This window comes from Rhodococcus sp. ARP2 (genome assembly GCF_001029585.1).
Taxonomy (GTDB): domain Bacteria; phylum Actinomycetota; class Actinomycetes; order Mycobacteriales; family Mycobacteriaceae; genus Rhodococcus_F; species Rhodococcus_F erythropolis.
This window is the reverse complement of the sequence record NZ_LEKE01000113.1, coordinates 1-57671: the sequence shown is the minus strand read 5'-3', so window position 1 is coordinate 57671 and position 57671 is coordinate 1. Positions and strand designations below refer to the sequence as shown.

41 protein-coding genes and 1 pseudogene (1 of these 42 running past the window's edge) are annotated in these 57671 nt (G+C 62.6%); 30 read left to right on the top strand and 12 right to left on the bottom strand.

Annotated elements, in window-relative coordinates; translation table 11 throughout:
* The 13 genes from ABX74_RS27675 to ABX74_RS27610 all read left to right on the top strand — a co-directional run.
* Window positions 1-512, top strand: the end of a protein-coding gene (locus ABX74_RS27675) for a UDP-glucose dehydrogenase family protein (RefSeq protein ID WP_020906571.1). It extends 841 nt beyond the left edge of the window; 512 of the gene's 1353 nt are visible here — the last part of the coding sequence; its start codon lies beyond the left edge, outside the window; it ends in the stop codon at window positions 510-512.
* Between the two features lie 712 nt (window positions 513-1224).
* Window positions 1225-2670 carry a polysaccharide biosynthesis tyrosine autokinase gene (locus ABX74_RS27665; protein ID WP_020906572.1) on the top strand — a complete coding sequence of 482 codons (1446 nt, stop codon included), beginning with the start codon at window positions 1225-1227 and terminating at the stop codon, window positions 2668-2670.
* Window positions 2671-3761: 1091 nt separating this feature from the next.
* The gene (locus ABX74_RS27660; protein WP_047890204.1) at window positions 3762-5285 is read left to right on the top strand and encodes a sugar transferase; all 1524 of its coding nucleotides are present in this window, start codon (window positions 3762-3764) and stop codon (window positions 5283-5285) included.
* Window positions 5272-6582: an O-antigen ligase family protein gene (locus ABX74_RS27655; RefSeq protein WP_047890185.1), complete on the top strand. Its 1311-nt coding sequence runs from the start codon at window positions 5272-5274 to the stop codon at window positions 6580-6582. Before ABX74_RS27660 ends, ABX74_RS27655 begins: the two co-directional genes overlap by 14 nt.
* 1 nt (window position 6583) lies before the next feature.
* The gene (locus tag ABX74_RS27650; RefSeq protein WP_047890203.1) at window positions 6584-7795 is read left to right on the top strand and encodes a glycosyltransferase family 4 protein; all 1212 of its coding nucleotides are present in this window, start codon (window positions 6584-6586) and stop codon (window positions 7793-7795) included.
* Window positions 7792-9003, top strand: a complete 1212-nt coding sequence (locus ABX74_RS27645) for a membrane protein (protein ID WP_047890184.1) — start codon at window positions 7792-7794, stop codon at window positions 9001-9003. Before ABX74_RS27650 ends, ABX74_RS27645 begins: the two co-directional genes overlap by 4 nt.
* Window positions 9000-9896, top strand: coding sequence for a glycosyltransferase family 2 protein (locus ABX74_RS27640; RefSeq protein WP_019747424.1), 897 nt, complete (start codon window positions 9000-9002; stop codon window positions 9894-9896). Before ABX74_RS27645 ends, ABX74_RS27640 begins: the two co-directional genes overlap by 4 nt.
* Complete coding sequence (locus ABX74_RS27635; RefSeq protein ID WP_047890183.1) at window positions 9893-11059, top strand: glycosyltransferase family 4 protein; 1167 nt, start codon at window positions 9893-9895, stop codon at window positions 11057-11059. Before ABX74_RS27640 ends, ABX74_RS27635 begins: the two co-directional genes overlap by 4 nt.
* A gap of 5 nt (window positions 11060-11064) precedes the next feature.
* Window positions 11065-11862, top strand: coding sequence for a WecB/TagA/CpsF family glycosyltransferase (locus tag ABX74_RS27630; protein ID WP_019747422.1), 798 nt, complete (start codon window positions 11065-11067; stop codon window positions 11860-11862).
* Window positions 11863-11959: 97 nt separating this feature from the next.
* Window positions 11960-12991, top strand: coding sequence for a GDP-mannose 4,6-dehydratase (gmd, locus tag ABX74_RS27625; RefSeq protein ID WP_019747421.1), 1032 nt, complete (start codon window positions 11960-11962; stop codon window positions 12989-12991).
* Window positions 12988-13956 (top strand): GDP-L-fucose synthase family protein, encoded by a 969-nt coding sequence (locus ABX74_RS27620; protein ID WP_047890202.1) that lies wholly within the window; start codon window positions 12988-12990, stop codon window positions 13954-13956. The genes gmd and ABX74_RS27620 overlap by 4 nt, the downstream gene beginning before the upstream one ends.
* Window positions 13957-14009: 53 nt before the next feature.
* Window positions 14010-15335, top strand: a complete 1326-nt coding sequence (locus ABX74_RS27615; protein WP_020906581.1) for a UDP-glucose dehydrogenase family protein — start codon at window positions 14010-14012, stop codon at window positions 15333-15335.
* A gap of 130 nt (window positions 15336-15465) precedes the next feature.
* A complete protein-coding gene (locus ABX74_RS27610) occupies window positions 15466-16890 on the top strand; it encodes a polysaccharide biosynthesis tyrosine autokinase (RefSeq protein ID WP_021333832.1) in 1425 nt (474 codons plus the stop codon).
* Here the strand turns inward: ABX74_RS27610 and ABX74_RS27605 are convergent.
* The gene (locus tag ABX74_RS27605; RefSeq protein WP_020906582.1) at window positions 16862-17386 is read right to left on the bottom strand and encodes a protein-tyrosine-phosphatase; all 525 of its coding nucleotides are present in this window, start codon (window positions 17384-17386) and stop codon (window positions 16862-16864) included. The genes ABX74_RS27610 and ABX74_RS27605 overlap by 29 nt on opposite strands.
* 108 nt (window positions 17387-17494) lie before the next feature.
* On the opposite strand from ABX74_RS27605, the gene ABX74_RS27600 reads away from it, so the two are divergent.
* Window positions 17495-18814, top strand: coding sequence for a UDP-glucose dehydrogenase family protein (locus ABX74_RS27600; protein ID WP_029254713.1), 1320 nt, complete (start codon window positions 17495-17497; stop codon window positions 18812-18814).
* A gap of 149 nt (window positions 18815-18963) precedes the next feature.
* Window positions 18964-20640, top strand: a complete 1677-nt coding sequence (locus ABX74_RS27595; protein ID WP_223258028.1) for an Hsp70 family protein — start codon at window positions 18964-18966, stop codon at window positions 20638-20640.
* A 9-nt stretch (window positions 20641-20649) separates the two neighbouring features.
* Here the strand turns inward: ABX74_RS27595 and ABX74_RS27590 are convergent, their stop codons facing one another.
* Window positions 20650-21912, bottom strand: a complete 1263-nt coding sequence (locus ABX74_RS27590; protein ID WP_047890181.1) for a YibE/F family protein — start codon at window positions 21910-21912, stop codon at window positions 20650-20652.
* 488 nt (window positions 21913-22400) lie between these two features.
* Window positions 22401-23654: a pyridoxal phosphate-dependent aminotransferase gene (locus ABX74_RS27585; RefSeq protein WP_019747413.1), complete on the bottom strand. Its 1254-nt coding sequence runs from the start codon at window positions 23652-23654 to the stop codon at window positions 22401-22403.
* Window positions 23655-23730: 76 nt separating this feature from the next.
* On the opposite strand from ABX74_RS27585, the gene ABX74_RS27580 reads away from it, so the two are divergent.
* The gene (locus ABX74_RS27580; RefSeq protein ID WP_047890180.1) at window positions 23731-25671 is read left to right on the top strand and encodes a prolyl oligopeptidase family serine peptidase; all 1941 of its coding nucleotides are present in this window, start codon (window positions 23731-23733) and stop codon (window positions 25669-25671) included.
* On the opposite strand, the gene ABX74_RS27575 is transcribed toward ABX74_RS27580, so the two are convergent.
* On the bottom strand, window positions 25661-26593 hold the full coding sequence (locus ABX74_RS27575; RefSeq protein ID WP_047890179.1) for a hypothetical protein: 933 nt from the start codon (window positions 26591-26593) through the stop codon (window positions 25661-25663). The genes ABX74_RS27580 and ABX74_RS27575 overlap by 11 nt on opposite strands.
* A 245-nt stretch (window positions 26594-26838) precedes the next feature.
* On the opposite strand from ABX74_RS27575, the gene ABX74_RS27570 reads away from it, so the two are divergent.
* Both ABX74_RS27570 and ABX74_RS27565 read left to right on the top strand, forming a co-directional pair.
* Window positions 26839-28116 (top strand): DUF6745 domain-containing protein, encoded by a 1278-nt coding sequence (locus ABX74_RS27570; protein ID WP_047890178.1) that lies wholly within the window; start codon window positions 26839-26841, stop codon window positions 28114-28116.
* 38 nt (window positions 28117-28154) lie between these two features.
* A complete protein-coding gene (locus ABX74_RS27565; RefSeq protein ID WP_029254716.1) occupies window positions 28155-28610 on the top strand; it encodes a hypothetical protein in 456 nt (151 codons plus the stop codon).
* Between the two features lie 177 nt (window positions 28611-28787).
* Here ABX74_RS27565 and ABX74_RS27560 read toward each other — a convergent pair whose 3' ends face one another.
* On the bottom strand, window positions 28788-31949 hold the full coding sequence (locus tag ABX74_RS27560; protein WP_047890177.1) for a (Fe-S)-binding protein: 3162 nt from the start codon (window positions 31947-31949) through the stop codon (window positions 28788-28790).
* Between the two features lie 359 nt (window positions 31950-32308).
* Between ABX74_RS27560 and ABX74_RS27555 the strand changes: the two genes are divergently transcribed.
* Window positions 32309-32959, top strand: coding sequence for a glycine zipper family protein (locus ABX74_RS27555; RefSeq protein WP_047890176.1), 651 nt, complete (start codon window positions 32309-32311; stop codon window positions 32957-32959).
* Between the two features lie 95 nt (window positions 32960-33054).
* On the opposite strand, the gene ABX74_RS27550 is transcribed toward ABX74_RS27555, so the two are convergent.
* The 5 genes from ABX74_RS27550 to ABX74_RS27530 all read right to left on the bottom strand — a co-directional run bounded on the left by ABX74_RS27550 (window position 33055) and on the right by ABX74_RS27530 (window position 41570).
* On the bottom strand, window positions 33055-34365 hold the full coding sequence (locus tag ABX74_RS27550) for a S1 family peptidase (protein WP_029254718.1): 1311 nt from the start codon (window positions 34363-34365) through the stop codon (window positions 33055-33057).
* A gap of 224 nt (window positions 34366-34589) precedes the next feature.
* A complete protein-coding gene (locus tag ABX74_RS27545) occupies window positions 34590-35930 on the bottom strand; it encodes a S1 family peptidase (protein WP_047890175.1) in 1341 nt (446 codons plus the stop codon).
* 109 nt (window positions 35931-36039) lie between these two features.
* Window positions 36040-37287 (bottom strand): hypothetical protein, encoded by a 1248-nt coding sequence (locus ABX74_RS27540; RefSeq protein ID WP_047890174.1) that lies wholly within the window; start codon window positions 37285-37287, stop codon window positions 36040-36042.
* A gap of 111 nt (window positions 37288-37398) precedes the next feature.
* Window positions 37399-39834 (bottom strand): LuxR C-terminal-related transcriptional regulator, encoded by a 2436-nt coding sequence (locus tag ABX74_RS27535; RefSeq protein ID WP_053062090.1) that lies wholly within the window; start codon window positions 39832-39834, stop codon window positions 37399-37401.
* A gap of 14 nt (window positions 39835-39848) precedes the next feature.
* Window positions 39849-41570, bottom strand: a complete 1722-nt coding sequence (locus tag ABX74_RS27530) for an Hsp70 family protein (protein WP_047890173.1) — start codon at window positions 41568-41570, stop codon at window positions 39849-39851.
* Window positions 41571-41905: 335 nt separating this feature from the next.
* Between ABX74_RS27530 and ABX74_RS27525 the strand changes: the two genes are divergently transcribed.
* From ABX74_RS27525 to ABX74_RS27505, 5 genes are all read left to right on the top strand, one after another.
* A complete protein-coding gene (locus ABX74_RS27525) occupies window positions 41906-44173 on the top strand; it encodes an IniB N-terminal domain-containing protein (protein ID WP_047890172.1) in 2268 nt (755 codons plus the stop codon).
* Window positions 44174-44296: 123 nt separating this feature from the next.
* Window positions 44297-46165, top strand: a complete 1869-nt coding sequence (locus tag ABX74_RS27520; RefSeq protein ID WP_021334270.1) for a dynamin family protein — start codon at window positions 44297-44299, stop codon at window positions 46163-46165.
* Window positions 46162-47646 carry a dynamin family protein gene (locus ABX74_RS27515; RefSeq protein ID WP_047890171.1) on the top strand — a complete coding sequence of 495 codons (1485 nt, stop codon included), beginning with the start codon at window positions 46162-46164 and terminating at the stop codon, window positions 47644-47646. The genes ABX74_RS27520 and ABX74_RS27515 overlap by 4 nt, the downstream gene beginning before the upstream one ends.
* Window positions 47647-47750: 104 nt before the next feature.
* On the top strand, window positions 47751-49334 hold the full coding sequence (locus ABX74_RS27510; RefSeq protein ID WP_019749380.1) for an MFS transporter: 1584 nt from the start codon (window positions 47751-47753) through the stop codon (window positions 49332-49334).
* Window positions 49335-49357: 23 nt separating this feature from the next.
* On the top strand, window positions 49358-50002 hold the full coding sequence (locus tag ABX74_RS27505; RefSeq protein WP_047890170.1) for an FMN-dependent NADH-azoreductase: 645 nt from the start codon (window positions 49358-49360) through the stop codon (window positions 50000-50002).
* Window positions 50003-50021: 19 nt separating this feature from the next.
* Here ABX74_RS27505 and ABX74_RS27500 read toward each other — a convergent pair whose 3' ends face one another.
* Both ABX74_RS27500 and ABX74_RS27495 read right to left on the bottom strand, forming a co-directional pair.
* A complete protein-coding gene (locus ABX74_RS27500) occupies window positions 50022-51026 on the bottom strand; it encodes a TIGR03617 family F420-dependent LLM class oxidoreductase (protein ID WP_047890169.1) in 1005 nt (334 codons plus the stop codon).
* Window positions 51023-51598, bottom strand: a complete 576-nt coding sequence (locus ABX74_RS27495) for a hypothetical protein (RefSeq protein ID WP_019749383.1) — start codon at window positions 51596-51598, stop codon at window positions 51023-51025. Before ABX74_RS27495 ends, ABX74_RS27500 begins: the two co-directional genes overlap by 4 nt.
* Before the next feature lie 262 nt (window positions 51599-51860).
* On the opposite strand from ABX74_RS27495, the gene dnaK reads away from it, so the two are divergent.
* The 6 genes and pseudogenes from dnaK to ABX74_RS27465 form a co-directional block, all read left to right on the top strand.
* Window positions 51861-53714, top strand: a complete 1854-nt coding sequence (gene dnaK / locus ABX74_RS27490) for a molecular chaperone DnaK (protein ID WP_019749384.1) — start codon at window positions 51861-51863, stop codon at window positions 53712-53714.
* Window positions 53711-54307: a nucleotide exchange factor GrpE gene (grpE, locus tag ABX74_RS27485; protein ID WP_019749385.1), complete on the top strand. Its 597-nt coding sequence runs from the start codon at window positions 53711-53713 to the stop codon at window positions 54305-54307. Before dnaK ends, grpE begins: the two co-directional genes overlap by 4 nt.
* Before the next feature lie 22 nt (window positions 54308-54329).
* Complete coding sequence (gene dnaJ / locus ABX74_RS27480) at window positions 54330-55502, top strand: molecular chaperone DnaJ (RefSeq protein ID WP_019749386.1); 1173 nt, start codon at window positions 54330-54332, stop codon at window positions 55500-55502.
* Window positions 55499-55909 carry a heat shock protein transcriptional repressor HspR gene (locus ABX74_RS27475; RefSeq protein ID WP_003944355.1) on the top strand — a complete coding sequence of 137 codons (411 nt, stop codon included), beginning with the start codon at window positions 55499-55501 and terminating at the stop codon, window positions 55907-55909. The genes dnaJ and ABX74_RS27475 overlap by 4 nt, the downstream gene beginning before the upstream one ends.
* Window positions 55910-56243: 334 nt before the next feature.
* Window positions 56244-57458: an ABC transporter substrate-binding protein gene (locus ABX74_RS27470; RefSeq protein ID WP_047890168.1), complete on the top strand. Its 1215-nt coding sequence runs from the start codon at window positions 56244-56246 to the stop codon at window positions 57456-57458.
* Window positions 57455-57671, top strand: a pseudogene (locus ABX74_RS27465) (branched-chain amino acid ABC transporter permease); the annotation flags it as partial. The gene ABX74_RS27470 and the pseudogene ABX74_RS27465, both read left to right, overlap by 4 nt.

Genomic DNA, 57671 nt, shown 5'->3' with positions numbered 1-57671 from the left:
AGGACATTCGCGCATTCATGGCGCGTGCAGGCGAATTGGGTGCAGATCAAGCTCTCACATTCTTGCGCGAGGTAGACAACATCAACATGCGTCGTCGGACACGGATGGTCGAGTTGGCGCGCGAGGCTTGTGGATCGTTGTTGGGAGCCCGAGTAGCTGTGCTGGGAGCTGCGTTCAAGCCGGACTCCGACGATGTTCGAGACTCACCGGCCTTGAATGTCGCCGGCCAGATTCAACTTCAAGGTGCGGCTGTCAGCGTGTACGACCCGAAGGCGATGGGAAATTCTCGATCGTTATTTCCGACGTTGACCTATTCGGCGAACACGGAGGAAGCCTGCGCGGGTGCAGATGTCGTCCTGATCTTGACGGAATGGGCGGAGTTTCGGAAGTTGCTGCCATCGGATCTCGACGACATTGTTCGAAAGAAGGTTGTCATCGACGGGCGGAATTGTCTCGAACCGGCAATCTGGCGAGATGCCGGGTGGACCTACCGAGGGCTCGGACGACCCTAGGGCTCAGTTCAATCGGCTCGAACCTCAACTCTGTTTGGAAAGTCGGGACCAAGGTCTGTTGGTTGATTGTCCAGTCGTCACCGGAGATTCCGATCGGATATCCAGTAACGCATCGGCATTCGTGTGGTGTCGAACGGCAACTGCCGGCGAGTGCACCGTTTGCAACCCACCGCACCGCGGTGGTCGACGATTCCCTCGCCGATTGTCGATTCGACGCACTGATCGGATGAGATAAGCGTCATGTCTCGGACGTTCCCTTCGGGTGTTGTGGATTCATCGTTGACATTCGTTGTCGGACTTAGGTCCCGAGCGCAGCGCGTGATGAGTGGCCTACGTTGATCATCGGTGCGACGAGATGCGAAGCCGCGGGGTGTATACGGTGGTTGGAGTGGTGAAAAGTGTGATGAGACAGTAAGGTTCAGTTCGGCCCTTCGTGGTGTTCGCTCCCTTGGATTCACGGGATCAGCCGCAGTTCAAGACCTGACAGACCGGGCCGGTGAGGGCGAGGAGTGAGTTGTTCTCACCCTGCATTGTCTTCCGTTCAATGGGATCGTCGTGTCTTTACTCCGCCAGCTTGCTGCCGCGATACGTGGAAGAACGTCAATACGGATGGCTGTCCTGTTCAGACAAGAGCGGGGGTAGTGGCTCGACCGACGGCCGGTGATTACTGCTCGGATGCGCGATACGTATTCGAGCCGAAGGAGATTCGACGATGGATGTACGGGACTACCTGAAGACTTTGCAGGCACGGTGGAAGATAGTCGCTGTCGTTACTGTGGTCGTGATCTTGGGTGCATTAGGTGCCTCGTTGATTGCCACGCCGGTGTACAAGGCGTCTACTCGCCTGTTCGTGTCTACTTCGACCGGAACGACTGTGAACGAGGCATTCCAAGGCAATCAGCTCTCGCAACAGTTGGTCACTTCGTACGCGAGACTCCTCACCGGGGAGACGCTCGCCCAGCGAACAATCGATTCAGTGGGACCAGATCGCCTCGGAGGCCTTTCTGCCGCGGAGCTTTCATCGAAGGTGACGGCCACATCGGCACCGGATACGGTACTTCTCGACCTGAGCGTGCAAGATACGTCGCCAGAGTTGGCCCGCGATATCGCCAATGCGCTCTCGGACGAATTTGTCTTCATGGTCAAGGATCTGAGCACGCCCGTTAACGGCGGCACTGCGCCTGCGCGCGTAGTTGTCGAGCAGCGAGCCCAAACCCCGGTAGAACCGGTATCTCCGAAAACCACGAGGAACGTCGCTCTCGGAGCAGTGATCGGTCTACTGCTGGGGATCGGTCTGGCCGTGTTGCGTGACCGCTTGGACAACACTGTCAAAGAACGCAAGACAGTCGAAGACATCGTTGGTGCTGCGATGGTGGGAACCATTCCGTTCGACAAGGAACGTGAAGTTCATCAAGCGATCAACTTCCACGAGGGCAACTCCGCCAGTGCCGAGGCATACCGTGAACTACGAACCAATCTGCAGTTCTTGGCCGTGGATCGCCCCCCGAGCGTCATCGTCGTCACGAGTTCTCTTCCCTCGGAGGGCAAGACTACGACCGCCGTCAACATTGCACTCGTGCTGGCCGAGGCGGGCAAGAAGGTATGTCTCGTTGAAGGCGACCTTCGCAAGCCGCGTGTTTCGAAGTACCTCGGACTAATCGGAAGTGTCGGCCTGAGTTCGGTCCTGGCCGGGCAAGCAGACCTGGACGATGTGCTTCAAGTGACGAGCAATGCGGACCTGACGGTTCTTGCCTCGGGCCCGATTCCTCCGAACCCGAGCGAATTGCTGGGGACCGACACGGCTCATGCGGTCTTTGCCGATCTGCGCCGAAGGTTCGACTACGTCATCATCGACGCCTCGCCGCTGCTTCCGGTTACGGATGCTGCAGTTCTGTCTGCTCTGGCTGACGGCGCTCTCGTTATTGCTCGTCATGGTTCGACGAAGAGGGAACAGTTGAGCAGGGCGGTGGGCAACCTCCACAGCGTAGGTGCAACGATTCTCGGCACTGTCATCACGATGACTCCGCTGAACGGTCGCGGCGTTTACGAGTACAAGTACTACTACGACTCCGATCCTGTTGTGGCTGATGTAGCTGCGGAAAGTTCAGTCGGTGCCAGGGCACTCAGCGAAGTGCGGGCGCCGTCGACAGTCAACTGAACGGGTCAAGTACTGACCTTTGTTACACCAGCGTCCGCGCTGACGGGCCCCCGAGCAATGCTCGGGGGCCCGTTCTCGTTACAGCGCATCCGCTGGTCTCGGCGGAATTGAGCCGAGCCGAGTTACATCCAACCGATTCGATGTTTCGGAACCTGCCCATGGATGCGGTGAGTGCCCGGCCTGTCAACGTCTGATTCGGTCTGGGTGAGCTGGATCGATTGGGATTCAGCAGTTTACGAACTCAGTCGACGTGCTCTCCTTCCCATGAGTGCCGATGATCATCGGGCCAGTGACATGCGGCAGCAGTCTCCGCGCACTACAGCTTCGGGCCGGCGCTCGGCTCAATTTACGATTAATCCGGTACTGCAATCATTTTCAACTTGCAGATCAACCTATGGTGGGTCTGGCCCAATTCGCTGAATAGTTCGTCTTCAACTATCGCATGACGCTCTCATCGGCGAAGCATCGGACGATTGTCCAGAATTGCCAATCGGCCGGAATGGTGTTGGTTCTATTTGCAGAGCGTTCACCAACTGCGTGCTGGTTTCCGTCCAAACGCGGAGTCCAATTGGCCAAGTCAATGAAAACTATAGGTACGCAATAGTAATGACGATGAATGATCTCACCTTCCTGATTGGAGGGTTAATAACTGACCTCAATGCTGGCGACCGGAAGAAGTTCGGAAAACGCTATTGCCACACTGTCCGGAATGTGGCAAACTCCTCACTGGTACTGACCAGCTAGCCGAAAAATTGCCAAGACGTGAGTCCTGACAATATCGAGGCTGGCGACGTCAGCGGGCGAGGAGAAATCGCCGATCGTCCTGTGTTTGGGTCGTTAATGGACTCTGCTTCAATCATGGGGTGTGAGCTGCGGCAATGCCGCAATAATCGACAGTTGGGCCGAGGCCTGACAACAGTCGCCGGGTTAACTGCAAGGCGCACGTAATGCGACCATTCGCACTGAACGCAGCAATGCGGAGCAGTTGCTTCGCTGTCGAAGTTTCGGGATTCGGCAAGGCGGTCCGATGGACCTCGGCCGGCGAACAGCTTCAGGCCGAATTTTGTGCATGGGGAAAGGTTTCTGAACACATGACGGTTCTCGAGATGGCCGCGCCCACGAAAGAACGGCCACAACAACACCGACGAGTAGCGCCCGAGAGGGCTGGTGGAGTTTCCGCACGCAGGAAATGGCAATCTGCGTATCTTCGTCGTCTGGCGATCACCGACACGATCATTGTTGCGGCAGTTGTGTTTCTGGCTCAATGGTGGCGATTCGGTAGCGACGCGGACGTCGTCGACGGTGAAGCATTCGGCCATTTCAGCTACACCGCACTGTCTTTCGCCCTGATTATCGGCTGGTTCGCCGTATTGAGAGTATTTCGCACCAGATCTCCTCGCGTGATCGGAAGCGGCCCTGAAGAGTACCGATTGATCGCTGTCGGAACGCTCCGCCTGTTCGGACTGATTGCGATTGCCAGCCTTCTCCTTCACCTGGAGATCGCGCGCCTGTACCTGGCCGTGGCGTTTCCGATGGGATTGACTGCCTTGATCGCGAGTCGTTGGATCTGGCGACGGGTGATTGCTCGTGAGCGAGCCCGAGGTGAATTTCGAACTGCCGTACTTGTGGTCGGTGTGCGAGGGGCGGTTGTCGATCTTGCACGCAACCTCGAGCGCGACGATGCCCATGGATACCGAGTCGTCGGAGTCTGCGTACCTGGCTACGGAGGAGACGTGGGCGAAGTTGTCACAGTGAACGGTCGGGACATCCCGGTGCTCGGAGACGAGCACAGTGTCACGAACGCAATCGAACAGGTCGGTGCCGACACGGTGGCAGTGACGGCGTCGGAGCGATTCGGACCGGAAAGGCTGCGCACGTTGGCCTGGGATCTCGAGCGCGATCATGTGGACCTTGTTGTTGCACCAGGGATTCTGGATGTGTCCGGACCGAGGCTGTCGATGCGCCCGGTCGCTGGATTTCCGCTGATCCATGTCGAGCGTCCGCGCTATCACGGCGCGCAGAAGTTCACGAAGACGACCTTCGACATCGTCTTCTCGACCGTGGTACTCGCCGTGATCAGTCCGGTGCTTCTGGCGGCTGCGATCGCAGTCAAGCTCACGAGCAAGGGGCCGGTTCTGTACAAGTCCGAGCGGATGGGGTTGGACGGGCAGCCGTTCCCCATGCTCAAGTTCCGCTCGATGGTCCAGAATGCGGATTCTCAAGTCACGGCACTGATGAAGGAGAACGAAGGCGCCGGAGTGCTTTTCAAGATGCGAGATGATCCGCGTGTGACGACGGTCGGTCGCTTCATGCGTCGGTACTCGATCGACGAGTTGCCCCAGTTCGTCAATGTTCTTCGGCGCGAGATGAGCGTCGTCGGACCTCGGCCACCGCTTCGGCGCGAGGTGGAGATGTACGACGGTGCGGTCAGTCGCCGGCTACTGGTCAAGCCCGGTGTCACCGGCCTGTGGCAAGTCAGCGGACGTTCTGATCTTTCGTGGGAAGACACTGTCCGCCTTGATCTTTCCTACGTCGACAACTGGTCGATGATGGGTGACGTCATGATCGTCGCGAAGACGCTCAAGGCGGTGGTGGGAAGTGATGGCGCCTACTGACAAGAATGCGGCACCGGCGCCTTGCGAAAATGAGGCACCGAACAATCCGCTGATCTTGCGAACGGCATTGGTGATCGCGGTCATCGGCGCGAGCGGAGCCTTTCAGGCCTACACGCAGAAGACAGCGCTCGGATCGTTGCTCGTACACGGTTCGGCCGTTCTCTCGGCGACACTCGCGTTGGTCTACTTCCTCGACCGGCGATACTCACGCAACGCGTCCTGGCCTGTCTTCACGCTTCTGATCGCGGCCGGCGTTCCGGCAACCAGCTGGTACTGGTCGACGTTGCCCCGGAACTCCGCCGTCGCCGGCATCGTCATCGTGTGCCTGGCGATCACGGGAATCATGGTCGCCCGCGAGTTGACCTTCCCGGTGCGAGTGCGGACTGTGGCCGTCACCTTGCTGGTACTACTGGTGCTGTCGCTGATGGTCGTGGTCCTCGATCCTTCGACCGGCATCGATGTGGATACCCGCGCTGTTGCCTACCGCGGAATCTTCACGCACAAGAATACTTTGGGCCGAATGGCTGCGATCGAAGTTGTCCTTGTTGCTGTCATTCTCATGCTTCCCGACGTCAAGCGTATTCCGTGGGTGGCGGCACTGGCTGTCGCCGGCATCGTGTTGTTCGAAGCCCGGAGCCAGACCAGTCTCGTCGCTGCAGGGATTGCGCTGGCGACAGTGCTTGCTCTGAAGTGCCTTCGACGGACACCTAACGCTCGCCTTGCCTCGACGGTGATCATCGGGCTGTACATCGGGGTATCCGGCGCGATGAAGGTGCTCGGACCCGATGTCGCAGCGCTACTCTCGCGAGATGTCACGTTGACCGGCCGGCTACATCTCTGGACGGTATCCGAGTACTACGCCGAACAGCGGCCCCTGCTCGGTTGGGGCTTCGGCTCGGTCTGGGCACCTGACAGCGTTGTCGGACAGATGATCCGGTCCAAGCTGTCCTTTCCGGCGACCAGCGCGCACAACGGAATGCTCGACATTCGTCTCCAGATCGGTTGGATCGGATTCCTGCTGCTGTTGGCCGGCTATTACCTGCTTCTGAACACGGCGCTCGGGGGAGCTCGCAGCAGAACGGAGTACATCGCCGTCGTCGCGATCATGGTTCTCGTCTTCTCGATGGACTTGACGGAGTCGACGCTCTTCTTCGGCGCCATGTGGCTGATCGCATGGGTCTTCCTGGCGCCGTACGGACCCTCGACGCACCGCTCTCACAGTGCAGGCAACGCCGAATTGTCGATCCGTAGGGGTCGTGCGTACGGGTTCGCTCCGGAGCGAAGAGGAGGTCAGTGAGATGTACAAGTCGTTCGATGTAGCGCGTTCGAAGCCTGAAGTGAACCCGACGTCCGCCGGTGGATCCACGCCGCCGAAAGCCTTGATGTTCCATGCGATCTATCGGAATCCGGGTGGTGAGGAGCAGAGCTTCGCGAACGAATCCAAGCTCCTCGAATCGATCGGATACGAGACGGTTCAGTGCACTTCCGAGAATTCCAAGATCTCCCGGGGACCGTGGGCGGCAGTCACCGCAGTGTTCAGTCCTCGAGTACTCGTCGATGCATTGCGCATCATTCGTTCGGAGCGACCGGACATCGTCTACGTGAACAATCTCTGGCCGGCGTTCTCGGCTTCGTTGCTCGTGGCCGCACGAGCCGCCGCAATTCCTACGTTGCAGGCGGTTCGGAACTATCGCCTCGCCACACCGTCAGCAAAGTTGCGCGCAGATGGCACGTGCACCGAATGCGGTTCCACCAACTACTTCACGAGTTGTGTCCGCAACGGATGCTACGGAAACAGCCGACTGCAGAGCCTTGTCTGCTACCTGAGCGCTGCGGCGGTCAAGATCAGCGTCTTGGGGTGGAAGCAGCACAGGTTTGTCGCAACGAGCGCGATGACAGCACGTCTGGTCGAGGGACGACTGATCGATTCTGGCCGCGTCGTGGTTCGTCCGAACTTCGGATTCGAAGAAAATGAACCCGAGTTCCGGAGCACTGATTCGGTCGTGTGCGTCAGCCGACTGACACCGGAGAAGGGCGTCCTGGACTTGGTGCGCAACTGGCCGCAGGGCGCTGGAAGTCCCTCGCTCACAGTTCTCGGTGACGGACCGCAGTACGGCGAGATCTCCAGCATAAGCGCAGCTCTCGACAACGTCACGCTGGCCGGATTCACTTCACACGAAGATGTGATCGAGATACTCCGCGACAGTGCGGCGTCCGTGGTGCCGTCTCAGTGGGCAGAACCGTTCGGACGCGTTGCGATCGAGTCGATGTCGGTTGGCACCCCGGTCATCTACGCAACCAGCGGTGCACTCGCGGACATCGTCGGACCGGGCGGAACGCCTCTCCATACCTTGGAAGAGTCGTCGATACGCGAGGCCCTCGACCGAATCTTCGGAGCGGACGACCGATCGGCGATACGCAGATCCGCTTATCGTCACTACTCGAATCGCTTCACATCGCGCAAGGCGGCGACGTCGATGCGTGAGCTCATCAACGAGGTGAGATCGTGAACGATCGCACTCGGTATGTGACATTCATGGCCGATCAAGGGCTTTCGAGCGTCCTCACTTTTGTCGTTCTCACCTCGGTGGCACGACTCGGTGGTCCGATCGAAGTCGGCCAGGTTGCCGTGATTCAATCGGCGGGTCTGTTGGCACTGGCACTGGGGAGAGCGATCGGCGTCGACGTCTGGCTGTCGCGAGGGGCGGTGTCCGACGAGCGTGGACCGGCGTTGGCACCCACGATCGTGCTGGCGGCGGTATCGGTGACATCGGTGTGGGCACTGTTCCTGATCGCCGGCTCGGACTCGATGAATCTCACGGTATACGCCTTGGCTGCAGCTGGTTTCGTGGTGTTGGACGTGATACGCACGATGCTGATGCACGACGGAGCGAGTTGGATCTCTGCGTCGATACAGATCGTGACACTCTCGTTCGTCCTAATTGCAGCTTTCCTGGTCGAGAATCTGACACTTGCACTCGTGACCTATACGGTCGGTGTCTTCGTCGCGCTCGCGCTCGGTCACGCATCCATGCGTCTGGTACCGCCGGTGCCGTCGGTCAGGTACTCGCGCACTCACCGATATAGATCCGTGCCGTTTGCGATCGAGATATTGATGGGATCAGCTGCGCAGCAGGCGATGTTCTTGATACTCACCGTGGTGGCGTCGATCTCGATGATCGGTGAGATCAGAACTGCCCAGACACTGCTCGGTCCACTGTCCTTGATGTTCGCGGGCATCTCGCCAATTCTGATGCGTAAGTTCGGCAGTGGTGTCGAAGCGATGAGCGCGAGCGAGTGCATGGCACTCGGCCGCCGAGTGGGCTTGCAGATCTTCTGGATTTCGATCATCTGCGTTTCGCTGATCTGTCTCACACTCGAGATTCGACTCTCGGGAGTGCGATTGATGGATCATCTGGTCGGACCGCACTTTCCGAACTTGATACCGGTCATTCTGCTCTGCGGGTTGGCGGTGGCGTTCAACGGGATTCTGCTGGGAGTCGGCACGTCGATCCGCGTCATGGACAAGACGGGAAACCTCAACAGATTTCGCGCCTTGCTGTTGCCTCTGCAGTTTCTGATCGTTCTCGGGGCAGGACTGACCGACAGCGCCGTACACGTCGCAGGAGCATTGGCCGCGTCGGCGTGCGTCAGCGCGAGCGTCGCACTCCTGGTCTCGATGAACCGTGGCGCCCGACCGAAAGTTGACCTCTCATGAAGAATCCCAGCGGCGTCATAGTGGCGATTCTGACCTTCCGTCGCGAATCGGAACTGGCTGTATGCATCGACAGCGTCCGGGCATCGATCCAGGCTTCCGGTGTCTCCGCCCAGGTCGTAGTAGGCGACAATGATCCGGAATCCACCACACCGACGTATGTTGCCGACGGGATCGAACGACTGCATCTCGGATTTGGCGGGGTATCTCCGGCGCGACGTGCGCTGGTCGATCTCGCCCGTGCACGAGATCGTCGTTACATCGTCTTCGTCGACGACGACGAGTACGTCGATGTCGACTGGCTGTCGAATCTCCTCACCTGCGCCGCAGATTTCGACGCAGGTGCTGTGGCCGGTCCTGTGATTCCGGTGGGTCTGCCTGCCTCAGAACTTCCATTGCACACTCGCGTTCGCCATTCGACCGGCACCCCGGTTGCGTCTGCAGGCGCCGGAAATCTGTTGTTGGACCTGAAGACTTTGAACGGCTTGAACTTCAGTGACGACTGGGATCTACCTGGCGGCGAGGACACCGAGTTCACGCTCAGGATGAGCGCCGGCGGTGTCCGGTTGTTGTGGTGCGACGAGGCGCTTGCGTACGAACCCGTCGACGAGGATCGGCGTCGGGACTCCTGGCTCTTCGCCCGGTATGTCAACAACGGACGAATCCTCGCGGTCTGTCAAGGACAGCTCGACCTGCCACTGTTGACGGCTCAGAGTGCCAAACGCGCTCTGCTCGTACTCGCGTCGGCGACGTTGATCCCCGTTGCCCTGATCAGTCCACGGATCAAACGCGTGGTTCTCGACCACGGTGCACGCAACATCGGTTGGTTCTCAGAGCGATTCAGCCGCCGCGATTCTCGGAAGCCGCGCGCACAGAGGCTGGTGGTAGCGCGATGACACGGTTGTTGATGACGGCATACGCCTGCGATCCGAATCAGGGGAGTGAATCCGGTGCGGGTTGGGCGCTTCTCTCGGCGGCTTCCGAACTGTGTGAGTCGATCACGGTGGTGACTCGCTCCGGTGAGGCTCCTGCTTTGGAATCGGAGTGTGAAAAGCTCGGTTGCGAAGTTCGTGTCGTGCGAATAGCGACTTTGACCGCGGAAGAAGCCGGATCGTACGGTCGATACCTCCGATGGCTCTGGCACACTTCACTGTTCGTTCGGCGTGAAGCGGCAAACTTCGACGTCCTGCACCATGCAACTTTCGCCTCCGACTGGCTGCCACCACCGGTGCTGTTCGGTGGAGCCGGCGGCGCACGACTCGTATGGGGGCCTGCCGGGGGCAACACCTACCCGCCGATGCCGCTCGCCAAGCGCATCGGTATGCGGTATCTGGCAACCACGGCAGTTCGAACCTGCTCGACGAAAGCCGTTCGGTCACTGACACATGTCTTCATGGCCGGACGAGTCGACACTTTCATCGCGATGAACTCCGACAGCGGGCGTGGCGCACCGCGGGCACGCAACGTCGTCATCCAACCCAATTGTGTTCTGGACTACGACGGAATCGAGAAGCAAGCGGTACCCAGGCCGAAACGAAGGCTCTTATTCGTAGGAAGACTGTTGCAGTACAAAGGAATCGACCTGATTCTGGACGCGCTCGAGCATTTGGGCACCGAGTGGTCCATGACCTTTGTCGGGGAGGGACCCGCCCGCGGGCGGATCGAGAAGTCGCTTCCGTATCGGCGCGGTCAGGTCACGCTTCGCGGGTGGCGCGACAGATCGGAAGTGGTGGGCGAGATGGGGTCCTCCTCCGTTCTGCTCTTCCCGAGCATGCACGATTCGGGCGGCTGGGTGGCGGCCGAAGCGGCTGCGGTGGGCCTCCCGGTGGTCTGTTTGGATCTCGGCGGTGTGCCGACACTGGCCGGTAGGAACGCCGTGGCGATCCCGGTTGCTCCGGCGTCGACTCTCGCCTCTCGTATCGCTCGATCGGTTGTCGAGTCAGAACTTTCTTTCTTTGAACCGCAGCGTGATTGGACTCGATCTCGGCTGAAATCGGTCTTGTCGCGCAGCTACGGCCAGTGCAATGAACGTCAACAAACGAACTCGAAGAAGTGGTGAGACAGATGAGCAGTCCGTTCGAGGTCATCGAGGTGGGTGGCATTCCGTTTGCCGCGACCAATCTCGAGGGAGCAACCGATTGGGTAGTCAACGACAGACGAGAGGGAGCGGGAACCGGAGTCTCCGTGAGGTTGTCGAATTCCTACTGCGTGTCGGCGGCGCACAGCGATCGCGACTACTCCGCGGTTTTGAAGGGTCCCGGTGTGAACTTCGCAGACGGAACCCCGGTCAACTGGGTGATGCGCCTGATCGGCGGCACCGCTTCCGATCACGTCGGTGTTCGACCAGTCCGGGGTCCGTCGTTCTTCGAGGCCACCCTGGACAAGGGGCGCCGCTACGGCCTTCGTCACCATTTTGTCGGCACGACAGAAGAGACGTTGAGCCTCTTGACGGATCGAGTCGAGGAGCTGTATCCGGGTATCGAGGTGGCTGGCACTTATGCCCCGCCGTTTGCCGCGTTCAGCAAGGAGTTCGTCGATGACATCATCACGAAGGTCGGTCCGTCGGCCCCGGACATCGTGTGGGTCGGCTTGGGAGCTCCGAAGCAGGATTTTGTCACGAAGGCGATAGCGGATCGAACCGACTACGTGGCCGTCGGTGTCGGCGCGGCCTTCGACTTTTTGGCCGGAACTGTCTCGGAGGCACCATCTTTCGTTCAGAACTCGGGTTTCGAGTGGCTGTATCGACTTGCATCGGAACCCAAACGTCTGTGGCGGCGCTACCTGTTCGGTAACTCGACATTCGTTCGGTTGGCATCGCGTGACATTCGAAAGTTCCTCGGCCGTTCGGGGGGACGCACATGAGCGAGATCAAGACTGCCGGGCGATTCGGAGGAATACGGACCACAACCGTGGTTTCGCAACTATCAGGCGGGCTGTCCCGCAACGGAAGGAACGCAGGATGAAACGCGCACTGATTACCGGAATCACGGGACAGGACGGCTCTTACCTCGCCGAGTTGCTGCTCTCCAAAGGCTACGAGGTTCACGGACTGATCCGTCGATCGTCGACGTTCAATACTTCGAGGATCAACCACATCTATGTGGACCCCCACCATGCGGATGCACGGCTTTTCCTTCACTACGGTGACCTCAGTGACGGAGCGCGCCTGGTGACGCTGCTCGCGCAGATCAAACCGGACGAGGTATACAACCTCGCTGCGCAGTCTCACGTCAGAGTCAGCTTCGACGAACCCGAACACACGGGGAACACGACAGGTGTCGGGTCGATCCGACTACTGGAAGCGGTTCGGATGGCCGGACTCGACTGCCGGTTCTACCAGGCGTCGAGCTCTGAGATGTTCGGTGCCACACCACCGCCGCAGAACGAGGAGACACCGTTCTATCCACGCTCGCCCTACGGTGCGGCGAAGGTGTACTCGTACTGGATCACCAAGAACTACCGTGAGGCGTACGGAATCTTCGCGGTGAACGGAATTCTGTTCAATCACGAGTCCCCCAGGCGCGGTGAGACGTTCGTGACGCGCAAGATCACGCGGGCAGTCGCACGTATCAAGGCCGGGATCGAGGATCATCTGTACATGGGTAATCTCGATGCGATACGCGATTGGGGGTACGCGCCGGAGTATGTCGAGGGAATGTGGCGCATGCTGCAGGTCGACGAGCCTGAGGATTTTGTGCTGGCCACCGGTGGCAACTACTCGGTTCGCGACTTCCTCACAGTCGCTTTCGAACATGCAGGTCTGAACTGGGAGAACCACGTTCGATTCGACGAACGGTATCTTCGGCCGACCGAGGTGGACGCACTGATCGGGGATCCGAGCCATGCCGAGCGCAAACTCGGTTGGAAGGCCGGCGTGCACACACCCGAACTGGCCCGGATCATGGTCGAGGCAGACATCGAAGCGCTCGAACATGAAGGGCGCCCGTGGATCGACACTCCGGCACTTCCCGACTGGTTGGCGACGCGATGAGTGATTCATTCGCAGCGCGACCACTCGATCGAGGCGCACCGTTCTACGTGGCTGGACACCGAGGTTTGGTCGGCTCTTCGGTGTGGCGAAAACTGGAATCTGCCGGCTTCTCCCGGTTGCTCGGAAAGACCTCCGCCGAACTCGATCTGCGTGACCGGGAAGCTGTTTTCGATTTTTTCGCCCGCGAAAAGCCGACCAACGTGATCCTTGCAGCAGCAAAAGTTGGTGGGATTGCGGCGAACAGCACGTTCCTCGTCGACTTCCTGTCGGAGAATCTTCGTATCCAGGTGAACGTGCTCGACGCTGCCCTTGCACACGGCGTCGAGCGTCTCCTGTTCCTCGGATCATCGTGCATCTACCCGAAATTGGCGCCGCAGCCGATCAAGGAGGAATACCTGCTCACCGGGCATCTCGAGCCGACCAACGACGCCTATGCAATAGCAAAGATTGCGGGAATACTCCATGTTCAAGCTGCCAGGCGGCAGCATGGTCGATCCTGGATCTCGGCGATGCCCACCAACCTGTACGGCCCGGGAGACAATTTCTCGCCGCGTGGATCGCATGTACTTCCCGCCCTCGTTCGGCGTTACGACGAGGCGCAGTCATCCGCAGTGCCGTTGGTTGTCAACTGGGGGAGTGGCAATCCTCGACGTGAATTTCTGCATGTCGACGATCTGGCGTCGGCGTGTCTGCATCTGCTCGACAACTACGACGGTGCATCGCACGTCAACGTGGGAACCGGCGAGGACCACACAATTCGTGAGATCGCTTCGATGGTCGCCGACGAGGTCGGATACACCGGCGAGACGCGGTGGGACACCTCGAAGCCTGACGGAATAATGCAGAAACTTCTGGACGTGAGCATGATTCGTGAACTCGGATGGCGGCCGACAATCGGATTGCGCGAAGGAATCGCGTCGACGGTCTCGTGGTACCGAGACAACATCGGTGCCGTGCGCACCTGAATTACCCATCCCATCAACACTTCACACACTGTCGAGAAAGCAGATCGAGCAACATGAGCACTCGCATAGCAGTTTTCGGCACGGGATACCTGGGCGCGACACACGCGGCGTGTATGGCCGAACTCGGTCACGAGGTCCTCGGAGTGGATGTCGACGCGGCCAAGCTGGAGAAACTGGCAGCAGGGGAAGTTCCTTTCTACGAGCCAGGTTTGGGCGAGGTCCTACGACGAAACATCGATCGAGGAAGGCTGAAGTTCACGTCGTCTTACGAGGAAGCCGCTGAATTTGCGGACGTGTTCTTCCTCGGGGTCGGTACGCCGCAGAAGAAGGGTGAGTTCGCCGCTGACATGGTTTACGTGGATGCCGTGATCGAAACTCTGGCACCGCTGCTCACCAAACCCGCGGTCATCTTCGGGAAGTCCACGGTGCCGGTGGGAACCGCGGAACGGCTCGGTAAGCGCGCGCGGGAACTGGCACCGGTTGGTGACGGGGTCGAAGTCGCATGGAATCCCGAGTTTCTGCGCGAGGGGTTTGCCGTCCAGGACACATTGCATCCAGATCGTCTGGTGCTCGGGGTCGACCGCGGTCGACACGGTCGCGCGGAATCTGCTGCGCGCGAGGTTTATGCAGACCTCCTCGATGAGGGAATTCCCTTTCTCGTCACGGACCTCGCTACGTCCGAGTTGGTCAAAGCGTCAGCGAATGCATTCCTGGCCACGAAAATCTCGTTCATCAACGCGATTTCCGAAGTGTGCGAGGCTGCTGGCGCCGACGTCACAGTGCTCGCCGACGCGATCGGGTACGACGTTCGGATCGGACGTCGATTCCTCAACGCGGGAATTGGTTTCGGCGGCGGTTGCCTACCCAAGGACATCCGTGCCTTCATGGCTCGCGCCGGTGAACTCGGTGCCGACCAAGCACTGACGTTCCTACGCGAAGTCGACAACATCAACATGCGCAGACGGACACGCATGGTCGAACTGGCGCGGGAGGCATGCGGATCGCTTCTTGGTGCGAGAGTCGCAGTTCTGGGTGCCGCGTTCAAACCGGACTCGGACGACGTTCGTGATTCGCCGGCGCTCAACGTCGCGGGTCAGATTCAGCTTCAAGGCGCAGCAGTGAACGTGTACGACCCGAAGGCCATGGACAATTCGCGTGCGCTGTTCCCGACGTTGACCTATTCGGCAAATGCGTTGGAGGCGTGCGAAGGCGCCGATGTCGTCCTGGTGTTGACCGAGTGGCCCGAATTTTTGAAGTTGCAGCCGTCCGATCTCGATGCAGTCGTTCGCAAGAAGGTGATCGTCGACGGGCGCAATTGCCTTTCCCCCGACGAGTGGCGAGGCGCAGGTTGGAACTACCGCGGACTGGGACGCCCGTGAGCACAGGACGTTTCGTCCGTCGCAGCTGATCGATATCGAAATTGAGAAAGCCCGGTTCGCCCTCGCGGTCTGACCGGCAAAGACCGCTCAGACCCGCAGTGGACATGCGTGAGCCGAAGGAGACATCAAGATGGAAATTGTCGACTACCTGAAGATATTGCAAGCCAGATGGCGAATAGTCGCTGCTGTAACCGTGCTCGGAATCCTGGGAGCCCTTTGCGCTTCTCTTCTTTCGACGCCCGTTTACCAGGCCTCGACGAGGCTGTTCGTTTCGACGTCGGCGGGTACCTCGGTCAACGAGGCACTGCAGGGCAGTCAACTTTCACAGCAGCGAGTTCTGTCCTATACAAAACTCCTGACCGGCCGGACACTTGCGCAGCGGACGATCGACGAACTGGGACCGAGGGTGGTCGGCGGGATGTCGGCTGAAGAGTTGGCCTCCAAGGTCACTGCGACGTCGGCGCCCGACACTGTGTTGATCGACCTCGGAGTCAAGGATCCTTCACCGGAGCTCGCGCGAGAGATCGCAAATACTCTGTCGTCCGAATTCGTCGCACTGGCAAAGGAACTGGAGACACCCGAGAACGGCGGAACGCCGCCTGCACGTGTGGTCGTCGAGCAACAGGCCCAAGAGCCGTCTGTTCCCGTTTCGCCCAAGACTTCGCGCAATCTCGCTCTCGGAGCAGTGGCGGGACTGGTGTCGGGAATCGCGCTTGCGTTGATTCGCGATCGACTCGACAACACGGTGAAGGATCGTCGAACGGTGGAAGAGATTGCGGGTGCGGCGATGGTGGGCACGATCCCGTTCGACAAAGTCGTCGAAGTCAACCATGCGATCACTTTCAGTGACGGAAATTCCGTGAGTGCCGAAGCCTTCCGTGAATTGCGCACCAACCTTCAGTTCCTCGAGGTGGATCATCCACCGCGTGTCATCGTCGTCACGAGTTCGCTTCCCTCCGAGGGTAAGACGACGACCGCCGTGAACATCGCTCTTGTCTTGGCGGAGGCCGGTAAGTCAGTGTGCCTGATGGAAGGCGACCTCCGGAAGCCGCGAGTGTCGAAGTATCTGGGGTTGATCGGAAGCGTCGGCGTCAGTTCGGTGCTCTCCGGTCAAGCGACGCTGGACGATGTGCTTCAGCCGACCGAATTCGACGGGCTGACAGTGCTCGCCTCCGGACCGATCCCGCCGAACCCGAGCGAACTACTCGGCACGGACACGGCCAAACATGTTCTCGATGAACTGCGGGCGCGATACGACTACGTCATCATCGACGCCTCGCCGTTGCTACCCGTCACGGATGCCGCGGTCCTGGCCGCGATGTCGGACGGTGCTCTGGTGATCGCCCGACACGGCTCCACGAAGCGCGATCAACTGGCGCGCGCGGTCGGAAACCTACAGAGTGTGGGTGCACACGTCCTGGGCACTGTCATCACGATGACGCCGTCTCGCGGACGCAATGCGTACGAGTACAGCTACTACTACGAGTCGGACAAGTCGCTACCGCAGTTGACCGCGGTGCCCGCTCTCAGCGCTCACCGAAGCGAAGTCGGCTGAGCAGCGGGCCGAGGAGATCGGCGATCTCAAGTCCGATTTCGTGAAACACGTTCTCTTCCTTACCCATCGGATCCATGACGTCCTCGGGTTCGGCGGCACGAAATCGGGGTCTGGCGGCGGCGAGGTCCTCGACAGTTGCTGCATCTGCGAGCGAGCCCAACCGTGCGGCTTCTCGAAGTGTGAACGTGCGCTTGAGCCGCGCCGGAGCCATCGCCAGGACTTTGTCTCGCTGACTTTCGGTCATCGTGAGAATGAGGTCGGCGTCCGAGGCCAGCGCTGTTGTCATGCGTCGGGCTTGAAACTCCGTGGGGTCGCCGCCGAGCCCCGCGAGAACCCTCGCAGCAGTCGGCTCGATCGGGTGTCCGACCATCGCCCGGGTTCCGGCACTCGACGCGGTGAATCCGGAAACTCCGGCTTCGGCGGCATAAGCACGTGCAAGGCGTTCGCCAGTGGGTGATCGGCAGATGTTTCCCGTACAAACGAAGAGAACGTGCATGCCAGAAGCATAGGTTGCACGCGCGACGCACTCGTCGTACGCCCGATGTTGGTTTCGCGCCCACCTGGCGTACGCGTTTCGGAAAGTTCGGACGCATACCAACAACACATGAAGATGACCGTGTTCGGAACGGGATACCTGGGGGCGACCCACGCAGTGTGTATGGCCGAACTTGGTCACGACGTGCTGGGAGTCGACATCGACCAGTCCAAGGTCGACAAGTTGTCTCGTGGGGAGGTCCCGTTCTTCGAGCCGGGTCTGACCGACATGCTCGAGAAGAATCTGGCGTCGGGTCGGCTGCAGTTCACGACTTCCTACGCCGATGCCGCGGATTTTGCCGACATCCATTTTGTCGGTGTGGGGACGCCCCAGAAGAAGGGGGAGTACGCCGCAGATCTCAGTCATGTTCATTCGGTGATCGACATGTTGGCGCCGTTGTTGCGAAAGCCTTCGCTGATAGTCGGGAAGTCGACGGTGCCGGTAGGCACGGCAGCGGCTCTCGGCGAGCGACTCCGAGCGACTGCGCCGGCGGGTGGCTCGGTAGAGGTGGCCTGGAATCCGGAGTTCCTGCGTGAAGGACACGCGATCGCGGATACCTTGAGCCCTGACCGGTTGGTTCTGGGGATCGATCGTGACCGGCCGGGAAACGCCGAAGGCGTTCTTCGCGAGGTGTATGCCGAGATACTGGGCGCGGGGGTGCCGTTCCTCGTGACCGATCTGGCGACGTCCGAGTTGGTCAAGGGATCTGCGAACGCGTTTCTCGCGACCAAGGTGTCCTTCATCAATGCGATTGCGGAGGTGTGCGAGGCGACCGGCGCCGACGTCACGATGTTGGCCGACGCTCTCGGGTACGACGCTCGGATCGGTAGACGGTTCCTCAATGCGGGCTTGGGGTTCGGCGGTGGGTGCCTGCCGAAGGACATTCGGGCGTTCATGGCACGCGCCGGGGAATTGGGTGTCGACCAGGCCCTGTACTTCCTCCGCGAGGTAGACAGCATCAACATGCGACGACGCACAAAAGCTGTGGAACTGGTGACGGCAGCCTGCGAAGGCAGTTTGCTGGGAGCTAACGTCTCGGTTCTGGGGGCCGCGTTCAAGCCCGAATCCGACGATGTGCGCGATTCGCCTGCGCTCAACGTTGCAGGAATGATGCAGTTGCACGGGGCAGCGGTCACCGTTTTCGATCCGAAGGCCATGGACAATTCTCGCCGACTGTTTCCCACCCTTCACTATGCAACCTCCACGTCAGAAGCTTGCAGAAATGCTGATGTGGTCTTGATCGCCACGGAATGGGACGAGTTCGCCTCACTCGTGCCCGGCGATTTGGAACCACTCGTTCGGCGGCGGGTGATCGTTGACGCCAGAAATTGCCTCGATCCGGACCTGTGGCGCGGCGCCGGTTGGAACTACCGCGGATTGGGGCGGTAGGTCGACCGTCCAGGTTGCGAAAAAATAGCTGCGAGAAGGCCTTAGGTGAGATGCGCGAACCTCGCAGACCATGCCCAGTGGGTAGACTTCCGGCCGGGGAATGACGGGGTCTGCTGACGGAACCCGTCGCCGGTCGACGAAGGTGGATCATGAACTTGGTTTTGGGTGTGACGGTGGGAGCCAGCGCTGTGCGTTTGGCGCGCCCGGGGACGCCCGACCACAGTGGTCCGGTGTTCCGATCCAGAGCGGTCGATCGCGGTCGTGAGATTCCGGAGGAAGTCGCAGCGGAGGCAACCGGCGTGGCTTTGACCGAGAATGCCGATCTCGGCAGCAATACGGTCGTCGCCTACCGGGATCAAGCGCAGGCCGGCGCACTCCAATCAGCGTTCGAACAGAAAGGCATCGACAACTTCGAGCTGGTTCCCGAAGTAGTCGCGACGCTTCGAATGCTCGAGGAGTCCGGTGCGCTGACCGACCAGAGCACACTCGTCGTCGTCGACATCGGTAGTTCTGGATCGACGATCAGCATTGTGGACAGGCAGATGCGGTCTACCGTCGTCACCGCCCGGTCGACGCGGGTCAGCGGAGATCACTTCGACGAGCTCGTCTACTCGGATCAGACCGTGCGTCGCCGTATAGCTACGCCGGCCGACCCGGGTGGCGATGCCGAACTGCAGGCGCGATGCCGACTCGCGAAGGAACAGCTGTCCTCACGAAGTGCGGTGTGCCTGCCCGGGCCCGGCGGGCTTCTCCTGCTGTCGCGGGAAGTTTTCGATTCGTTGGTCGTCACGTCGGTGGAGGCCTTCGCACGCGAGATACGAGAGGTCATCGCAACGTCCGGCCGTAACCCCGACGCGATTCTCCTGATCGGTGGCGGTGCACGCATTCCGATCGTGCGGGCGACCCTCGCCGCGTGGCTGGAGTGCCCCCTCATCGCGCCCGAACAGCCGGAACTCGTGACTGCGCAAGGTGCTGCGCTGATCGCGGAGTCGTCGATGACGCCATCGGCGCGCGCGGTATCTGCCCCGGTTCAGGTTCCGGCTGTAGCGCCGATCTTTGCGCCGTATCCGATCCACACCCCGGCGGAGGTACCCGTTCCGGTTCAGGCGTTCAGCCACGGAGGGGTGGCAACGCTCGCGGAATCGGAGCGGCCGAATGCCTTGTCCGAAGCCGCTTCCGGCACGAAGTCCGTTCCGCAGGAACAGGTGCCGAGCCCTTACGCGGCGGAACTGCCTCAGCCGCGACCGAACCGACACGAGCAACGATTCGATCCGGCCGCAGATCTCGCGGTCGCCGACAGCGACCCGGCCACGGACGGATTCGGCACAGAACATGACGCCGACACCGAGGCTGTGATGGTTGACGCCCAGGCGTACTCGGCGATGTACGAAGGCGAGGCACCCGGGGCAGGAACCGCACACCCGTCCTGGCTCGCCGGGACACAACCCGTCGAATCGACATCCAAAGAGCCGAGAAACCCGCTACGGTTCGCTGGCCTCGGCGCTGGTGTGATCGCGGCGATCGTGATCGTGGGGTTGGGATTGGGCTACGGAGGAAAGGTCTTCGATTCCGAGGATGCCGGACCCGTGGCAACCGAGGTGACTACGCCGCCGCCGACGACCACGACTACCCCGCCGCCTACGACCACAACGACCCCGCCCCCGACGACGACGGAGGAAGCCCCTCCGGTCGTCGAGGCTCCGCCAGTCGTGCAGGACACTTACGTGCCTCCCGCCCCCGCGCCCGCGCCGCCACCGCCCGCGATCTACATCCCGGGGCTTCCGCCGATTCTGTTACCGGTTCTCCCACCGATTCCCGGACTCTGAGGCTCGTTTTCAGCGTTTGGAGTGTCGGCCGCCTGACGTGGGGCCGGTCTTGACCGCACTACCGGGTGGCCGAGCCAGAATCACAGCGATAGCAGTAGTGAGCGGAACAGATAGAGCCAGAGCAATCCCGCCGACCGCGGACCGTACGATTTCGATCGCTACAGCGTCACCGACCAGGACGTCCTGAAGAGGGCGACCGCTGACGCTGAAAAGCAGAAGCAGCGGCAACGCCCCGCCGGCGTACGCGAGAACCAAGGTGTAGACCGTGCTGGCGATGTGATCGCGTCCGACCCGCATCGCCCCGCTGAACACCTTTCGGCGGGGTGCGTGCTTGTCGAGTTCGGCCAACTCGAATGCCGAAGATGCCTGGGTGATGGTGACGTCGTTGAGCACACCGAGCGATCCGATGATGAAGCCCGCCAGCAGCAGGCCCGTGATGTCGATGTGCTCGATGTAGGTCTGCACATTGGTGTTCTGCTCTTCGGACAATCCCGTGAGGTGCGTCAGTTCGATACAGAGGTAGGAGAGAACGGCAGCGAGCACCATCGCGGCAAGGGTGCCGAGCAAAGCCGAACTGGTCTTGAGTGAGACACCGTGCGCCAGATAGAGAACCGCGTACAAGATCACCGCGCCGGCGACCAGTGCGACCGGTATCGCAGGCTTACCGTCGAGCAATGCGGGCAGGAGAAACCCGACGACGACGCCGAAGGCGATCACCAGACCGACAAGAGCCCGCAATCCGCGCCACCGCGCAACGGCGATGATGACGACGGCGAAGGCGATGACGATCAGCGCCAGCGGGAGTCCACGCGAATAGTCTTCGAAGGAGTACTGCGTGTTTCCGTTCGGGTCGGTCTGACGCACCAGGCGAATGTGGTCACCGACCCGTAGATCCGGTTGTCCGGCACCCGGGATGATCTCGAGGAGTGTCTTCGTTCCGGCATTCGGCCCGGACTCGATATCGACGATACTGCGCTGGCACTGATAGGCGGAGGTGGGTGGCGGTTGCGGTGCACCGACGAATACCCTTCCGGCGGAGGAACTTCCGCAATCACCGAGATCCTGCATCGTGACGGTGCCCGCCTCGGTCTCCACCGAACTGCCGTCGGCATTCTGAAAGGGGAGCGGGACGGGAATGGTGTTCTTGTCCGGCCACAGCGCGATAGCTGCCGCGACGACAACCATGCCGATGACGACGAGCAAGCCGATGACGACGCGTGATGCGGTGGGGCCGATCTGAATGGGGCCACCGTGGCCGTGGCCGTGACTCATCGGAAACTGAGTGTCGGACTGGGGATTTGCACCGGTGCAATGTTATCGGCTCCGAAGCGAATGGTCAGCTTCTGCGGATAGTGTCGATCGACGACAGCGTCGGCACAGGTGATTTCCGGGAAAGAGGCGAAACTGGGATTGGTCGAGCTGGGTGGCGGGGACAACCCCCCCTGTTCCCCGCCACCAACCTGGTATCCACAGGGGGGGGAGGGATACCAGGTGCTCGCGGCACCGAAGTGCTGATAACCAATGTACCCAATTTCAATCGGGTTTGGCGCGTTGTCCAACTACCAATTTCACGACGAATCACGTACCGGTTGGACCGTTTTCGCATCAGGGCAGGTCACTAAATAGTTAAAGTGTCAATCAAACCGCCTGGTATGCGAATGTTGTGACGAAGGTCTCACAAATACCCCGCACTTTTACGTTTACGGGGTATTTGTACAACGAATTGTTTACCTGATTTTGCCCGATTCGACGGGCCGAAATCACTGCTTGTAACTGGTGAGGAAGTTGCCGAATCGCTCGATGGCCACGGCGAGATCCCGGGCCCACGGAAGGGTGACGATCCGAAGGTGATCGTGGTTCGGCCAGTTGAACCCGGTGCCTTGAACCATCAGGATCTTCTCCTGGAGAAGCAGGTCCTGAACCAACTTCTCGTCGTCGTGGATCTCGTAGACGTTCGGATCCAGACGAGGGAACGCGTAGAGCGCACCGCGGGGTTTCACACACGAAACACCCGGAATCATGTTCAATCGCTCCCACGCGACGTCGCGCTGCTCGAGCAGGCGGCCGCCGGGCAGGATCAGGTCTTCGATGCTCTGGTGTCCGCCGAGGGCGACCTGAATGGCGTGCTGTCCGGGGACGTTGGGGCACAGGCGGGTCGACGCCAAGAGGTCGAGTCCCTCGAGGAAGCCGGCGGCGTGATCCTTCGGGCCCGTGATCGCCACCCAGCCGGAGCGGTAGCCGGCGACGCGGTAGGCCTTCGAGAGGCCGTTGAACGTCAGGCACAGCAGGTCCGGGGCAAGCGTTGCCAGCGAGATGTGCTTTGCGTCGTCGTAGAGGATCTTGTCGTAGATCTCGTCGGCGAGCAGCAGAAGCTGATGCTTGCGTGCCAGATCGACCAACTGCTGCAGAACCTCCATGGAGTACACCGCACCCGTGGGGTTGTTCGGGTTGATGACGAGGAGAGCCTTGGTCTTGTCGGTGATCTTGGATTCGATATCGGCGATATCGGGATTCCAGTCGTTGGCCTCGTCGCAGAGATAGTGGACGGGCGTGCCTCCGGACAAGCTCGTCATCGCAGTCCACAGCGGGTAGTCGGGCGCTGGGATCAGAACCTCGTCGCCGTTGTTGAGGAGGGCCTGCATGGTCATCGTGATCAGCTCGGAAACACCGTTACCGAGGTAGATGTTGTCGACGTCGAGCTCGGGGAAGCCGGGAACCAGCTCGTAACGCGTCACGATTGCGCGCCGCGCCGACAGAATGCCCTTCGACTCCGAATAGCCCTGCGCATAGGGCAGGGCGGCGATCATGTCGCGCATGATCACATCGGGAGCATCGAATCCGAACGGTGCCGGGTTGCCGATGTTGAGCTTGAGGATCCGGTGTCCTTCCGCCTCCAACCGGGCGGCATGCGCGTGCACCGGCCCACGGATTTCGTACAGGACGTTCTGGAGCTTCGACGACTGCTCCAGCTCGCGCTGCGGCTGACGATGGCGGACGGGTTCTGGTGTGCTCACGAGTTACATGATTCCACCACTGTGCAAGTGCATTGTCGGGGACCGTGTCGCGCGACCAGTTGGCTATTGTCGAGCGATGACCCCCAGCGAGCAGATTGCAGCCCCGTACGGATCGTGGACTTCTCCGATCGGAGCAGCGGATCTGGCTGCAGGTGGCCACCCTGTCGAGGGTGGACGATACGTCGGTGACGAGATCTGGTGGGCTGAACTTCGTCCGACCGAGGGTGGTCGGACATCGATCCGTCGATCCGGTCTCGACAACCAACCCGTCGACATCCTCCCCGCGCCGTGGAACGCGCGGACCAGGGTTCACGAGTACGGCGGTGGCGCCTGGACCGTCACCGAGTCCGGAAAACTGGTCTTCAGTGAATTCTCCGATCAACGGGTGTACATCCTCGAAGGAGTCACTCCGCGGGCTCTGACGCCTGAACCCGCGTCGCCGGCCGCGTTGCGATACGCAGACCTGCAGATCGTGAACGGTGAGGTGTGGGCGGTTCGGGAAGCGCACGCGGAGGGCGGGGCGATCACTCGCGATATCTGCGCGATTCCGCTGGACGGTTCCGGCAAGGTTCGCTCGATCGTCGGCGGCTCGGACTTCCTCTCGTCACCGAGGCTTTCGCCGAGTGGAACCAAAATAGCCTGGATCGCGTGGAACCATCCGCAAATGCCCTGGGACGGTACCGAACTGCGGGTAGCTCCACTCGTCGACGGCGTCGCTCAGAACTACTCCGTGCTGATCGGCGGACTTGAAGAGTCCGTCCTGCAACCGGAGTGGATCACCGACGACGAACTCTACGCAATCAGTGATCGCAGCGGCTGGTGGAACATCTATCGAGTCGGCGGCAAGATCACCCCGATCTGCCCGGTGAATGCGGATTTCGGTGGCCCACAGTGGCGCTTCGGTGCGCGCTGGTTCGTCGAACTCGACAACGGGCACCTTCTCACCGCACGCACGGTGGGAACCGACACGCTGGCGGTACTCGATCCGGCGTCGGGGGAACTGCGCGACATCGCGATTCCAGGTGTCACCAGCATCGGCCTCATGCAGGTTCGCGGCGATCGGTTGCTGCTCACCTCGGGAGGCGCGAAACTGGCGGGCGCGTTACGCGAGTTCGACCTCGGTACCGGCGAACTCACCGAAATCCGTTCGTCGGTCGAAGAATTACCCGAGTCTGCATACCTTCCGGAAGCGCGAGCTGTCGTGGCTCACGGACACGGGCGAGAAGTTCACGCCGTTGCGTATCCGCCGCGCAGTCCGCGATACAAAGGACTCGACGGCGAACTGCCGCCATACGTTGCGTTTGTTCACGGTGGGCCGACGGCGCACGTCGCCCCGGCCCTCAACCTCGTCTACGCCTTCTTCACCAGCCGCGGAATCGGCGTCGTCGATGTGAATTACGGCGGGTCGACCGGCTACGGACGTGAGTACCGCAACCGGCTGCGCGGACAGTGGGGTGTCGTCGACGTGCAGGACGTCGTCACCGCCGTCACCGGGTTGGCTGAGCAAGGGCTTGCCGATCCGGCCCGCCTTGCCATCGAAGGCGGATCTGCCGGTGGATGGACCGTTCTGGCCGCACTGACGACGTCCGACGTGTTCGCTTGTGGTGCTTCCTATTTCGGCGTGGCCGAACTGGACCTGTTCGTGCAGGAAACTCACGATTTCGAATCGCGCTATGTCGACGGTTTGATCGGCCCGCTGCCGGAATCTGCCGACCTGTACGCGGAACGTGCTCCGCTCAACAACGTCGACGGGTTGAACTGCCCGGTGTTGCTGCTCCAGGGTCTCGACGATCCGATCGTGCCACCTTCGCAGGCGGAGCGATTCCGGGATGCTCTGGTGACCAAGGGTATTCCGCATGCCTACCTGGCCTACGAGGGTGAATCTCACGGATTCCGCAAGCAGTCGACCATCATCAGCTCACGCAACGCCGAGCTGTCCTTCTACGGGCAGGTGCTCGGATTCACCCCACCCGGCATTGCGACGCTCGAGCTGTGGAAGCCTGCGATCAGTAGCTGACGGCCCCGCGGCTGCGCGCAAAGGCCGCGAGGATCCGACCTGCCACTAGTGACGGGGTCGACAGGTCGGCCCACGTCCACCTCGCGACTTCCCACCCCGCGTCACGGAGTCGGTCTTCGCGGAGCTTCTCGTTCCAGAGCACGTCCTCGGCGCTGCGCCCGGCGGGCACCAGTCGGCCGTATTTGATGCGGCCGTCGAACTCTCCGATGGTGCGCTGCTCACGCCACAGGAAGTCGACGCGGCCGGCCAACCCTCGAGCGTCGTGGATTTCGACCTGGGGTTCGGGGAGTGGTAAGTGCTCCTGCAGGAACAATGCGAGGCTCCGTGATTCACCGACGCTTTCGATGCGCGAGTCCATCGCGGTGAGCGCGTGGAGCGCATGTCGATGGCGCGGATGGTTCGGGCTGAGTGCAAGCGAGGCCGCAACTGCATCTTTGGTCAACGCTGAACGGTGCAATGCTGAATTGCCCACCACGAGAGCCGGTTCGAAAGGGAGCGTCCTCGCGAGATCCGCAACAGTTCGTGCCGGCGTCGTGACGCGTAGGCCGTCGACGTGGGTGACCTCGTCGTCGGTGAACGATACCGAGTGCACGTGTCGTCGAGCGGATTTACGGCCACCGCCTCGTCGGTCCCGAGAGAGGTGCACAACTTCGAGCGGAGTGTTCCAGAGTTCGAAGCCGTGCACCACCGCTGCCGAGATGTGGCTGACCGCTGCATGTGCCGAAGCGGTACCGGCCACAGCCTCGACGCGCAATCGATGTAGCCCGTAGGCGTCGAGGTGGGACAGGTGGTCGCTGGGTACGTAGGCACCGCGATGGATTCTGGACCAGTTTCCACTCGCGCAGGCCTGCCGGATCTCGGAATCGGTACGACCTGTCGACAGTTGCTCTGGCCGACGGATGATGTGTATTTGATCCCCCATACCGATCGATCTTGCTGCGCCCGGCGCTGGAAAGGAAGCCGTGAACCCGGGGCTGTGGATAGCCGTGAGTGAACACCACTTGTCCACAGTTCGAACCGGTTTCGCGTCGCTGGAGAGGGTGTTGGATGTGGGGAAACGGTGGCAGGTTCTCGACGCCGCACTCTAGGCAACCCTTGCGTCCGGAGCGTTTGCGTGCCAGGCTGTTGAACTATGACTACAGGAAAGGCGGACACCGCCACCCTCGCGTGAGCGCCGCACCGTTTCGCTCGTCGACGTCACGTCGAGCGACATCGACCGAGAACATCGATATCTTCGATGAAGACAATCAGGCCTTGGAAGCAGTCCGCGACGTGTGGCTCGAACGCGGTCTGTGTACACGTCCGGCCGATCGATCCACTGCAGAATCTGCTGTCGCGCAACTATACCGACGATCCAGGCTCCCGAAACCGGAGTTCGTCTGGGTTCAGTCGCCCTCTGCTGGATCGGATCTGATCGCCGCCGAAGGTCTGTCGAACAAGATATCCTTCGACGGCACTGGACTCGACTGCGCTTGCGGGCACATCGCGAGCATGTTTTCGGCGTCGCGCCGACGTATGAACGCGCGTATCGAACGTCGGAGCATTGACTGGCAGATAGAACGCTGGGAGATGGAACGTCGCGCGTTCGGGGGCGTTGGTGCCAGCGTGTCCGAGGGGTCGGATCAGCGGGGGTCGACTCAGCGGGGTTCGACTCAGCGCCGCGTCAATCCAGCGCGGATCATCAGATCCGCAATCTGGGAATCGTTGCACACCACACTGTTCGACGGCGTGGCAGCTGCGATACGAACGATGTCGACCCCGGTGGCGGGTGGAGTGACCTGGTACGGGCAGCAGGACGCCCATCGAATCGCGTACTACGACACATGCCATCGATACGGTCTTGCGACCTTCCGCTCGGAAGACCGTGAACTTCTCGATGTGCAGACCGCACTGGCTGACTCGACCGGGTGGTGGTGGGCGTTCGACGACGTGTGCATCATGGCGGAACGACCCAGGGTCTTGCACTCGGAGCGGATACCGGGCAGTGCGCGGGGAGAACGCCGACTCCACCACCCTGATTCCCCGGCACTCGAATTCGCAGACGGAACAAAGGCGTTCGTTCTGCACGGAGCGATCGTTCCCGACTGGGTAGTGCTCGACCCGACCGCCGAACGCATCGCACACGAGCGCAATGTAGAGATCCGTCGATGTGCAATCGAGCGGATCGGGTGGGATTCCTACATCGAGCTGGCCGGCCTGACACTGGTCGACCAAGCCGACGATCCCGGTAATGCCGGTTGCCTGCTGCAGCTCTACGCGTCACCGGAGGGCTGGGGCCGAAGTGGACGCATTCTCCTCGCGGTCAACGGTTCTTTCGAACGCGACGGGCATCGGCGTCGATACGGCCTTCACGTACCCGGATGGTTTACCTCCGCGTTGGATGCCGCCGGTTGGACTTACGGCATCACCGGCGCCGATTACTCCCGTCTCGTTCGTCGAACCTGAATCTCGAACCCCCAATCCTCAAACCCTTGGTGATACTTATGAACTCGAACATGACCTTGTCCGCTCTCACCACCCTCACCGGCCTCGATGTCTTCGACTACCTGGACCAGGAAGTGTCCATTCCTGTGATCGACGGACTTCAGGCGCAGGGCGATCTCATCGTGATCCCGTTTTCGCTGCTCGCAAATATCGTGGCGCCTCTGCCGTGGACACGCTCTGTGAGAGTGCCGCTCTCGGGAGTGGAGCTGCTGCGAAGCGCGGCGGGCGGTAACCCCCACAGTCTGGTTGCAGACGAAGGGGAGTGCACGTGGTCGACGCCGGTGAAAGATGCTCGGGGCCTTGCGCTCGGCATGCTCGACACCCGAGTGACCGCGTACCTGATCCATCCGGAGCACGGCGCGACCGGAATCGCTCCGGGGCGATACGTCATCGGACGGCAGCAGGAAAGGGGCGTCGGGCGTGCGCGCGGTGCGGTGATGCTTGTCGCAGATTGACAGGGCGACCTCGATTTGGCAGCGGGGGAGTGAGCACCACTTGTCCACGGCGAGCACCGCTTTCCGCGTAGAGCAAGGTGTGTTTGGTCGAGGGAATGGGTGCTCGGTCGGGAGTGGCTCCCCACACAAACACGAATGCCCTCACCGTGACGGTGAGGGCATTCGCGTGTGGAGCGGTTACTTCTTGCGGCCGGGAGCCTTTGCACCGGCCTTGAATCCGAGCCCGCCTGCCTTGGGGGCGGGCGGCGCGGCAGCAGGAGCCGGAGCTTCCGCGGGTGCGGACGCTTCAGCAGGTGCTTCGGCGGCGGGTTCTGCCTTCACAGGTTCGGCCTCGGGAGCCGGTGCCGCAGCTGGCGCCGGGGCTGCAGCAGGAGCAGCCTTTCGAGCGCCGGGAGCCTTTGCACCCGACTTGAATCCGAGTCCGCCGGCCTTGGCGACCGGTGGAGCCTTCGGGGCTTCCGCCTCGGCGGCGAGGGCCTCTGCGGGAGCAGCGGCAGGTGCTTCAGCAGCAGGTGCAGCGGCAGGTGCTTCAGCAGCAGGTGCAGCCTTCGCACCAGGAGCCTTGGCCCCGCCCTTCATCTGCAGTCCCTTGCCGCCGGGAGCCTTGGCGCCGGACGCCAGGCCCAGACCCTTCGGCTTGGCGACGGGTGCAGCAGCTTCGGGTGCAGCAGCCTCAGCTGCCGGTGCTTCCGCTGCCGGTGCGGCAGCGGCCTTTGCTCCGGGTGCCTTGGCGGCGCCCTTCATCTGCAGTCCCTTGCCGCCGGGAGCCTTGGCTCCGCCCGCAAGACCGAGACCCTTGGGCTTTGCCACAGGTGTGGCCGGTGCAGCAGCTTCGGCGGCGGGAGCTTCCGCGCTTGCGGCGGGAGCCGCCTTCTTGGCGCCGGGAGCCTTTGCCCCGCCGGCCATTCCGAGGCCCTTGCCTGGTGCCTTGGCGCCGGGAGCTTTTGCGCCTGGTGCTTTGGCGAGGCCCTTCATGGCCAGACCCTTGCCTGCCGGTGCAGCCTTGGCTTCCGGAGTCGCGGCGGCTTCCTCGACTTCGGCGACCCGATCCTGCTCGACGGTCTCAGCCTTTGCCTCAGCAGCGACCGGGGCCTTCTCACGCGGGATCACCTTGATGTTCTCGCCGAGTTGGGCGGGATCGAGGCGGGTGACGGAGTTCAGCATCAACTGCGCGACGTCGACGACCTCGACGCCTTCGCCCTGGCCTTGCTCCTGGCGGGCAGTGACGCCGTCGGTGAGCATGACGCGGCAGAACGGGCAACCCGTGGCGATCTTCTTGGGGTTGGTGGAGAGCGCTTCGTCGACGCGGTCGACGTTGATGCGCTTACCGATGTTCTCTTCCATCCACATGCGAGCACCACCGGCACCACAGCACATGGAACGTTCGCCGTGACGCGGCATTTCGACCAGCTTGGAGCCTGAGGCTTCCATGAGTTCACGGGGAGCGTCGTAAACCTTGTTGTGGCGTCCGAGGAAGCACGGGTCGTGGTAGGTGACGTCTTCGCTCACGGACGCAACCGGGATCAGCTTCTTCTGGCGCACCAGACGGTTGAGCAGCTGGGTGTGGTGCACGACCTCGTAGTCGCCGCCCACCTCCGGGTACTCGTTGCCGAGGGCGTTGAAGCAGTGCGCACAGGTGACGACGATCTTGCGCTTCTTCTGCTCGATACCGTCGAAGACCGAGTTGAGCATCTCGATGTTCTGCATTGCGAGCTGCTGGAACAAGAACTCGTTGCCGGCACGACGTGCGGAGTCGCCGGTGCAGGTTTCGTCGGCGCCGAGGACCATGAACTTCACTCCCGCGGTGGCGAGGAGCTCGGCGACGGCCTTGGTGGTCTTCTTGGCACGGTCTTCGTAGGCGCCGGCGCAGCCGACCCAGAAGAGGTACTCGTAGTCCTCGAAGCTGTCGGCGTCCTTGCCGAAGACGGGGATCTCGAAGTCCATCTCGTTGATCCAGTTGAGGCGATCCTTGGAGTTCTGGCCCCAGGGGTTGCCCTTGTTCTCGAGGTTCTTGAACAGGCCGGCGAGCTCGGAGGGGAACTCCGATTCGATCAGGACCTGGTAGCGACGCATGTCGATGATGTGGTCGACGTGTTCGATGTCGACGGGGCACTGTTCGACGCAGGCGCCGCAGTTGGTGCAGCTCCACAAGGTTTCGGCGTCGATGACCGGGGCCATCTCACCTTCGACGGTTTCACCGACGAGCTTGCGGTCGGCCTCGAGGCGTGCGGCCTCGGGGATGGCTGCGAGTGCGGCTTCCTTGACGTTGCCTTCGCTGTCGACGAGTCCGATCTCGTCGCCGCCCATGTCCTTGCGTCCACCAGCGAGCAGGTACGGGGCCTTGGCGTAGCCGTGGTCACGCAGCGACATGATGAGCAGCTTGGGGGAGAGCGGCTTTCCGGTGTTCCAAGCAGGGCACTGGGACTGGCAACGCCCGCACTCGGTGCAGGTGGTGAAGTCCAGCCAGCCCTTCCAGGAGAAGTCTTCGATGTTTCCGGCGCCGAGAGTGTCGGTGTCGGGGTCGACGTTCTCCATCGTCAGGACTTTGCCCTTGGACATCATGGGCTTTGCCGCGCCGAGCGCGACGGTGCCGTCGTCTTCACGCTTGAAGTAGATGTTGAAGAACGCGGAGAAGCGGTGCCAGGCGACGCCCCAGGTGATGTTGCGGCCCACGATCGCGAGCCAGATCATGCCGGTCATCAGCTTGACGAACGCGAACACCGAGATCATGACGGGGCTGGCGGGAAGCAGTTTGGCGACCTGCATGGTGAAGAAGTCGGTCCACGGGTTGGCGTGACCGTAGGTCGCGATCTTGCCGGCCTTGACCATGATCATGCCCAGGCCCTCGAGCAGGACGATGCCCTCGATGACGTAGGCGGCCTTGAAGTTGGAGCCGCCGAACCGGGACAGGCGTGCAGGCAGACGCGGGTGGTTGAGCTGACGGATCACGATCAGCGTGGTGATACCGATGACGGTGCCGAGGCCCAGGATCTCGTCCCACAGGTGCCACGCCCACGTGTTACCGAAGATGGGCCAGTGGAACTCGGGGTTGAACGTCTGGCCGTAAGCCTCGAACCAGAGCAGGAATCCGCCGAGGAAGCCGACCATGACGAGCCAGTGGGCCCAGCCGACGCTGCGGAACTTGTTCATGCGCGTGTGCGCGATGAACTCGATGATCATCTGCTTGAAGCGAGGGAAGAACGGGCGCCATCGATCGGGTGCCGACTGGCCGATGCGCACGGTGTTGAACATCCTCAGCGCGCCTGAGAGGAAGATGTACCAACACACCAAGCTCAGCAGAGCACCAATCGTGCCCAACGTAATCGTCAGGGCATTCATGTCGCGGCCTTTCGTTTCAGGGCGACGCGTCGGCCACCTCGGGACAGCCCACTGATACTAACCTGCGTTATGTTACCCGCCAGTAACTAGCATTACCAGCCTGTAGATACCGACTGGTAACCGCTCGTGGCCTGGAGAGATCAATCTTCTGCGTCGGACGGGCTTGGTCAAACGCAGACATGTCTGGTCGTCACGTTAGGCGGTGGCCGTCGGGCTCCTTTCTGTCAGGCAGCCCTAACTCGGTTTCCGGGCAGGTGAGGACAACCGACCGGCTGTTATCGTTACGCCCGTCACGCACAGGGGAAACGGGTGGTGTGAGTCATCGACTTGCGCCCGCTCGCTCCCGGGGAGGATCAAAAATGTTCATTCGTAAAGCTGCGGCCATCGCAGCGATGACCATTGCCGCTACGGGCATCGCTGCAGGTACTTCTTACGCAGCTCCGGAGACGTCACCCGACGTTTCGTACACCGCCGAGGTCGTCGACCAGGCTGTTGTCACCACAATCGATGCCGGGGCATTCCGGGTATCGGGTGACGGCACACACGTCGACTTGCAGAACAGCCAGGGCGCAACTCTCGTGAGCCTGCCGCTCGCGTTCAACCTCGGGGACGTTCAGTTCCCGTTCGACGAGACCATCAGTGAGGACGGCAAGACCCTCACCCTCAAGCCGAACCTGGACCCGGCCAGCTCCAAGCCGAAGCCGGTCGCTGCCGAGTTCACCCCGGTTGCTTCGCCTGACGAGGATCAGAAGGCAATCGAGAAGTTCCAGTCACAGCTCGGGCTTGCCACGCAGATCGGTAGCCTCACCGGCACGATCGTCGGAGCAGTCATCGGTTGCATCGTGGGTCTGCCCGGCCTGGTTATCGGCTGCCTCCCCGGCATGGTCACCGGTGCCGGTATCGGTGGAGTCGCCGGTACCATCCTCGCCGGCGGCGGAACCGCAATCGTCGCGGGCATGGACCTGATCAAGGTCCTGAACGCTCCGGCCGGAACAACTCTCTTCGAGTAAGCAGCGCTTCCGGTTAGACGTCACGAACGCCGAAACGGGCGCCACACCTTCGAAAGGTGTGGCGCCCGTTTTGCTGTCTCGGGGAATGCGTGCGATCAGTAGTCGCGAACCTTCAGGCCTGGATTGGCGGCGAGGATGTCGTTGATCGGCGTCGCGTACTGCGTCGGTGCTTCTTGTCCGAACAACGTCTCGGCCTGAGCGATCTCGCACAGGGGAGAGGTGGCGACGTTGGACGCACTCGTGATGCCCACTGCCAACGTTCCGGAGACGATGGGGCCACCGCTGTCACCCTGCAGGACGCAGATGTTGGTGGTGAAGCCGTTGTCGAGGGTGTGATCCAAGACCTTGGCGACGCGGTTGACGCCGGTGACGACGCCGCAGCTGAAGCCGGTGGTCGATCCCGCCTTGCAGACCGGGGCGCCCACAATGGGATCGGCGGTACCGGTGATATTGACCGAACGGTTGAACGGGACCCGCACGCTGTTGTTCTCGAAGCGGTACTTCGCGTTGTCGTCGATGTTGATGATCGAGTAGTCACGCCCGTCGAAGCTGCTCTTGGCGAAGTATCCGACGCGGGGCCCGGTCTGGTTGTTCACCATCGGGAAGACCTGGCTGGAGTTCGAGGTGCCGGCAGCGGCACGGTTGGGATCGCAGTGACCGGCGCTGATGTTGACCGTGCGTCCTGAACCGTCGGTGCCGTTGAAGCCGAATGAACAACGCAGTCCGGTGTTACCGGAGGTCGCGCCGAAGGCGTCTCCGCCCAGTGCAGCGTCGCCGGTTGCGGATCCGGTTGCGGGAATGAGGTCCGCGACGATCGGGGGAACCAGTAGCGGAGCAGCGGTGTGGACGACGGTCCGCTTCAGGAACTCAGGCAATTCGATGCCGGCGGCAGGATCGGCGGTGAGGGCGACTCCGTTGCCGACCACGTCGACGGCGATGCCGCGCACGAGGTCTGCGACCTCGGCAGGCTGCGAATCGAGCCAGGTGTTGAGTGCCGAGAGTTGACCTTGCAGAGCCTGCTCGCTCTGCGCGACGTCCTTGACCTCGAAGCCGGCCTTCTCGGCGGCCTCGCGGGCAGCATCCTTGTCGCGACCGTCAGCGAGAGCGACGATGCCCTTGCCGAGGTCGTCGAGCCACACGCCGGCAAAAGAGTCGGGAAACTGGACGCGCGCGATGGCGGCGAACTCTGCGAGCTTCTGCGCGAGTTCGGAACGCGAGACGAACTGGTCGGGCGTCAGCGCCAAGTCGTGCTGTAGGGCTTCGGCGAGTTCGACGGGCAGATGGGCTGCCTGATCGGATACCCCGGATTCATTCGGTTCTGCGTTCGCGACCGCGGTAATCGGTCCGAGGAGCAGCAGCGCGGCCGAACCGAACACTGCGGCGCGACGTGCGATGGAGCTTCGCATGTGGGCCTTTCCACTTCGTTGACCGCGTACCACCCCCCTGGGAGCACACGGATACGGCTCACGGACTTGTGGTGAGCCGATCACAGTCGACCATGACTATATGGGTTCGAACGCGCTATTCCCACCCGTTACATGAGCAAACAGCGCTGACCCCGACCGACAACAGCACTGTGCCCGCCGATCAGAACAGATCGGCGGGCACAGTGCTGTGAATCAGGCGTTGGTCAACCCGCAGTGCGAACGCGGATTCCGGAACCGACACCGCCACCGGATGCACGATCTGCAGCGTCGAGGATGTCTCCGACCGGGATACCCAGATTCGAGGTTCCACCGGAGGTCGCGAGTACCAGGTTCGCTTCGTTGCAACTGGGTGCGCCGCTGCTGTTGGAACCGCTGGTGATGCCCAGCGCCAGGGTTCCGGAGACGATGGCGCCGCCACTGTCCCCGGCGAGGGTGCACGCGGTACCGGCGAATCCGCGAACGGTTCGTGAATCGCCGTCAGCCATGACCAGTTGTGTTTCGACGCGATCGGCTGCCACGACGCCACAGGTGAAGGACGACGTCTGACCCGACTTGCAGATGGGAGCGCCGATCACGGGACGTGCTGTTCCGGTGATCGCGAGGGTGGTCCCGTTGGCACCGCGGACGGCAGCGCGGTCGAGGCCCGCGTCGATGCCCGACTGGTCGAACTTGATGACCGAGTAATCGAGATCACCGGCGTTGTTGCCGACGGAAGACTGTGAGAAGGCGCCGATCAACCGACTGTCGTCGACGTTCGCGTGATTCGGCAGGTAGACGGGCGACTTCGAACCCTCGGCCGGATTGCAGTGTCCGGCACTGATATTGAGTGCATTGTTCTGATCGTCGACGGCGTTGAACCCGAAGGAGCAGACCGAGATGTTCTCGGTCGGTGTCTCGCGAATAGGACCTGTCGACGTGATGTAGGTGTCGCCGCCGAGCGCTCCGGGATCAACCGCTCCGCCACCGTCCGGGCTGAGAACGATCTTGGTGTTCTCGAGCAGGGTCGGAAGATTGAGTGCCTGCCCGACGGGGCTGTTCGCAACGTCGATGACGACCTGGTTGTTCAAGACGTCGATAGTCGCCGAATTGACTGCGCGTGATATTTCCTTGGGCAGCCCGGCGATCCATCCGTTGACGTCGGCCAGCGTCTTCTCGAGGGTGTCGGCGGAGACGGGGGCGACGTGGGTGCGGTATCCGTCGTCGGCCGCGATTCGAGCAGCTTCGGTGGTGGTGACGGCTACGACGGGTTGACCGTCGAGTCCCATCCACGATCCGGCGTAGTCGCCGGGGCGCTCGGACTTGAATTCCTGGGCGTACGCGCCGAGTTCCTGAGCTTTGGCAGCGCGGTCGAGATACTCCAGTGGGGAGATCTTCAGATCGCGTGTGATCGCCTCGACCAGCTCAGCCGGAAGCTGGTCGGCTCCGAGCTGTTCGACATGCGTGTCGGAGGCGGGCTCTGCCGATGCCGTCGTGGTGAATGGAGCTGCGAGCAGTAGTGCCGAGGCGCCGACCACAGCGGTGCGGATCGCCAACGAGTTACGCATGAAATCCCTTCAAGTCCCCGGCACCGAGCCGGTAGGTACCGCACCCACCATAGGGGAAAAGTTTCGACGAGGAATATGCGCCTCCTGTCTGGCTGTTCAATCTTTCTGTCTAACTTGGCATTCCGGGTCTCGGGGCCAATGGCATGACGGGCATGTCGGGATTCGGCACCACCGGATCGGTTGTGTCGGTCGGGTTGGAGGGCTGCGTCGGCGTTGTCTGTGTATCAGTGGGGTCGGTCACGGCGGGAGTGTCCGGGGTAGCCGGATCGACCGGATTCAGCGGTCCGACGACCGGCGGCAGGTTCTCGATCCGAAGGGGGTCGAGCTGGATGGTGATCGGCGATCCCTGTTGCGCGGGGACGTTCGCCGTAGTCGATTTCTCGGTACCGGTGCCCGGACTCGCCGGGATGGGCTGGGATTCGGATGAGGTCGATTCCGCTTCGGATGACCACGACTGCGCCGTCGGCTGCGCGCCGAGAGCGGGTACTTCCGACGGGAGCGAGGTCGCTGAGTGCGAAACCGTGCCGGACGGACTCGCCGCAGTGGCGGGCGTGGTGCCGGTGGGCAGGGGAGATTGTGCGTCGAGAATCCCGGGCGCTGAAATGGTCGGAGTGTGTCCGATGATGACCGCGGCCGCGCATCCCGACACCGTCAGAAAGACTGCGGCGGCTGCTGCGGCGATGATCGGTCGGCGCTCCGATCGCCACTGACGATTCAACCAACCGTCGACGCTCGGTGCTTTCGTGCCCGGTACTTCCACGCCGGATTCCGGCTCCGGTTCGATCAGGACGAACGGCGGAAACTCCTCGAGGGTGTCCTCTGGCTCGGCAAGATCGGTTGGCTCGGGTTCGGAACAGGTAGAGGTGATCGAGTAAGGCGCGGCCAACTCTGCGGCTCCGCGGGCTGCACTGTCGTCGGCATCCGGATCCGCGAGCCAGGCCGCAGAGGCTTTCTCTTCCGGAATCAGTTCGACGCCGTCGAGATCCATGCTGTCGAGTGCGCCGCGCAGTGCGTCGACGGAATCGTTCGACCAACCTGCCGGGATCACCGCAGAGATGTTCAGGTTCTGATCAGTGAGTGTTCGGACCTCCTTGACCAGGCAATACATTGCTGTCGCTACGAGTTCCTCTCCTCGCGTCATGTGCTCGGAGAAGTTGTCGGTATCGTCAGTTCCAACCCTGTCGAGGAACCCGCGCAAGCCGGTTGACCCCAACGCGGTTTCACCTAGCTGCACGGTGCCGTCAGGAGCGTGGTGCAGCACCGATTCGCGTTCGAGGATCACTGGTTCCGAGTCGGGTTTCGCGATCGCAGCAATGCTTCGTTTATTGCCGACGGCGAGTTCGACTCCCCACTTCATAGCGATCCCCGTTTCACAGTTACCGAACTTTGCTCGGCATGCATGTCCTGATTCCTGTGAAAACTATCACTTAAACGGATATACGCAACCCTCCGGACAATATGCAGCTAACTATTTGTTCGGCGGTGTCATGCTGCGAAGGATGGTGAGCAGTTCCGAACGAGACTGCGCCCCGACGCGCCGCTTGATGCGTGCGACATGGTGCTCGACGGTTTTAGCGGAGATGTAGAGGCGTTCGCCGATTTCCCGATAGGTCAGGCCGACGACGACGAGTTCGGCAACTTCTTGTTCGCGCTCGGTCAGTACCGACGGTGGTGCCGCGCTGTCGGTCGAATCGGTTGCATTGGTCTCGGCCGTCGACGTTGTGCGTAGCGAGCGCGCAACGTGGAGCAATGCGGTGGCCGATTTGGTGTCCGGTGTGCGCAATGCTGCTTCGCCCGCCAAGCGGGCCGCGTCCCAGGGCAGCCCGATGCGGTTGAGCGTTCGCGCTGCAGCTTCCACGTCGTCTGCGTCGACGCTGCCCTGCATGAGTAGAAGCCACTGGCGTCCGGCGGTCGCCAAACCGGCTGCGTAAGTGTGGGTTTTGGCTGATTCCGCGAGTGTATGGGCGTGTGGAAGGAGATCGGCCGGTGACTGCGAGAGGATCGACGCCTGGACGCCGTACCAATGCAGCGGCGAAGACCACAGCGGAGGCTCGCCAAGTGCTCGGAGGAGCGTGCGTGCGTCGTCGACCAGATGCTCGACCTGCTCGGCCTCGTCGAGTCGTACTGCCGCAAGCCACAGTTCGCCGATGGGAAGCAAATTGAAGAGATCCACGCTGCAGGACGAGAGGGTGCCGGCTGCGCCCGACCAGGCTCGCCGCAGCTGGGCGAGATCGCCGGAGCGTCGAGCGAGACCCACGATCATGGCATGCAGAAACAGTGCGTCACGCTCACGGAGGGGGCCGCGGACTACCTCCTCCGGTAGATCTTCGACAGCAGTGTCGTGCCCACGGGTCATCGCGATCCACGCGTCGAGAAGGTGAAGCCGCGCCCACGTGTGACTGCTTGCGTCGTCGGCGGCGATCGCGGCCGCGACGACAGCGGCGGCCCGTTCATGGGCGCCGTTGTGCAGGAGTGCAAGAGCTACCAGCGCCGGGGCGGAATCAGGCTGGAATTCAGATGTGCCGGAGCCGCCGGGGAGCGAAAGTGCGCGCGACATCGTGTTGAGCGCACTCGGTGCACTCCCCGTGACCGATTGCATCAGTCCATTGGCCAGTGTGGCAGCGCCGACCGTGGAGCTCGACGGTGATCCAGTATGCCCGGCGAGCGCCGCGTTCGCGTCATCGACGTTGCCGATGCCGAGGAAGGTGATTGCGGCGAAGGGGGATTCGGTTTCGGTGCGCCCTGGCCCGAGCCAGGTGTAGAGATCTGCGGCGGCGCGGAGTTGGCCGCATGCTGCGGACGAAGCTGCGCGGATTCGCACCGCCGCAGCCAGTCTCGCGTTGTCGAGATCGGGTTCGGCGATGACGGAATCGGCCAGGCGGCAGGCAGTGTCGAGGTCACCACTCCGAGCCGAGACCTGGGCGTACAGCAGCGTGTCCGCCACGCCGAGAGGCTCGATCGAATTCACACGACGAAAAAGATCTGCCGCGACCGTCGGCGTGCTCGCGTCGACTGCGTCTCGTAGTACAGCCGTGAGATCGCGGTGGCGGATGCCGGAGTCGAAAAGTCTTCGTGCTGTATCGATATCGAGGGTTCTCGCGTTCGCTCGTGATTCGACGATTCTGATCAGCTCGCTGCGGATACGTCCTGTGCTGGTCGACTCTGCCACAACGCTCGCGACGAGAGGTGATCGCGAACCGAACAGTCCGGTGGCCAGTGCTCGGTCGAATGCCGCTGTGAGACTGAACTTCTCCTGTCCCAGATCGAGCTCGAAAGCGTCGATGTCCGGGACGGCGAATGAAACCTCGAGGATCTCACGCTCGATCGGATGCAGAGCGGTGACCTGATGGAGGATGTGTGTGCGTACGGCTGTCGCCATTTCCGGGCGGCCCGCCGAGGCGGCGGCGAAATACGCTTCGACGGCCCCGAAGGAACCACCGGCCAGATGCTCGAGCGTCAGCACGGCACGATCGTCGAGCGGAACTCTTCGCTCCGCGGCGATCTTCCGAATATCTGACCGGTTCAACGGGTTCAGATGTAGGACGGTACCGAAACTCGAGATGTTCGAGTAGATCGGTGCGAGTGGAGGATCGATCCGATCGGAGGCGATGACAACTCCGAGGTCGTCACGTTGAACCAGTTCGTTCAGAGCACGGATTTCGTCGGAGGTCAGAGCCTGTGCGTCCGCGATCACCACAATCGCATCGGCCGGGGCGTCATGCGTGACGACGGTGACCACGGGTCTGTCACCAGATTCGATCCTCTTGCGCACCGCCCTCGTCACTTGGGGCCGAGCGCTGGCGTCGGTCCCGGTGACGAACAGGCGCAGTGGCGATGCAGTCAGGTCGATGCCGCGCAAAAGTCCTGCAATGTAAGACGATTCGGTGCCGTTGTCACGGTTCATCGAAAGCCCGCCGGTCAGCGGATCGGCGCGGTGACGCCGCCGACGACACCACCGACCACGTTTCCGACACCACCGACGACGTTACCGAGACCTCCGACCACGCCGCCGACACCGTCCCCGACGCCGTCGACCAAACCGCCGACACCGTTGCCGATGCCGGTCGCAGCATCACCGATACCGGTTCCGACGCCTGCTCCGGGCGCGGGCGCCGGTGCCGGGGCGGGAGCCGGTGCGGGCGCCGGGGCGCCGGGTGCGGCAGGTGCAGGCGCCGACTGGGCGGTCTCACCTGGTGCGGGAGCAGATCCAGCTGGTGCGCCGGCAACCGGAACTGCCCCTGGTGCCGTCGTCGAACCGCCTGCGGCAGCAGGAGAGCCGGGCTGATTGTTCTGAGTAACGTTGTTCGCAGTCGTGGATCCGTTACCTGCTGCTTCGGCTGCCGTGGTGCTGCCGGGGGTAGAGCCCGGCGTGGTCGAAGCGGTGGACGAGGTGGACTCACTGGTGGTGTCCGCCGAACTGGACGGAACGTTGATCTTGTCCATGGCCGTTCCGATTCCGAGTCCGCCTGCGGCGAGCACGATGAACGCTCCTACCACCGCAGCAACGACGCCCACCCTCGACGAGCGTCGAGTCGCCGTGTTCTCTTCCTCTGTCGGCTCGGCAAGCAACGGAGTCGAGAAGGCAGGAACCGGTGCGGGCTTGCGCGACGGCTCGGCGGGAATCACTGCAGTGGCGGCGGCCGGCACTTGCGAGTCTCGGGCGTCGAGGGCGAGTGCCGCGGCGCCGGACGCCGCGCACGACGCGGGATCGGCGTCGGCGATTACCGGAACACGAAGCTCCGCGGACAGTAGTTCGGCGACAAGGGGAATGGACGAGCTTCCGCCGGCCAGAACAACCTGATTGACATCACTGGACTCGACGCCGGCAGATCGCAGGCTTTCGCGCACCAAGGCCACCGATTCGGTGAGGGCGGGCCTGATCAGATCCTCGAGCTCGGAACGAACCAGTCGAATGTCGCTGACGGCGCCGGGAAGCGTCACGCGAGCAACGGTTTCCGTCTCGGTGGAAAGTTCCTCCTTGGCTGCGCGGGCTTGCTCGCGCAGAGTTTCCAGCGCTGCAATCGTCTCGGGAGCAAAGGGATCAAGGGCTGCGAAGTGGTCGGAAACCGCATCGAGCAGGTGCACGGTGACGAGGTGATCGAATTCGTCGCCGCCGATGTCCTCGCTGCGCAGTGGCTTTCCGAAGATCTCGCTTCGTCCGCCGGTCGTGGACATCATCGTGACGTCGAGCGAGCGAGCGCCGAGGTCGTAGACGACGGTCAGACCGTCGTTGGCAGCGTTTCCGGAAGCGGCGAGCCACGCCATGACGGCCGCGGGTTCGGCGACGAGAGTAGCCCCGTGAACCCCGGCGTCGTCCAGCGCGGACTCCATGGTGCGTGCTGTGTGGCGGTTCCACCCCACCGGATGAGCCAGGACAACAGTTGGCCCTTCTTCGCGGCCAGCCTGGCCGACGAGCGCGCCTACCGCTGTCGCTGCGAGAGACTCGCCGCGGTACTCGGTACCGTCGGCGGCAAGTATCGGGATCGGGTCTCCGACGCGCTCGACAAATCCGGTGATGACGGATCCGTCGTCCAATTGCAGCGCACTGGGTAAGCGGACCTGTTGCGTTTCACCGGTCGAGCCGTCGGTGACAGCTACGAGAGTGGCCGAACCGATGCTGATGCCGAGCCCTGCCGCCATGAACGAACTCCCCTGGTCGTGGGCGACAGAAGGACTGTCGCGGTTGTCTGCGATGTCGGTTTCAGGACCTAGATCGTTACCGGATCGGAGGCGTCGCGGCGAAGTAGGGGACCGATCCCCTAATCGGAGCAAATCCCCCTATTCCGAGCGGGCGTACCCCGTAGGGGGCTTCCCCGTCTGTCCACGCAGAAGAGGGGGGTGCTCCCCGTTGGCCCCAGTCGCAAAAGTTCTTAGCGTTGATTCCACTCGCTACCTCTGGCAGCGCACCAGTTTCCGGATCACCGGCAACAACCCACCGGCAACAACCCGGTCAACGAACTTCAGGAGAACCCGCCATGGCAACGAACGCCGTACTCGAATTCATCCTCGGGCTACTTCGTGACGACGAGGCAGCTGCCAACTACTGCGCCAACCCGACCGCGGCACTCAACGCTGCCGGTCTGTGCGACGTCAGCCCCGCCGACATCGTCGCCGTCGCTCCGCTGGTTGCCGAGTCCGGACTGTTTGCCGGTGGCGGCGCCGACCTGTCCGCGATCGTCAACGCCGGCGCGTCCGCTGCGGGTGCCATCGGCGGCGGTCTCGGAATCGGTGGTGGTCTCACCGGTGGACTGGGTGGCGGCCTCGGCGGCAGCCTGGGTCTCGGCGCCGGTGCAGGTCTCGGAGTCGGAGGCGCCCTCGGCGGCCAGTTCGACCTGGTCGGCGACTTCGCAGCAGCCCTCAGCGCTGCGCTTGCCATCGGCGGCGAGATCAGTGCCGACCTCGGCGCAGCCTTCGGCGCCGTCATCGAAGCCGGCCTGGGCCTCGGCGGTGCACTCGATCTCGAAGGAGCTCTCGATCTGGGCGCACAGCTCAGCGCGGCTCTGGGCGGCGCCCTCGGAGTGACCGGCGGTCTGACCGCGGAACTGGGCGCAGCCCTCGACGCCGCCATCGGTGTGGTCGGCGGACTCGACCTGACGGCGGGGCTCAGCGGAGCCCTCGCACCGGTCTTTGCCATCGGTGGCGACCTCGGAGCCGACCTCGGACTGGCTCTCGGTGGACTCCTCGGCGGCGCAGCAGACCTCAGCGGACTCCTCGACATCGGCGGCGAACTGGGCGCGAGCCTGACCGGCGCACTGGAATCCGCCCTTGCACTGGGCGGCGGCCTCGATCTGGCCGGCGCTCTGACGGGCGACCTCAGCACGGCGTTGTCCGGCGCGCTCTCCGGTGTCCTGGGAGCCGGCGGCACGATCGGCGCCGATCTGGGTGCATCACTCGGCGGCGTCCTCGGAGCGATCACGGATGTCAGCGTTCTCACCGATATCGCGGGCGGCCTCGATCTCGGTGCAGCCCTGAGCGGCGCACTCGGCGGCGCACTCGGCGTCGGCGGCGGTTTGGAAACTGCACTCGGCGGCGCACTCGACGCAGCATTGGGCCTCGGCGGAGGACTCGACCTCGACGCCGTACTCGGCGGGGGTGCAGACCTGGGCGCGCAGCTCAGCGCGGCACTCTCCGGCGCCCTCGGTGCCGGCGGAACGGTCGGAGCCGACCTGGGCGGCGCACTCGGTGGACTGCTCGGGGGAGCACTCGACCTCGAAGGCGGTCTCGGCGCAGACCTCGCAGCGGCTCTGGGCGGCGGTGCGAATCTGTCGACGGCTCTCGAAGGTGTCCTCGGTTCGGCACTCGGCATCGATGCCGGGCTGGCGGGCGGTCTCGGCGGCGCACTCGACGCAGCGCTGGGCGCAGGCGGACTTACCGGAATCGACCTCGGTGGTGCACTCGGCCTGGGCGGCGAAGCAGGCTTGGCAGCCGGTGTGGCTGCGGCTCTCGACACCGCTCTCGCAGGTGCAGGCGGCTTGGGTGCTGTCGGTTCCGTGGGCACGGACCTCACCGGCGCGCTGGACGGTGCGCTGGGCGCCGGCCTCGGGCTGGGGGGCTCTCTCGACAGCGTTCTCGGTGCCGAAGGCGCACTCGGTGGAGCGCTGGACACGGCACTGAACCTCGGCGGAATCGACACCGGTTCGATCGGCGCCGACCTGCCCTCCGTCGACCTCGGCGCAGTGAACCTTGGCCCGATCTCCGCTGAACTGCCTTCCGTCGACCTCGGAAGCATCGCGGCAGACGGCCTGAACCTCGGCGGTGTGACCGGCGACCTCGGAGCAACGGTGGGCGGTGCTCTGGACGCAACAGCAGGTCTCGACGCCGCCACGAACGCTGCGGCTGGTTTGGGTGGGTCGCTCGGCGGAGCACTGAACGGCGTCACCGATCTCGGTGGATCGCTCGGCGGGGCTGTCGGAGCAGTCACCGACGTGACAGGTTCGATCGGTGCCGACGCAGCCGCGGCTGCCGGTGGCACCGTCGACGGTGGCGGTACCGTTGGCGGCGGCGGAGTCGCTGACCTGGGTGGATCCCTCGGTGGAGCAGTCAGCGGCGTGTCCGACCTGACAAGTTCCTTGACCGGTGCGCTGAACCCGTGGTCGTCGATCGATGCGACCGACGCTTTCGGTGCGGGCTCCGGTTCGGGACTGAGCGCCGATACCGGACACTCGCTCTTCGCCGAGGATTCGGTTGCAGCACCGGTCGATCACATCGACCCGGTTGCGGTTGTCGATCACCTGCATCCCTGATCTGCTGACGCAGGAACTGAAATCGGTCAAAATGACCTGATGTAACAAATCCGGCCCTGCGTGCGCTATGCGTTCGCAGGGCCGGATATTCGAGTCGGGAAGAATTGCGGGTCAACGTAGCTCATGAGTGATTCAGCGAGTCAGGTAAGCAGTCGGAAGGCGCGCGTCGCGTCGTCGACGGCGTCGTTGCTCGAACGAACAGCCGTCGTGGCGAAGGATTTCGGGCGCACGGATCTGGTGCGCCGACTCGAGAATGCTCAGGTCAGAGTCAATGATCCACGTATTCGTATCGTGGTGGTCGGTCCCCTCAAACAGGGCAAGAGCCAGTTCGTCAATTCTCTGCTCGGCATCGACGTGTGTTCGGTCGGTGACGACGAGACCACTGCCGTGGCGACGGTCGTGCAGTACGCGGAGACCGCGGTCGCCGAATTGATTCTCGCCGATCCGGGTGCGGCGCCCATCCGGGTGCCCCTCCCGCTCGAAGAACTGATGGGGATCACCCCGGCCACGCCTCGCGCCGAAGGGCGTGAAGTTCTGCGTGTGGAAGTGGGTGTTCCCAGTCCGCTGTTGGCCGACGGTTTGGTTCTGATCGACACCCCTGGTGTCGGTGGTCATGGAAATCCGCATGCTGCAGGAACATTGGGATTGATCACTGCGGCCGATGCCGTGTTGGTTCTGTCGGACTCCAGTCAGGAGTTCACCGAACCCGAGCTGGGATTCATCCGCCAGGTCGTCAATCTGTGTCCTGCGGTGGCCGGTCTGATCAGCAAGACCGATCTGTACCCGCACTGGCGACAGATCCTCGACGCCGATCGCGGACATCTCCAGCGCGCCGGGTTGGACCTGCCGCTCATTCCGATCTCCTCGGTACTGCGGTCGCACGCACTGAGACTGGGGGACAAGGAACTCGAGGCGGAATCCGGATTTCTGGACCTCTATCAGTTCCTGCGGGACAACGTGGTTGCGCGTGCCGAGTCGAACACGCGACGCGCAGTTGCGATGGACGTGCGTTCCTCGGCAGCACATCTGACGTTGGAGATGGGCAGTGAGCTTGCGGCGCTGAAGGATCCGTCCACCGCTCAAGCGGCGGTCGCCGGCCTGCAGCGTGCCCGGGCAGCGGCCGAGGAACTGCACAAGAAGACCTCGCTCTGGCAACAGAGCCTCGGCGACGGCATTGCAGACCTCGCCGCCGACATCGATCACGACCTCCGGGACCGGTTGCGCCGGGTCACCCGCCAGGCCGAAGAGACGGTCGACGAAGGCGATCCAGGTAAGGACTGGGACGTAGTGGGGGAGTGGCTCGAACAGGAGATCGCCACCGCTATCGGTGACAACTTCGTGTGGGCTCACGATCGAGCTCAATGGTTGGCAGAAGTTGTGGCGCAGCACTTTGCGGAGACCGGCGACGTCGCGCTCCCGCATCTCGACGTCGCCGACACCGACGGTTTCCTGGAACCGGTTGGCGCGTTGTCGGACCTCGAATCCGGCCGTATCGGCATCACTCAGAAGGTCCTGGTCGGCATGCGCGGCTCGTACGGCGGCGTCCTGATGTTCGGCTTGATCACCACGATGATGGGCATGGCGCTGGTCAACCCGATCTCCATCGGAGCCGGGGTTCTGCTGGGTACCAAGGCTTATCGCGAAGACAAACAAGCACAGGTGCTCAAGCGTCGGGCCGAGGCGAAAGCGGCAATCCGACGGTTTGCCGACGACGTCAGCTTCCAGGTGGGCAAGGAGTCGAAGGACCGCCTCCGCCTGGTGCAGCGGCTTCTGCGGGATCATTTCACCGACATCGCCGAGCAGGCGCTGCGTTCGATCAACGAATCCCTCCGCGCCACGCAGGAAGCTGCGCAGTTGGAGTCGAGCGAACACGCCGCTCGTATCAAGCGTCTGGAGACCGACATGCGCGTCGTCGCAGAGCTTGACGCCGTTGCCGGAACGCTGATCGGCGAAACTCCGGCTCCTGCTCCGGCAAAGGTGACCAACGCATGAGTGCCACGACCGCCGTGACCGCTGTGGAGTCGGCACATGCTCTGATCGACCAGGCCAGACGGGTCTACGCGGACCAGCCGCAGACGCGAGCCCAGTTGGACGAATGCGCTGCCCGACTCGGCGAGCCACTCCGGGTGGCGCTCGCCGGCTCCCTCAAGGCGGGGAAGTCGACGCTGCTCAATTCGCTTGTCGGACAGGATATAGCGCCTACCGACGCGACGGAGTGCACGCGCGTCGTCACCTGGTATCGGAACGGGACAACGCCCCAGGTGACTGCGACGGCTGAGAACGGTGCCGAGTTCAACGTGCCGGTGACGCGCCGCGACGGCAGGCTCACGTTCGATCTGGGGGAGTACACCGCAGACTCGGTGGACCGCATCGACGTCGACTGGCCGTCTTCGGCATTGGCTCGTACAACGATCATCGACACCCCAGGTACGTCGTCGCTCTCGACCGAGGTTTCGGCCCGAACCTGGGACATGCTGGTTCCCGATGGTGGTGCGCCCGGCGCGGACGCGGTGGTCTACCTGCTGCGCGCCCTGAACGCCAGTGACATGCAGTTCCTCGGGAAGATCGCTGATCATGTCGGCGGAGAATCCGGCCCGCTCGGAGTGATCGGTGTTCTCTCGCGTGCCGACGAGGTCGGCGCAGGCAGGCTCGACGCGTTGTCTTCGGCGAAGGACGTCGCGGCACGATTTGCCGAGGAATTGGAGCGAACCGGCCTGTGTCAGTCGGTGGTTCCCGTGGCAGGTCTGCTGGCACTCGCCGCACGGACGATGAGGCAGAGTGAGTTCGCTGCCTTCTCGGCGCTCGCGCAGGTTGCATCCGAGGATCTGAGCCTGGCACTGCTCTCCGCGGATCGTTTTGCCAGGCAGGACAGTCCACTCCCGGTCGATGCGGCGATGCGGGCGCAATTGGCCGATCGGTTCGGGCTCTTCGGAATTCGCCTCGCCGTGACGTCGATAAAGCTGGGTGCCACTGATTCGCCGAGTCTGGCAGCCGAATTGCTGGAGCGAAGCGGACTGGACGAGCTTCGTCAGGTGATCGACGTTCAATTCGGGCAGCGCGCGGATCAACTGAAATCGCACACAGCACTGGTGACGTTGGGCAGGATCCTCGAAGCCGATCCGAGTGAGGAAGGCGACCAGATCGCGGCGGAGGCACAACGGTTGCTTGCCGATGTTCACGGTTTCCACGAACTTCGCCTGCTCGGGCGACTTCGTTCGGTACACACAGATCTGCCACCCGACGACCTGGCACAACTACAAAGGCTGATCGGTGGCTACGGAATCCGGGCCAGTGACCGGTTGGGCTGCGAACCGGAAGAAACGCCGGAGGTGCAGCGTGCGCGGGCTACCGCGGCTGTCCGGCGATGGCGCGAGTTGTCCAGGCATCCGCTCTTCGACAGGTTCACCTCCCGCGCCTGCCTGGTTGCTGCCCGCAGCGCCGAGGGCGTCTTGGCTGAAATTGTGCCCGAATAGGGACCCGTTCACTGTGCGAGCGCTTAGAGAGGGTTCTATCTTGAGTTCGGGATGACCCGGACATAACTCCCAGGTTCGGGTCCCACCTCGATGGGAGCACGCGCATGGCGAGTGACATCAAGTCCGCTTCACCGGATCGAGCCACCCTCGTCCTGGGGACGCTCATCCTGGTCGCTGCGGTCGCGAATCTCAATCTCTCGGTCGCGAATGTCGCGCTGCCGGACATCGGGCGGGCCTTCGACGCCAGCCAGACACAACTGAACCTGATCGCGGTCGGGTACTCGTTGGGCCTGGCCGGAACGGTGCTCTACCTTGGGGCGTTGGGAGACCGATACGGCCGCAAGATGCTGCTGGTCACCGGCATGGCGCTGTCTATTCCGGCGTCGATCGTGGCTGGATTCGCCGGGAACTTCGAAGTGCTGTTCCTTGCTCGGATAGTCGGAGGCGTCTCGGCAGGTCTTGCATTCCCGACCACGCTGGCGATCATCACGGCGCTGTGGGCCGGACCGGCACGGACCAAGGCGATTGCCATGTGGTCCGCAATCGGTGGCGCGATTTCAGCACTCGGTCCGATCGTCTCGGGGGCGCTGCTCGAGCAGTTTCACTGGGGTTCGGTCTTCTTCGTCACCCTTCCGTTGGCTCTCGTGGCACTGATCTGTTCGCTGGTGTTGGTGCCCGCGCACGTCAACGAGACGACCGAGCGAGTTGATCACCTCGGCGGCATAGTGTCGATCGTCTTCATCGGGGCGCTGGTGCTGTCCATCAACTTTGCGCCGGTGAAGGGTTCGGGCACGTTGGCTCTGGTGCTCGGGGCGATAGCGGTCGTCGCGGGTATCGGGTTCTTCCTGCAACAGCGACGCGCGGTCAATCCGCTGTTCGATCTTCACGTAGCTGCGCGCCCGACCTTCTGGGTCGCGGCGGTGGGCGGGTTGGTCGTGTTCGGTTCGCTCATGGGCGCGATGTTCATCGGCCAGCAGTTCCTGCAGAACGTCCTCGGCTACTCGACGCTGGCAGCCGGTGCGGCCATCATTCCGGCTGCGCTGGCGATGGTGATCGTTGCGCCGCGCTCGGCGACCATGATCGAAAGGTACGGCGCCCGCGTCACGCTGCTCTCTGGCTACCTGTTCGTGGTTCTCGGGTTGTTTGTCGCGCTTTTCCTGTGGAACGAAAGCACACAGTATTGGCAGGTCGCGCTGGCCTATGCGCTTGTCGGGATCGGGGTCGGCCTGGCAGGCACACCGGCATCGCGTTCGCTGACCGGATCCGTTCCCGTGCACCGCGCTGGTATGGCGTCGGGAACCTCGGACCTGCAACGCGACCTGGGCGGCGCCATCATGCAGTCGATTCTCGGCGGAATACTCACGGCCGGGTACGCAAAATCGTTGGGGAATGCGATCTCGTCCTCGCCGAACGCATCCGAGGTGACTCCCGAAACTCAGGCCGCGCTCACCAAATCTTTCTCCAGCGCCGAAGTTCTCGCGGAACGCTACCCGCAATACGCGGACCAAATCATGACCGCCGCCAAAAACGCCTTCCTGGACGGGGATACAAACGCCTACATCGCGGCGATCATCATCGTGTGTGCCGGTGCCGCGGTGGTGACGTTCTTCTATCCGCGCCGCGAGCGCGAACGTGTCCTGCTGGCGCAGTACGCGGCAGAATCCGATCTCGCCGCGGAGAAGAGTTGAGCGCGCTCTGGTACTGATGAAGGATGCCACAGCTACTTCACATCGATTCGTCTGCCGAACTCCACCACTCGACCTCTCGTGATCTCACCGCCCTGTTCGCTCAGCAGTGGTCGAACAACAGTCCGGATCACACGACGGTGACGGTGGACCTGCACCGGGATCCCTTGCCGCACCTCGCGGACGCGGCTCTGCACTATGCACCACGCTTGCGGGTCGAGGGAGAGATTCCGGATCCCGCCGCGGAAGCACTACAGGCTCGGGTCATCGAGCAACTTACCGCTGCAGACGTAGTCGTGATCGGCGCGCCGATGTACAACTGGTCGATCCCGTCCACGTTGAAGGCGTGGATAGATTACGTGCACGTCCTGGGGACTACGGTGCCTTTCGACACGCGTACTCAGCCGCTCGCAGGTAAGCCCGTGGTGATCGTGTCCAGCCGTGGGAACACCTATGCACCGGGCTCGGGGAACGAGGCCAACGATCACACCGTCCCGCCACTCGTTCAGGTGCTCGGGGTGTCGATGGGAATGGATGTCTCCGTCATCACCGCGGAACTGACTTTGGCGCAGCGTATTCCGGCGATGGCACCGCTGATCGAGCAGGGTGACGCGAGCCTGCGTGCTGCCCGGGAGTCGTTGACCGAGCTGGCCCGTACCTTGGGGGCCTGATCAGGAAGTTCGACCAGGTTCAGGTGAGAAGCGAGATCATCGACGCCACGTCTGACGGTTCTACGTCGTAACCCGGGAAGTAGCAGCACACTTCGTCGGCATGCTCGCCGAACCGCCGCCGAATCTCGCCGGCACACTCTTCGGGGGTGCCGACGACGGCGAGTGTTGTCAGCATCGGATCGGTGATCAGTGATGCCATGTCGGCGTAACCACCTCGCTTCGACAGGGCATTGAGTTCCGGTTGGACCTCGCCCCACCCTTCGACGTCGAGCACCGGACGGTATGCGGGCGTCGAACCGTAGAACGAGAGCAGGGCTCGGACGCCTCGGGCGGCCGCGGCAAGTTGATCGTCGCCGCGGCCGACGCCGACGATGACCTGCGGGATGATCGTGAATTCGTCTCGGGTGCGGCCGGATTCACGGAGGCCGGCATCGACGGCCGGAAGTGTTCGTTCGAGGAAATGGCGTTGCGTGTGGAACGGCATGACCAGGAGTCCGTCGGCCACCTCCGCCGCCGTCCGGGTCATCACCGGTCCGAGCGCACCCATCAGGATGGGCGGCGGTCCATAGGGATTGGGGCCTGGATCGAACGTCGGGGGCATCAGAGTGTGGGTGAAGAACTCGCCGCGGAAGTTCAGCGTCGAGGTGTTCTCCCACGCCGTGAAGATCGCCTTGACCGCTGCGACCGTCTCCTTCATGCGGGCCGCTGGACGCGACCACGTTGCGCTGTAGCGTTTTTCGATGTGTGGTTTGATCTGCGATCCGAGACCGAGGCGAAAGTGGCCGCGACTGAGCAACTGTAGGTCGTTGGCCGAATGCGCCAGATGCATGGGACTGCGGGGGAATGCGATGGCGACGTTGGTCATCAGGTCGAGGTCGACGGCCGATGCCGCTTCGACGAGCGGGAAGAACACGTCGTGTGGTCCCTCGAAGGTGAACAGGCCACCGGCGCCGGTCTCCGCGAGTTCACGGCTGCGAGCAGCGCCCGCGCCCGGCGCGGAGTCGAGTTGTACGTGAACCTTCATCGGCGTACTCGCAGCCAGGTGCTGACACCGGGAGCGAACGGAGCGATCGCCGCCACTGCTACAAGGACGCAGTAGAGAATCGGACCCCATCTCAGAACTCCGGCGCCGATATCCGCAGCGCCGTCGACCAGAGACATGAAGCCGAGCCCGGCCGCGATGCTGAGGGCTCCGACGATCGCCGTCATCACCCGCCCGGCGTTCTTGCGGGCACGGAGGAGTTGAAGGCTCATGAGTGCGAGCAGGATCAGGACGAGAGCGCCGCCGCCACTGCCGGCCAGGACGACCGTCACGGCATCGGAGATATCGGTGGACGAGTATCCGGGATTGTCGCGCGCAGTCGATTCTTCGAGGGCTGACCGGACGTCGTCGAGGCTGGTGACTACCACTCCGGCGATACCGGCCAGGACGACGAACGAGCCGATCCAGGCAGAGGTGGACAAGGTCACGGCCTTGGGCATCTCGTCGTTCGCTGCAGGTCGGAGCGGCCGAACCGAGACGTCGGGTCGCTCGGGTGCGGGGCGCGCCGGCGCCGGTCGAGCAGGTCGAACGGGAGAATTGTCGGGATCGGTCACCGGCCGATCGTAGCCATTCGGAGAGATTCGGAAGTGATGTGGCGCACTTTTTCGGCTTTTCGGAGAAGGCGGGAACAAATCTACGTGGGCTGTAGTTGACCATTTCGACAAGCTTGAGCGCCCTCGGCTCAACTTCGAGTTGACTCCCGGCCACGGTCGGAGGCAAACTTGAGCGGAGGACGCTCACCAAGCGAAAAACTCGCGGTCATGTTCGAGATCAACCACTCGGGCAGAGAACCGCAGAACGAAAGGTAGGAACACTATGGCTCGTGCAGTCGGTATCGATCTCGGTACGACCAACTCGGTAGTTGCAGTGCTGGAGGGCGGCGAGCCCGTAGTGGTCGCCAACGCCGAAGGCTCACGTACCACCCCCTCGGTGGTCGCATTTGCCAAGAACGGCGAGGTTCTCGTCGGTCAGCCCGCGAAGAACCAGGCAGTCACGAACGTCGACCGCACCCTCCGCTCCGTCAAGCGCCACATCGGCACTGACTGGAACGTGGAAATCGACGGCAAGAAGTACACGCCGCAGGAAATCAGCGCCCGCACGCTCATGAAGCTCAAGCGTGACGCGGAGGCTTACCTCGGCGAAGACATCACCGACGCCGTCATCACCGTCCCCGCATACTTCGAGGACGCACAGCGTCAGGCAACCAAGGAAGCCGGCCAGATCGCCGGCCTCAACGTCCTTCGTATCGTCAACGAGCCCACCGCGGCTGCACTGGCATACGGACTGGACAAGGGTGACACCGAGCAGACCATTCTGGTCTTCGACCTCGGTGGCGGCACCTTCGACGTCTCCCTGCTCGAAATCGGCGACGGCGTCGTCGAGGTTCGCGCAACCTCCGGTGACAACCACCTCGGTGGCGACGACTGGGACGAGCGCGTCGTCGCTTGGCTGGTCGACAAGTTCAAGGCTCAGAACGGCATCGATCTGACCAAGGACAAGATGGCCCTGCAGCGTCTGCGTGAGGCTGCGGAGAAGGCGAAGATCGAGCTCTCCAGCTCGCAGAGCACCTCCATCAACCTCCCGTACATCACGGTCGACGCGGACAAGAACCCGCTCTTCCTGGACGAGCAGCTCTCCCGCAGCGAGTTCCAGAAGATCACCTCGGACCTGCTCGATCGCACCCGTGCGCCGTTCCAGGCAGTGATCAAGGACAGCGGAATCGCCGTCAAGGACATCGACCATGTCGTGCTCGTCGGTGGCTCCACCCGTATGCCGGCAGTCTCCGATCTGGTTCGTGAACTGACCGGTGGCCGTGAGCCCAACAAGGGTGTCAACCCGGACGAGGTCGTCGCAGTCGGCGCCGCACTCCAGGCCGGCGTGCTCAAGGGCGAGGTCAAGGACGTTCTGCTCCTCGACGTCACGCCGCTTTCCCTCGGTATCGAAACCAAGGGTGGCGTGATGACCAAGCTCATCGAGCGCAACACCACCATCCCCACGAAGCGTTCCGAGACCTTCACCACCGCTGACGACAATCAGCCTTCGGTGCAGATCCAGGTCTTCCAGGGTGAGCGCGAAATCGCTTCGCACAACAAGCTGCTCGGCTCCTTCGAGCTCACCGATCTGCCGCCCGCCCCGCGTGGCGTTCCGCAGATCGAGGTCACCTTCGACATCGACGCCAACGGCATCGTGCACGTGACGGCGAAGGACAAGGGCACCGGCAAGGAAAACACGATCAAGATCCAGGACGGCTCCGGTCTGTCCAAGGAAGAGATCGAGCGCATGGTCAAGGACGCCGAGGCTCACGCCGAGGAAGACAAGGCCCGTCGCGAAGAGGCAGAGGTCCGCAACCAGGCCGAGTCGCTGGTCCACCAGACGGAGAAGTTCGTCAAGGAGCAGCGTGAAGGTGAGAACGCGGGCAAGGTCTCCGAGGAGATCCTGACCAAGGTCGAGGCAGCGGTCAAGGACGTCAACGACGCGCTGGCAGGCACCGACATCGCTGCAGTGAAGACCGCAGTGGAGAAGCTGGGCACCGAGTCGCAGGCTCTGGGCCAGGCCATCTACGAGGCTTCCGCTGCAAACGAGGCCGGAAACACCGACGGCGCAGGCAATGACGACGACGTCGTCGACGCCGAGGTTGTCGACGAGCCCACCGACTCGGACAAGAAGTGACCTCGGACAACTCCGAGAACAACCCGGTCGACCCCGAGACCGGTGCACAGGGAGAGGCGGCGGGGGAATCCCTGCCGCCGCTCGACTCGGAAGACACAGGGGTAGTTCAGGAAGCAGAGTCGATCGTGGAGGAAGCATCCGCCACCGATCAGCTCGCCGAACGAACTGCGGATCTGCAGCGACTTCAGGCGGAGTTCACCAACTACCGTCGTCGCGTCGAGCGTGACAAGCAGGTCATCAAGGAAACCGCGCGCGCTTCGGTCATCACCGAACTCATCGGAATCCTCGACGACCTGGATCGCGCTCGGGCACACGGTGACCTCGAATCAGGTCCACTGCGTGCACTCGCGGACAAGCTCAACACGACCCTGACGGGTCTGGGTTTGACCGACTTCGGTAACGAGGGCGACGATTTCGATCCCGCACTCCACGAAGCGGTGCAGCATGAAGGCGAAGGCCACGACCCCGTACTCGGGACGGTCATGCGCAAGGGTTACAAGCTCGGCGACCGGGTCCTTCGGACCGCAATGGTGGCCGTGACGGACCGGGTAGGCGACAAGCCTGCAGACGGTTCAGAACAAGAAGCGAAGTAAGAGTGAGAGGAGGAGACGCCCAGTGAGTCAACGGGAGTGGATCGAGAAGGACTTCTACAAGGAGCTGGGCGTCTCGTCCACCGCGACGGCCGACGAAATCAAGAAGGCGTATCGCAAGCTGGCCCGGGATCTTCATCCCGACGCCAACCCTGACGATGCGAAGGCCGAAGAGCGTTTCAAGTCCGTCAGTGAAGCTCATGCCGTTCTGTCTGATCCGGACAAGCGCAAGGAGTACGACGAGGCCAGGCGCCTCTTTGCCAGCGGAGGCTTCGGTCCCCGTGCGCAAGGTGGCGGTGGATTCAACCCCGGCGCTGGTGGTTTCGACATCAACGACCTGTTCGGCGGCGGTGCCGGCGGTCAGGACTCGGGTCTCGGAGACATCTTCGGCGGATTGTTCAATCGTGGGGGAGCGGGCCAGCGCACAGCTGCGCCAAACCGCCCGCGTCGAGGCAAGGACCTCGAGACCGAGACGACGCTCGCCTTCCGCGAAGCGGCGCTCGGTGTCACCGTCCCACTTCGTCTGACCAGCCCGACGTCGTGCACCACGTGTCACGGCAGCGGCGCAAAGCCGGGCACCAGCCCGCGAGTGTGCCCGCATTGCAACGGAACCGGCGTGGTCAGCCGCAACCAGGGCGCATTCGGATTCAGTGAGCCGTGTGACGACTGCCGGGGAACCGGCTCGATCATCGACTCGCCTTGCGAGGACTGCCACGGTAGCGGCGTCACCAACCGGACACGGACCATCACGGTTCGCGTGCCGGCAGGCGTGAGCGACGGTCAGAAAATCAGACTCAAGGGCAAGGGCGAAGCGGGTCTCCGCGGAGCTCCGGCGGGTGACCTGTTCGTCAACATCCGCGTCAAGCCGGACAATGTCTTCGGCCGTAACGGCGACGATCTGACGCTGACGGTTCCGGTGAGCTACGGCGAACTGGTGCTCGGGACGACACTGTCCGTGCCGACCCTGGACGGCCGCGTCGGAGTGAAGGTTCCGGCCGGAACGGTGGACGGACGCATTCTGCGAGTTCGCGGACGCGGCATCCCCAAGCGTCCCGAGGGGGCAGGCGACCTTCTGGTCACCGTCAAGGTATCCGTCCCGCAGAAGTTGGACGACCCGGCGATCGAAGCGCTGAAGACCTATCTCGAAGCCGAGAAGGCGAGCGGGTTCGATCCACGGGCCGGGTGGGCCGGTGCATGATGACCGAACGACCGCAGAATCAATGGGATGCGACGGTCGATCCTGACGCCCAGATCTTCGTGATCTCGGTGGCAGCCGAGTTGGCCGGAATGCATGCGCAGACCTTGCGTAACTACGATCGACTCGGTTTGGTCACCCCTCACCGAACCACTGGTGGCGGACGACGCTACTCCCCGCGTGATGTTGCGCTTCTGCGTGAAGTACAACGGCTTTCGCAGGACGAGGGCGTCAACCTCGCCGGAATCAAACGGATCATCGAACTGACCAACCAGGTCGAGGCTCTGCAGCATCGCGTCCGCGAACTGGCCGAGGAAATCGCGAAAGTCCATGCGGGCTATCGCCGGGACCTCGTTCCGATCCCACGCAACAACGCGTTGGTGGTTTGGAAGCCACGAAACCAGCGATAGTTCAGACCTTTACGCAAACGGCTCCACGCCCTGCTCGGATTCACCTCATCGAATCCCGCAGGGCGTGAGGCCGTTTTGGCGTTTCCACCCAGCGGGAATCGGTCTGTCGAGGCCGCCCGAATATGCATAGCGTCCGCTTCCATGACTCCTCTTTTGTGCGTTTGACGTTATCCAGATCACATTCTATGCTCCAACCCAAGCAACTGCTTGCTAGATCATCAAGCGGGTGCTTGGTTGGCTGGTGCTCGAAATCAGGCGTTCCCACCGGCCGATCCTTCTTTCGTCAGGTATTCGCCTGACGTTCGGTGCATACATGTGTTCTAGGAGTGCAGACATGAATCGTCGGCCCATTCTTGTTGCGGCAGTTGCCGTGACGGCTCTGGCTCTCGCGGGGTGTAGTGGTTCTTCGGAGTCCGAAGGTGGCGCGGATTCGCCGTACCGCGTCCTGCTGACCGGCGGGATCAGTGCGCAGGGTGTTCTCGCGGCGAACTCGCAGACTTCCCTGCTGGCCACGAAGGCCGGCGTTCAGGTCCAGAACGAGGCCGGGGGCATCGGCGGCCGTCAGATCGAGCTCACCACTGTCGATGACGCGGGTGATGCAACCATCGCCGTCACCAAGCTGCGCGAAGCCATCAACTCGGGGAACAAGCCTGACCTCTACCTCAACTCGGGTCCTTCGTCGATCGCGGCTGCGGTTCTCCCGATCCTCAAGCAGAACAACATCCTCTCGCTGAGCATGGCGCCTTCTCCCGATTCCACGGACCCCTCGAAGTTCCCGCTGAACTTCGACCTGGCTCCGGGCGCGACCGACACCGCTCGCGGCATCTCCGAGTATGCAAAGACCAAGGGCTACAGCAGCGTCGGAGTCCTGCACGGTAGTACCGCTTACGGTGAACTCTTCGGCGAGGAGATGACCAGTGCGCTCGAGAAGGTCGGTCTGAAGGCTGCCGGCAACGAAGAATACGACGCCGCTGCTCTGGACATGACGGCGCAGTTGCAGTCCCTCAAGAATGCCGGTGCAACGGCAATCGCGTTGGACGCGTACGGCGCCCCGCTCGGATACGTGTTGCAGAGCCTGGAGCGACTCGGCTGGGACGTGCCGTTGATCGGCAACACGTCGGTCTCTGCCACCAACCTCATCGCCAATGATCCGCCCGCCGGCGTGCTCGGCACCCCGCAGGTGAAGAACCTGGTGACGCAGGTGTTCACCAGCACGGTGTTCGATCCGAACAACGCGCTCGTCAACACGATGGTGGACACGATGGCGTCGCTGGGCTCGATCCCGTCGACGCTGATCCTCGCGGACAACTACGACGCATTCCCCCTCGTCGCGGCAGCAGCGGAGAAGGTCGGCAGTTCGACCGATCCGAAGAAGCTCGCCGAAGCACTGGAAACCGCAGAGGTTCAGGAGAATGCCAAGACCGCATTCCTCTCGCGCTACAACTTCAGCTCTGACAACCACGGCCCGAACCCGGATACCAGTGAGCTGAAGTTCATCAGCCCGACGAAGATCCTCAACGGTCAGTTCGGAAACCCGGCTGCGTCATGACCATTCTGTGGTCCGGATTGGCGCTCGGCGCGGTCTACGTGCTGGTTGCCATCGGGTACAACATCGTTTTCGTTTCCTCCAACACTTTCAACTTCGCTCAAGCTCAGCTGATGATGGTGGGCACTTTCGTCGCCTACACGGGTCTCGTGACCCTGAAACTTCCCGTTCTCGTGGTGGCCGTCATGGCAACCGTGACCGTGATGCTCCTCGCCT

Excerpts from the sequence above, each read along its gene's own strand:
- ABX74_RS27505 (WP_047890170.1), top strand. The coding sequence starts at position 49,358 with ATGCCACAGCTACTTCACATCGATTCGTCTGCCGAACTCCACCACTCG.
- ABX74_RS27560 (WP_047890177.1), bottom strand. The coding sequence starts at position 31,949 with ATGAATGCCCTGACGATTACGTTGGGCACGATTGGTGCTCTGCTGAGC.
- ABX74_RS27520 (WP_021334270.1), top strand. The coding sequence starts at position 44,297 with ATGAGTGATTCAGCGAGTCAGGTAAGCAGTCGGAAGGCGCGCGTCGCG.
- ABX74_RS27550 (WP_029254718.1), bottom strand. The coding sequence starts at position 34,365 with ATGCGAAGCTCCATCGCACGTCGCGCCGCAGTGTTCGGTTCGGCCGCG.
- ABX74_RS27630 (WP_019747422.1), top strand. The coding sequence starts at position 11,065 with ATGAGCAGTCCGTTCGAGGTCATCGAGGTGGGTGGCATTCCGTTTGCC.
- ABX74_RS27660 (WP_047890204.1), top strand. The coding sequence starts at position 3,762 with ATGACGGTTCTCGAGATGGCCGCGCCCACGAAAGAACGGCCACAACAA.
- ABX74_RS27650 (WP_047890203.1), top strand. The coding sequence starts at position 6,584 with ATGTACAAGTCGTTCGATGTAGCGCGTTCGAAGCCTGAAGTGAACCCG.
- ABX74_RS27515 (WP_047890171.1), top strand. The coding sequence starts at position 46,162 with ATGAGTGCCACGACCGCCGTGACCGCTGTGGAGTCGGCACATGCTCTG.
- ABX74_RS27540 (WP_047890174.1), bottom strand. The coding sequence starts at position 37,287 with ATGAAGTGGGGAGTCGAACTCGCCGTCGGCAATAAACGAAGCATTGCT.
- ABX74_RS27475 (WP_003944355.1), top strand. The coding sequence starts at position 55,499 with ATGATGACCGAACGACCGCAGAATCAATGGGATGCGACGGTCGATCCT.
- ABX74_RS27600 (WP_029254713.1), top strand. The coding sequence starts at position 17,495 with ATGAAGATGACCGTGTTCGGAACGGGATACCTGGGGGCGACCCACGCA.
- ABX74_RS27545 (WP_047890175.1), bottom strand. The coding sequence starts at position 35,930 with ATGCGTAACTCGTTGGCGATCCGCACCGCTGTGGTCGGCGCCTCGGCA.
- ABX74_RS27595 (WP_223258028.1), top strand. The coding sequence starts at position 18,964 with ATGAACTTGGTTTTGGGTGTGACGGTGGGAGCCAGCGCTGTGCGTTTG.
- dnaK (WP_019749384.1), top strand. The coding sequence starts at position 51,861 with ATGGCTCGTGCAGTCGGTATCGATCTCGGTACGACCAACTCGGTAGTT.
- ABX74_RS27635 (WP_047890183.1), top strand. The coding sequence starts at position 9,893 with ATGACACGGTTGTTGATGACGGCATACGCCTGCGATCCGAATCAGGGG.
- ABX74_RS27535 (WP_053062090.1), bottom strand. The coding sequence starts at position 39,834 with ATGAACCGTGACAACGGCACCGAATCGTCTTACATTGCAGGACTTTTG.
- ABX74_RS27610 (WP_021333832.1), top strand. The coding sequence starts at position 15,466 with ATGGAAATTGTCGACTACCTGAAGATATTGCAAGCCAGATGGCGAATA.
- gmd (WP_019747421.1), top strand. The coding sequence starts at position 11,960 with ATGAAACGCGCACTGATTACCGGAATCACGGGACAGGACGGCTCTTAC.
- ABX74_RS27510 (WP_019749380.1), top strand. The coding sequence starts at position 47,751 with ATGGCGAGTGACATCAAGTCCGCTTCACCGGATCGAGCCACCCTCGTC.
- ABX74_RS27525 (WP_047890172.1), top strand. The coding sequence starts at position 41,906 with ATGGCAACGAACGCCGTACTCGAATTCATCCTCGGGCTACTTCGTGAC.
- ABX74_RS27620 (WP_047890202.1), top strand. The coding sequence starts at position 12,988 with ATGAGTGATTCATTCGCAGCGCGACCACTCGATCGAGGCGCACCGTTC.
- ABX74_RS27530 (WP_047890173.1), bottom strand. The coding sequence starts at position 41,570 with ATGGCGGCAGGGCTCGGCATCAGCATCGGTTCGGCCACTCTCGTAGCT.
- ABX74_RS27665 (WP_020906572.1), top strand. The coding sequence starts at position 1,225 with ATGGATGTACGGGACTACCTGAAGACTTTGCAGGCACGGTGGAAGATA.
- ABX74_RS27555 (WP_047890176.1), top strand. The coding sequence starts at position 32,309 with ATGTTCATTCGTAAAGCTGCGGCCATCGCAGCGATGACCATTGCCGCT.
- ABX74_RS27590 (WP_047890181.1), bottom strand. The coding sequence starts at position 21,912 with ATGAGTCACGGCCACGGCCACGGTGGCCCCATTCAGATCGGCCCCACC.
- ABX74_RS27640 (WP_019747424.1), top strand. The coding sequence starts at position 9,000 with ATGAAGAATCCCAGCGGCGTCATAGTGGCGATTCTGACCTTCCGTCGC.
- ABX74_RS27575 (WP_047890179.1), bottom strand. The coding sequence starts at position 26,593 with ATGGGGGATCAAATACACATCATCCGTCGGCCAGAGCAACTGTCGACA.
- ABX74_RS27655 (WP_047890185.1), top strand. The coding sequence starts at position 5,272 with ATGGCGCCTACTGACAAGAATGCGGCACCGGCGCCTTGCGAAAATGAG.
- ABX74_RS27605 (WP_020906582.1), bottom strand. The coding sequence starts at position 17,386 with ATGCACGTTCTCTTCGTTTGTACGGGAAACATCTGCCGATCACCCACT.
- ABX74_RS27565 (WP_029254716.1), top strand. The coding sequence starts at position 28,155 with ATGAACTCGAACATGACCTTGTCCGCTCTCACCACCCTCACCGGCCTC.
- ABX74_RS27580 (WP_047890180.1), top strand. The coding sequence starts at position 23,731 with ATGACCCCCAGCGAGCAGATTGCAGCCCCGTACGGATCGTGGACTTCT.
- ABX74_RS27500 (WP_047890169.1), bottom strand. The coding sequence starts at position 51,026 with ATGAAGGTTCACGTACAACTCGACTCCGCGCCGGGCGCGGGCGCTGCT.
- ABX74_RS27470 (WP_047890168.1), top strand. The coding sequence starts at position 56,244 with ATGAATCGTCGGCCCATTCTTGTTGCGGCAGTTGCCGTGACGGCTCTG.
- ABX74_RS27615 (WP_020906581.1), top strand. The coding sequence starts at position 14,010 with ATGAGCACTCGCATAGCAGTTTTCGGCACGGGATACCTGGGCGCGACA.